This window comes from Streptomyces sp. MS19 (assembly GCF_047200595.1).
Taxonomy (GTDB): Bacteria; Actinomycetota; Actinomycetes; order Streptomycetales; family Streptomycetaceae; genus Streptomyces.
Window position 1 is genome coordinate 1 of the sequence record NZ_JBJZOH010000015.1, and the last position, 55,698, is coordinate 55,698.

At 73.8% G+C, this 55,698-nt stretch carries 51 protein-coding genes and 2 pseudogenes (1 of these 53 only partly in view); 25 read left to right on the forward strand and 28 right to left on the reverse strand.

Going from position 1 to position 55,698, the window contains the following annotated elements; genetic code table 11:
- Nucleotides 1-91: 91 nt before the first annotated feature.
- The 3 genes from ACL02R_RS16470 to ACL02R_RS16480 form a co-directional block, all read right to left on the reverse strand.
- The gene (locus ACL02R_RS16470) at nt 92-2,029 is read right to left on the reverse strand and encodes a galactose oxidase-like domain-containing protein (RefSeq protein ID WP_412797667.1); all 1,938 of its coding nucleotides are present in this window, start codon (nt 2,027-2,029) and stop codon (nt 92-94) included.
- 7 nt (nt 2,030-2,036) lie between these two features.
- On the reverse strand, nt 2,037-3,815 hold the full coding sequence (locus ACL02R_RS16475) for a glycosyltransferase family 2 protein (protein ID WP_412797668.1): 1,779 nt from the start codon (nt 3,813-3,815) through the stop codon (nt 2,037-2,039).
- 852 nt (nt 3,816-4,667) lie between these two features.
- On the reverse strand, nt 4,668-5,015 hold the full coding sequence (locus ACL02R_RS16480) for a DUF3817 domain-containing protein (protein WP_412797669.1): 348 nt from the start codon (nt 5,013-5,015) through the stop codon (nt 4,668-4,670).
- A 291-nt stretch (nt 5,016-5,306) separates the two neighbouring features.
- On the opposite strand from ACL02R_RS16480, the gene ACL02R_RS16485 reads away from it, so the two are divergent.
- Nucleotides 5,307-5,792 carry a MarR family winged helix-turn-helix transcriptional regulator gene (locus tag ACL02R_RS16485; protein ID WP_412797670.1) on the forward strand — a complete coding sequence of 162 codons (486 nt, stop codon included), beginning with the start codon at nt 5,307-5,309 and terminating at the stop codon, nt 5,790-5,792.
- 3 nt (nt 5,793-5,795) lie between these two features.
- On the opposite strand, the gene ACL02R_RS16490 is transcribed toward ACL02R_RS16485, so the two are convergent.
- The 3 genes and pseudogenes from ACL02R_RS16490 to ACL02R_RS16500 form a co-directional block, all read right to left on the reverse strand.
- The gene (locus ACL02R_RS16490; RefSeq protein WP_412797671.1) at nt 5,796-6,638 is read right to left on the reverse strand and encodes a phosphotransferase; all 843 of its coding nucleotides are present in this window, start codon (nt 6,636-6,638) and stop codon (nt 5,796-5,798) included.
- Between the two features lie 331 nt (nt 6,639-6,969).
- A pseudogene (locus ACL02R_RS16495) lies at nt 6,970-7,149 on the reverse strand (Cmx/CmrA family chloramphenicol efflux MFS transporter); the annotation flags it as partial.
- Between the two features lie 216 nt (nt 7,150-7,365).
- Nucleotides 7,366-7,995 (reverse strand): TetR/AcrR family transcriptional regulator, encoded by a 630-nt coding sequence (locus ACL02R_RS16500; RefSeq protein WP_412797672.1) that lies wholly within the window; start codon nt 7,993-7,995, stop codon nt 7,366-7,368.
- Nucleotides 7,996-8,136: 141 nt separating this feature from the next.
- Here ACL02R_RS16500 and ACL02R_RS16505 point away from each other — a divergent pair, with 141 nt between their 5' ends.
- Nucleotides 8,137-9,579 carry an MFS transporter gene (locus tag ACL02R_RS16505; RefSeq protein WP_412797673.1) on the forward strand — a complete coding sequence of 481 codons (1,443 nt, stop codon included), beginning with the start codon at nt 8,137-8,139 and terminating at the stop codon, nt 9,577-9,579.
- 311 nt (nt 9,580-9,890) lie between these two features.
- Here the strand turns inward: ACL02R_RS16505 and ACL02R_RS16510 are convergent, their stop codons facing one another.
- The 3 genes from ACL02R_RS16510 to hrcA are packed head-to-tail and all read right to left on the reverse strand — an operon-like array spanning nt 9,891 to nt 12,784.
- The gene (locus tag ACL02R_RS16510) at nt 9,891-10,637 is read right to left on the reverse strand and encodes a 16S rRNA (uracil(1498)-N(3))-methyltransferase (RefSeq protein WP_412797674.1); all 747 of its coding nucleotides are present in this window, start codon (nt 10,635-10,637) and stop codon (nt 9,891-9,893) included.
- Nucleotides 10,634-11,767 (reverse strand): molecular chaperone DnaJ, encoded by a 1,134-nt coding sequence (gene dnaJ / locus ACL02R_RS16515; protein ID WP_412797675.1) that lies wholly within the window; start codon nt 11,765-11,767, stop codon nt 10,634-10,636. The genes ACL02R_RS16510 and dnaJ overlap by 4 nt, the downstream gene beginning before the upstream one ends.
- Nucleotides 11,768-12,784, reverse strand: a complete 1,017-nt coding sequence (hrcA, locus tag ACL02R_RS16520; RefSeq protein ID WP_412797676.1) for a heat-inducible transcriptional repressor HrcA — start codon at nt 12,782-12,784, stop codon at nt 11,768-11,770.
- A 180-nt stretch (nt 12,785-12,964) separates the two neighbouring features.
- On the opposite strand from hrcA, the gene ACL02R_RS16525 reads away from it, so the two are divergent.
- From ACL02R_RS16525 to hemW, 3 genes are read left to right on the forward strand one after another with little or no spacing between them, the layout of a single operon-like run.
- Nucleotides 12,965-13,663: an MBL fold metallo-hydrolase gene (locus tag ACL02R_RS16525; protein WP_412797677.1), complete on the forward strand. Its 699-nt coding sequence runs from the start codon at nt 12,965-12,967 to the stop codon at nt 13,661-13,663.
- Between the two features lie 25 nt (nt 13,664-13,688).
- On the forward strand, nt 13,689-14,528 hold the full coding sequence (locus ACL02R_RS16530) for a DUF3097 domain-containing protein (RefSeq protein WP_412797678.1): 840 nt from the start codon (nt 13,689-13,691) through the stop codon (nt 14,526-14,528).
- A gap of 37 nt (nt 14,529-14,565) precedes the next feature.
- Complete coding sequence (gene hemW, locus ACL02R_RS16535) at nt 14,566-15,798, forward strand: radical SAM family heme chaperone HemW (protein WP_412797679.1); 1,233 nt, start codon at nt 14,566-14,568, stop codon at nt 15,796-15,798.
- Nucleotides 15,799-15,848: 50 nt separating this feature from the next.
- Here the strand turns inward: hemW and ACL02R_RS16540 are convergent, their stop codons facing one another.
- Nucleotides 15,849-17,726: an AMP-dependent synthetase/ligase gene (locus ACL02R_RS16540; RefSeq protein ID WP_412797680.1), complete on the reverse strand. Its 1,878-nt coding sequence runs from the start codon at nt 17,724-17,726 to the stop codon at nt 15,849-15,851.
- 103 nt (nt 17,727-17,829) lie between these two features.
- On the reverse strand, nt 17,830-19,689 hold the full coding sequence (lepA, locus tag ACL02R_RS16545) for a translation elongation factor 4 (protein ID WP_412797681.1): 1,860 nt from the start codon (nt 19,687-19,689) through the stop codon (nt 17,830-17,832).
- A gap of 302 nt (nt 19,690-19,991) precedes the next feature.
- Between lepA and rpsT the strand changes: the two genes are divergently transcribed.
- Complete coding sequence (rpsT, locus tag ACL02R_RS16550; protein WP_362965391.1) at nt 19,992-20,258, forward strand: 30S ribosomal protein S20; 267 nt, start codon at nt 19,992-19,994, stop codon at nt 20,256-20,258.
- Between the two features lie 231 nt (nt 20,259-20,489).
- On the opposite strand, the gene holA is transcribed toward rpsT, so the two are convergent.
- Nucleotides 20,490-21,476, reverse strand: a complete 987-nt coding sequence (gene holA / locus ACL02R_RS16555) for a DNA polymerase III subunit delta (RefSeq protein ID WP_412797682.1) — start codon at nt 21,474-21,476, stop codon at nt 20,490-20,492.
- A 97-nt stretch (nt 21,477-21,573) separates the two neighbouring features.
- Here holA and ACL02R_RS16560 point away from each other — a divergent pair, with 97 nt between their 5' ends.
- Both ACL02R_RS16560 and ACL02R_RS16565 read left to right on the forward strand, forming a co-directional pair.
- Nucleotides 21,574-21,828: a hypothetical protein gene (locus ACL02R_RS16560; RefSeq protein ID WP_412797683.1), complete on the forward strand. Its 255-nt coding sequence runs from the start codon at nt 21,574-21,576 to the stop codon at nt 21,826-21,828.
- 93 nt (nt 21,829-21,921) lie between these two features.
- Complete coding sequence (locus ACL02R_RS16565; RefSeq protein ID WP_412797684.1) at nt 21,922-22,404, forward strand: pyridoxamine 5'-phosphate oxidase family protein; 483 nt, start codon at nt 21,922-21,924, stop codon at nt 22,402-22,404.
- Between the two features lie 67 nt (nt 22,405-22,471).
- Here the strand turns inward: ACL02R_RS16565 and ACL02R_RS16570 are convergent, their stop codons facing one another.
- The 5 genes from ACL02R_RS16570 to ACL02R_RS16590 all read right to left on the reverse strand — a co-directional run bounded on the left by ACL02R_RS16570 (nt 22,472) and on the right by ACL02R_RS16590 (nt 31,870).
- Entirely contained in the window at nt 22,472-25,138 is a 2,667-nt protein-coding gene (locus ACL02R_RS16570; protein WP_412797685.1) for a ComEC/Rec2 family competence protein, read from the reverse strand.
- Entirely contained in the window at nt 25,125-25,814 is a 690-nt protein-coding gene (locus ACL02R_RS16575; protein WP_412797686.1) for a helix-hairpin-helix domain-containing protein, read from the reverse strand. Before ACL02R_RS16575 ends, ACL02R_RS16570 begins: the two co-directional genes overlap by 14 nt.
- A 1,662-nt stretch (nt 25,815-27,476) precedes the next feature.
- Nucleotides 27,477-29,459 carry a GTP-binding protein gene (locus ACL02R_RS16580; RefSeq protein ID WP_412797687.1) on the reverse strand — a complete coding sequence of 661 codons (1,983 nt, stop codon included), beginning with the start codon at nt 29,457-29,459 and terminating at the stop codon, nt 27,477-27,479.
- Nucleotides 29,460-29,651: 192 nt separating this feature from the next.
- Complete coding sequence (gene meaB, locus ACL02R_RS16585) at nt 29,652-30,653, reverse strand: methylmalonyl Co-A mutase-associated GTPase MeaB (RefSeq protein ID WP_412797688.1); 1,002 nt, start codon at nt 30,651-30,653, stop codon at nt 29,652-29,654.
- On the reverse strand, nt 30,650-31,870 hold the full coding sequence (locus ACL02R_RS16590) for an acetyl-CoA C-acetyltransferase (protein WP_412797689.1): 1,221 nt from the start codon (nt 31,868-31,870) through the stop codon (nt 30,650-30,652). Before ACL02R_RS16590 ends, meaB begins: the two co-directional genes overlap by 4 nt.
- Before the next feature lie 137 nt (nt 31,871-32,007).
- Between ACL02R_RS16590 and mce the strand changes: the two genes are divergently transcribed.
- From mce to ACL02R_RS16615, 5 genes are all read left to right on the forward strand, one after another.
- Nucleotides 32,008-32,460: a methylmalonyl-CoA epimerase gene (gene mce / locus ACL02R_RS16595; RefSeq protein ID WP_412797690.1), complete on the forward strand. Its 453-nt coding sequence runs from the start codon at nt 32,008-32,010 to the stop codon at nt 32,458-32,460.
- A gap of 161 nt (nt 32,461-32,621) precedes the next feature.
- Nucleotides 32,622-36,269: a hypothetical protein gene (locus tag ACL02R_RS16600; RefSeq protein ID WP_412797691.1), complete on the forward strand. Its 3,648-nt coding sequence runs from the start codon at nt 32,622-32,624 to the stop codon at nt 36,267-36,269.
- A 285-nt stretch (nt 36,270-36,554) separates the two neighbouring features.
- Nucleotides 36,555-37,499: a cellulose-binding protein gene (locus ACL02R_RS16605; protein ID WP_412797692.1), complete on the forward strand. Its 945-nt coding sequence runs from the start codon at nt 36,555-36,557 to the stop codon at nt 37,497-37,499.
- Nucleotides 37,500-37,571: 72 nt separating this feature from the next.
- Nucleotides 37,572-38,477: an ATP-binding cassette domain-containing protein gene (locus ACL02R_RS16610; RefSeq protein WP_412797693.1), complete on the forward strand. Its 906-nt coding sequence runs from the start codon at nt 37,572-37,574 to the stop codon at nt 38,475-38,477.
- A 2-nt stretch (nt 38,478-38,479) separates the two neighbouring features.
- Entirely contained in the window at nt 38,480-39,247 is a 768-nt protein-coding gene (locus tag ACL02R_RS16615; RefSeq protein ID WP_412797694.1) for an ABC transporter permease, read from the forward strand.
- 33 nt (nt 39,248-39,280) lie between these two features.
- On the opposite strand, the gene ACL02R_RS16620 is transcribed toward ACL02R_RS16615, so the two are convergent.
- The gene (locus ACL02R_RS16620) at nt 39,281-39,598 is read right to left on the reverse strand and encodes an ATP/GTP-binding protein (protein ID WP_412797695.1); all 318 of its coding nucleotides are present in this window, start codon (nt 39,596-39,598) and stop codon (nt 39,281-39,283) included.
- A gap of 163 nt (nt 39,599-39,761) precedes the next feature.
- Between ACL02R_RS16620 and ACL02R_RS16625 the strand changes: the two genes are divergently transcribed.
- Nucleotides 39,762-40,835, forward strand: coding sequence for an LLM class flavin-dependent oxidoreductase (locus ACL02R_RS16625; RefSeq protein ID WP_412797782.1), 1,074 nt, complete (start codon nt 39,762-39,764; stop codon nt 40,833-40,835).
- Here ACL02R_RS16625 and ACL02R_RS16630 read toward each other — a convergent pair.
- The gene (locus ACL02R_RS16630; protein WP_362965419.1) at nt 40,804-41,193 is read right to left on the reverse strand and encodes an SCO5389 family protein; all 390 of its coding nucleotides are present in this window, start codon (nt 41,191-41,193) and stop codon (nt 40,804-40,806) included. The genes ACL02R_RS16625 and ACL02R_RS16630 overlap by 32 nt on opposite strands.
- A gap of 305 nt (nt 41,194-41,498) precedes the next feature.
- Here ACL02R_RS16630 and nucS point away from each other — a divergent pair, with 305 nt between their 5' ends.
- Nucleotides 41,499-42,182 carry an endonuclease NucS gene (gene nucS / locus ACL02R_RS16635; RefSeq protein ID WP_412797696.1) on the forward strand — a complete coding sequence of 228 codons (684 nt, stop codon included), beginning with the start codon at nt 41,499-41,501 and terminating at the stop codon, nt 42,180-42,182.
- A gap of 538 nt (nt 42,183-42,720) precedes the next feature.
- Here the strand turns inward: nucS and ACL02R_RS16640 are convergent.
- The 3 genes from ACL02R_RS16640 to ACL02R_RS16650 all read right to left on the reverse strand — a co-directional run bounded on the left by ACL02R_RS16640 (nt 42,721) and on the right by ACL02R_RS16650 (nt 44,263).
- On the reverse strand, nt 42,721-43,827 hold the full coding sequence (locus ACL02R_RS16640) for a protein-L-isoaspartate O-methyltransferase family protein (RefSeq protein WP_412797697.1): 1,107 nt from the start codon (nt 43,825-43,827) through the stop codon (nt 42,721-42,723).
- Between the two features lie 83 nt (nt 43,828-43,910).
- The gene (locus ACL02R_RS16645; protein ID WP_412797698.1) at nt 43,911-44,078 is read right to left on the reverse strand and encodes a hypothetical protein; all 168 of its coding nucleotides are present in this window, start codon (nt 44,076-44,078) and stop codon (nt 43,911-43,913) included.
- On the reverse strand, nt 44,075-44,263 hold the full coding sequence (locus ACL02R_RS16650) for a hypothetical protein (protein ID WP_412797699.1): 189 nt from the start codon (nt 44,261-44,263) through the stop codon (nt 44,075-44,077). The genes ACL02R_RS16645 and ACL02R_RS16650 overlap by 4 nt, the downstream gene beginning before the upstream one ends.
- Before the next feature lie 182 nt (nt 44,264-44,445).
- Between ACL02R_RS16650 and ACL02R_RS16655 the strand changes: the two genes are divergently transcribed.
- The 5 genes from ACL02R_RS16655 to ACL02R_RS16675 all read left to right on the forward strand — a co-directional run bounded on the left by ACL02R_RS16655 (nt 44,446) and on the right by ACL02R_RS16675 (nt 46,619).
- Nucleotides 44,446-45,288: a helix-turn-helix domain-containing protein gene (locus tag ACL02R_RS16655; protein WP_398846677.1), complete on the forward strand. Its 843-nt coding sequence runs from the start codon at nt 44,446-44,448 to the stop codon at nt 45,286-45,288.
- A gap of 1 nt (nt 45,289) precedes the next feature.
- Nucleotides 45,290-45,499, forward strand: a complete 210-nt coding sequence (locus ACL02R_RS16660) for a DUF397 domain-containing protein (RefSeq protein ID WP_412797700.1) — start codon at nt 45,290-45,292, stop codon at nt 45,497-45,499.
- A gap of 131 nt (nt 45,500-45,630) precedes the next feature.
- A complete protein-coding gene (locus ACL02R_RS16665) occupies nt 45,631-45,867 on the forward strand; it encodes a DUF397 domain-containing protein (protein WP_412797701.1) in 237 nt (78 codons plus the stop codon).
- 252 nt (nt 45,868-46,119) lie between these two features.
- On the forward strand, nt 46,120-46,374 hold the full coding sequence (locus tag ACL02R_RS16670) for a hypothetical protein (RefSeq protein WP_412797702.1): 255 nt from the start codon (nt 46,120-46,122) through the stop codon (nt 46,372-46,374).
- Nucleotides 46,371-46,619, forward strand: coding sequence for a type II toxin-antitoxin system RelE family toxin (locus tag ACL02R_RS16675; protein ID WP_412797703.1), 249 nt, complete (start codon nt 46,371-46,373; stop codon nt 46,617-46,619). Before ACL02R_RS16670 ends, ACL02R_RS16675 begins: the two co-directional genes overlap by 4 nt.
- 6 nt (nt 46,620-46,625) lie before the next feature.
- Here ACL02R_RS16675 and ACL02R_RS16680 read toward each other — a convergent pair whose 3' ends face one another.
- The gene (locus ACL02R_RS16680; RefSeq protein WP_412797704.1) at nt 46,626-47,504 is read right to left on the reverse strand and encodes an RNA polymerase sigma-70 factor; all 879 of its coding nucleotides are present in this window, start codon (nt 47,502-47,504) and stop codon (nt 46,626-46,628) included.
- A 173-nt stretch (nt 47,505-47,677) separates the two neighbouring features.
- On the opposite strand from ACL02R_RS16680, the gene ACL02R_RS16685 reads away from it, so the two are divergent.
- The 3 genes and pseudogenes from ACL02R_RS16685 to ACL02R_RS16695 all read left to right on the forward strand — a co-directional run bounded on the left by ACL02R_RS16685 (nt 47,678) and on the right by ACL02R_RS16695 (nt 49,337).
- Nucleotides 47,678-48,163, forward strand: a complete 486-nt coding sequence (locus ACL02R_RS16685) for a carboxymuconolactone decarboxylase family protein (RefSeq protein WP_412797705.1) — start codon at nt 47,678-47,680, stop codon at nt 48,161-48,163.
- Nucleotides 48,164-48,225: 62 nt separating this feature from the next.
- Nucleotides 48,226-48,716: pseudogene (locus ACL02R_RS16690) on the forward strand (deaminase).
- Between the two features lie 39 nt (nt 48,717-48,755).
- Nucleotides 48,756-49,337 (forward strand): antibiotic biosynthesis monooxygenase, encoded by a 582-nt coding sequence (locus ACL02R_RS16695; protein WP_412797706.1) that lies wholly within the window; start codon nt 48,756-48,758, stop codon nt 49,335-49,337.
- On the opposite strand, the gene ACL02R_RS16700 is transcribed toward ACL02R_RS16695, so the two are convergent.
- The 5 genes from ACL02R_RS16700 to ACL02R_RS16720 all read right to left on the reverse strand — a co-directional run bounded on the left by ACL02R_RS16700 (nt 49,312) and on the right by ACL02R_RS16720 (nt 54,446).
- The gene (locus ACL02R_RS16700) at nt 49,312-49,692 is read right to left on the reverse strand and encodes a VOC family protein (protein WP_412797707.1); all 381 of its coding nucleotides are present in this window, start codon (nt 49,690-49,692) and stop codon (nt 49,312-49,314) included. The genes ACL02R_RS16695 and ACL02R_RS16700 overlap by 26 nt on opposite strands.
- A 71-nt stretch (nt 49,693-49,763) precedes the next feature.
- On the reverse strand, nt 49,764-52,100 hold the full coding sequence (locus tag ACL02R_RS16705) for an ATP-binding protein (RefSeq protein ID WP_412797708.1): 2,337 nt from the start codon (nt 52,098-52,100) through the stop codon (nt 49,764-49,766).
- Between the two features lie 116 nt (nt 52,101-52,216).
- Nucleotides 52,217-52,510: an STAS domain-containing protein gene (locus ACL02R_RS16710; protein ID WP_412797709.1), complete on the reverse strand. Its 294-nt coding sequence runs from the start codon at nt 52,508-52,510 to the stop codon at nt 52,217-52,219.
- A gap of 271 nt (nt 52,511-52,781) precedes the next feature.
- Nucleotides 52,782-53,636, reverse strand: a complete 855-nt coding sequence (locus ACL02R_RS16715) for a 3-hydroxyacyl-CoA dehydrogenase family protein (RefSeq protein ID WP_412797710.1) — start codon at nt 53,634-53,636, stop codon at nt 52,782-52,784.
- A gap of 168 nt (nt 53,637-53,804) precedes the next feature.
- Entirely contained in the window at nt 53,805-54,446 is a 642-nt protein-coding gene (locus tag ACL02R_RS16720; protein ID WP_412797711.1) for a TetR/AcrR family transcriptional regulator, read from the reverse strand.
- A 79-nt stretch (nt 54,447-54,525) separates the two neighbouring features.
- Between ACL02R_RS16720 and ACL02R_RS16725 the strand changes: the two genes are divergently transcribed.
- Together ACL02R_RS16725 and ACL02R_RS16730 are read left to right on the forward strand one after the other, a co-directional pair.
- The gene (locus ACL02R_RS16725; RefSeq protein WP_412797712.1) at nt 54,526-55,311 is read left to right on the forward strand and encodes an ABC transporter ATP-binding protein; all 786 of its coding nucleotides are present in this window, start codon (nt 54,526-54,528) and stop codon (nt 55,309-55,311) included.
- A 74-nt stretch (nt 55,312-55,385) separates the two neighbouring features.
- Nucleotides 55,386-55,698, forward strand: partial view of an ABC transporter permease gene (locus tag ACL02R_RS16730; protein WP_412797713.1) — the start only. The gene runs 443 nt beyond the window's last position; only the first 313 of its 756 coding nucleotides appear in the window; its start codon is at nt 55,386-55,388; the stop codon falls past the right edge of the window.

The window sequence follows — 55,698 nt, forward strand, 5'->3', positions numbered from 1 at the left end:
TCCCCCCCCCCCCCCCCCCCCCCCCCCCCCCCCCCCCCCCCCCCCCCCCCCCCCCCCCCCCCCCCCCGCGGGCGGGAGGGGTGCCGGGGCGTCAGCCGACCCGTACCCAGGACGCCTCGCTCGGCGTGCCCTCGGCGTCGGTGGCGAACAGCATGTACCAGCCGGGCGGCACGAGTGACGGGTCGTCGGGGACGGTGAACGCCACCTCGCCCTCGCCCGCCTCCACGCCGAGCCGGATGGAGCGCTGCTCGACGTCGGTGGTGTGCGTGACGGCGCTCGGCCGCATCAGGCGCGCCTCGGTGATGCGGTCGGCGTCGCCGGTGGCGAAGGTGGCGGTGCCGCCGGGCGCCACGTGGTCGGGTCCTTCGCCGAGGACGGGCCGGTTCTCGGCGCGGTCGCCCTGGAGGTACGGCGGGGTGTAGACCTCGACGCGGTCCTCGAACGTGCCCATCCGGGTGTTGTCCCGGTCGCCGAAGAGCGGGTCGGAGCCGAACGTGGCGACCCGGCCGTCGGGCAGCAGCAGCGCCTCGGAGTGGTAGTTGCGGCCCACGGCCGGGGCTGCGGCGGGCCGGAACTCGTCCGCCTCCGGGTCGTAGAACTGCGCCTTCAGCACGTCGCTCTTCCCGCGTCCGCGGTAGTCCTGGGAGCCGCCCGAGGTGAACACCGTGTCGTCGGGGAGGATGACGCTGCTGAGGTAGCGGGTGCCCTGCGGGAGGTCGGGTCCGTCGCGGAAGGCGGGTTCCTCCTCGGTGAGGTCGACGACGGCGGTGCGCGCCGTGGACTTCTCCGACTCGCCGACGCCGCCGCCGCCGAGGACCATGAACCGCTGGTCCTGCGCCGGGGGCAGCAGGAGGGACGCGGCCGTCTCCAGCTGGTCCGGGTCGCGCAGGCCGCCGACCTCGGTGAACGTGTTGGTCTCCAGGTCCCACAGGCCGGGCTCGCGGCCCTTGTCCGCCGGGCCGTAGCCCGCGTTGGCGCCGGTGTAGAACAGCGTGCCGCCCTGGGTGAGGAAGAGGGCCGGGTAGGTGGGGAAGTAACGGTTCGGCGCCTCCGACCAGGTCTTCGTCTCCGGGTCGTAGATCTCGTTGACGCCCGGCACGACCTCGCCCACGTCGTCGAGGCCCGAGACGGTGAGGACGCGGCCGTCGGGGAGCGCGGTGAGCGTCGGGTACCAGCGTGCCTCGTCCATCGGCTGGACCGGCACGTACCGTTCGGCCTCGGGGTCGAACTCGTAGGCCGCCTTGATGCCCTGGAAGTCCTGGTCCTCCAGGGTCAGCCGCTCCGCGAGCCCGTAGACGTTGCGCGCGTCGGCGCCCCTGAGCCCGGCGACGGCGTACTGGGCGGGCTCCTCCGTCACGTACTCCTCGCCCTCCTCGGCGGCCGAGACGAAGACGCGGACCTCGGCCGCCGTGACGGTGGCGTCGTCGTCGGGGTCCTCGGCGTCCTTCTTGGCGGCGGCGGGGAGGGTGACGTCCGTCTCGGTGAGGTATTCGAGCCCGTCGGGGGAGCGCAGGCGGGTGCCCTTGGGGAAGGTGTGCTCGCGGTCGGGGTCCTCGTTCTTGAGGATCATGGCGCCGCCCGCGTGGGTCACGTCGTCGCCGAGCACCTCGTAGCGTGCGGTGCCGCCGGCGACGAGCAGGTGGCCGTCCGGGAGGGCGGCGTGGCCCGAGCAGAAGAGGTCGTCGGGCGTCTCGACCTTCTTGTAGGTGTTGTCCGCCGGGTCCCACAGGATGGACTCGAACGTCCCGGCGTCGAAGTCCTCCTGCTGGTTGCCTGAGCCGGCGATCAGCAGGACCTTGCCGGTACGGAGCAGCGCGGCGTGGATCGAGTTGGTGCGGAACTCGTCCGGTACGTCCATGACGTCCCAGGAGCCGTACCGGGCCATGTACTCGGGCCGGGATATGCGGTACTCGTGCAGCCGGTCCTGGGCGAAGCCGAGTGCGGCGGGCAGGTTCATCCCGGCGAGCAGGAGGGTCACTCCCGTGCCGATGGCGGTCTTCTTCAACCGCTTGCTGGGGCGGTACCTCATACGTCAGTCAGCTCCCACTGGTCGTGGCGGCCATGGCGGGCGGCGGGGCGTTCTCCGGTGTGGTGCCGGGCTCCGCGGGGTCGGGGGTGCGGTCGGCGGGGGCGGGCTCGGGACGGTGGGTCCAGGCCCAGATGGCGGGCGGCGCGAGGCACACGACGAGGGCGAGCAGCGTCCAGCAGCGCATGGCGCTGTGGTCGTGGCCGAGCACCACGGAGACCAGCAGCGCGACGGTCAGCACCGCCGCCCAGGCGAGGTGCAGGCGGAAGGTGGCGGGCCGGTCGGCGCTGGCACGACCTCCCTTGGGGGTGACGACGAACCTGCTGTTGCGGCGCAGTACGGCGTCCAGGAGGGAGCGTGCGTAGACCGGCGCGGACAGTGCGGACATCGCCATGCCGGCGACGCCGGAGGAGCCCTCGGGTTCGTGGGGCGACACGTTGTGCCGCCTGTTCCACACGTACAGGCCGATCTGGAGGGCGGCAACGTCGCTGTACAGCATCATCCAGGCGGAGGACGCGACCTGGGTGCCGGAGGCGCCGAGGAGGAGGTACAGCAGGCAGCCGAGGGCGCCCAGCGTCCATGTCACAGCGGCCATGGGGTAGAACGCGAGCATCAGCGAGTAGCTGAACAGCGGGCCGGGCCGGTGGCGGTGGCGCCCGCGGCCGTACTGGCGCAGCAGTGTCTCGTATGTGCCGCGTGACCAGCGCATCTGCTGGGAGAAGAAGTCGGTCCAGGAGGACGGGCCCTCGCCGACGGCCAGCACGTCGGGGGTGTAGACGGAGCGCCAGCGGCGGCCGGTGGCGGGGTTGCGGTGCCGGTGCAGTTCGAAGCCGGTGGCCATGTCCTCGGTGACGGAGTCGTACAGGCCGCCGACCTCCTTGAGCGCGCTGACGCGGACGGCGTTGTTGGTGCCGACGAACATGGGGCAGCCGTAGCGGTTCCCGGCGCGCTGGATGAGGGCGTGGAAGAGGAACTGCTGGCTCTCGGCGGCCTTGGTGACCGGGTCGTCGTAGTTGCCGTACACCTGCGGGCCGACGACGAACGCGACGTCGGGGTCGCGGAAGTAGCCGAGCATCCGCTCCAGGTAGTCGGGCAGCGGCACGTGGTCGGTGTCCACGGAGGCGAAGAAGTCGTACTCGTCGCCGTGCGCGGCGAGCCAGGCGTTGTAGTTGCCGTGCTTGGTGCGCTCGCGGTGGGGGCCTGCGGGGCGGTTCCACTCGGGGACGCCCTGGCGGGTGAAGTGCAGGACGCCGAGTTCGTCGCACAGGGCGCGGGCGTCGGGGTCGTCGCCCTCGTCCAGCAGCCAGACGTCGAGCGGTCCGGTGTGGTGCAGGGCGGTCGCGCCCTCCAGCGTGGCGCGGACCATGGCGAGCGGTTCCTTGCCCGGCACGTAGGTGGTCAGGAACGCGACGCGGGTGCCCGCCTCGGGGACCACCGGCACGGGGTCGCGCGCCACGAGGGTGGCGTGCGCGATGGAGACGACGTTGACCAGCCGGAACACCTCGACGAGCGCGATGCAGCCGAGCATCACCGCGTCGGCCGCCGGGAGGTACCAGGGGGCGTGGTCGCGCTCGGTCCAGTGGCTCGGCCAGACGAGCCAGCCGAGCAGCACGGCGGACAGGGCGGGGGCGAGCGTCATGAGGAGGGTGGCTCGTATTCGGTGGGGCTCCCCCGAGATGAGGCTCCGGTAGCGCACGCGGTAGCCCGGTTCCGGCTCGGCGAGCGGGCCGGCGAGCCGGCTGTACTTCTCGTAGTCGTAGCGATGACCGTCGAGTCGCGTACGCCGCACGGCGCCTCCTCGCGGATGACAGGAGTCCCAAATCCGACATTCCCCACCCCATGACAGGGCGGGGGCGATGTCGAGCCGGGGAGGTCCGCAAGGGTCACGCGGTGACGCCGGGGAGTGACGGGCGCCGGGGAACGGGCGTGCGGCGGGCGGGCGTCAGGGGTTGTCGGCGCCGGCGGCGGCTTCCTCGGGGGCGAGGCGGGCGCGGCGGGGGCGGGGGCGGCGGCGCGGAGGAACGCGGCCACGGCCGTCCACCAGACGACGAGCAGCCAGGCGGGCAGGAGGTGGTGGGCGTAGCCGTCGTGGAAGACGCAGGTGGTCTGCGGCGTCAGGAACGAGTCTTCGGCCCCCCGCAGGTTGCCCTCCTGGAGGCCGCCGACGCCACGGCAGACGTCCGCGCCGTGGCCCCCCAGCAGGGCACGCGCGAGGTGGAAGAACAGCAGGACGACGGCTGCGGCGGACACGGGCGGGCGCCACGACGAGGACGGCGCCGATCGCTGATGGCCGGCCCCCGGAACAGGGCCGCGTGGCCGGCGGAGCCGTCGATGACCGTGCCGTCCGCGAGGACGCGGCGCACACCGGGCGGGAAGTTGCGCTCGCTCGTCTCCAGCAGGGTCCCGGAGGGCGGGGGGGCGGTCGCGGTAGCCGGAGAGGTCGTCAGGACCGACCGCCCCGTACCGGCGCTGCTCCTCCGGCGAAGCGCCGCCTGCGCCTGCCGCCCAGCTCAGGGCACGGCGGCGGATGCAGAGCGGGACCAGGACGGTCCATAAGGCGGTGGCGAGCGACAGTGCTGGGGACGTACGCCCGTTCGGCATGGCGGGCAGCTTGGCCGGGGCGGGGCGGGACGGGAGGGAGTCAGGCGTTGTTGACGACGCCCTCGCGGCGGGCGCGGGCGGCGATCACCTCGTCGTCCTGGACGCGGCGCAGGCGGCGCTCGGCGAAGAAGCCGCCCAGCGGCAGGACCGACATCACGAAGTACCAGGCGGCGGTCTTCCAGCCCCACTTGGCGCGGTTCCACGCGTCCGCCCACAGGATCAGGTACGCCACCCACAGCACGCCGTGGACGGCGCCCATCACCGGGACGAAGTCGAGGTCCGTGGTGCGCCGGAGCACGGAGCAGACCAGCAGGATGAGGAACGACGCGGCCTCGGGCGCGGAGACCAGCCGGAGCCGGTGCAGGGCGGAGGCGGTCTTCAGGTCCATGATGTGTCCCGCTTTCGGAGGGAGGCCGGGTGGGCTGCCGTGCTCGGTCGTGCCGGGTCGCGCTGCGAGCGATCTTGTGAACGCGCGCACAAGCTCCCCGCCATTGTGACAGCACCGCCGGGGAACCCCGCCCCGGGCCCCGGGCAGCCGCGGACGGCCCGCTTCCGGCCATGCCGGGGACGGCCGCGCGCCCCCGCCCCGGCCTGCGGCGGAACGGGCCGGGCGGTCATCTGTACGAATCTGTTTCCGGCCACTTCGGGCTCGGCCCCCGCGCCGGTTAGAGTTCGGGACATGGACACGGACAACGGGACCCGCTGGCTCTCGGAGGCGGAGCAGCGCGCCTGGCGCGTTCATCTCGACGTCAGCAAGCTGCTGACGCACCGGCTCGAACGGGACCTCCAGCCCTTCGGCCTCACCATGTACGACTACGAGATCCTCGTGAACCTCTCCGAGTCCGAGGAGCACCGGATGCGGATGAGCGATCTCGCGGCGGCCACGCTCCAGTCGAAGAGCAGGCTGTCCCACCAGATCACGCGCATGGAGAAGGCCGGGCTGGTGCGGCGGGAGAGCTGCGACTCGGACAAGCGCGGCCTGTTCGCCGTCCTCACCGAGCAGGGCTGGACGACCATGCGGGAGGTGGCGCCGCACCACGTCGCGTCCGTGCGCCGCAACTTCGTGGACCTCCTGCCGCCCGACGCGCTGGCGGCGCTGACGGAGGCGCTCGTCCCCGTCTCCGAGCACCTGCACGGCGACCGGGGCGACCGCCGCAGGCCCTGACCTTCAGGCCGCGAGCCGTGCGACGGTCGTGGTGAGTCCCGCCCAGGCCTCGGCGGTGTCGGGGTCTTCCGTGTGGGGTGCGCGGAACCAGGTGAGGAACGCCGCCGTGTCGTCCAGTGCCCAGCGCAGCCGGTGGAACGCCATGGCGTCCGGGTCGGGCGTACGGCCGGTGGCGCGGGCGTAGTGGGCGAGGTCGGCGGGGTCGTCGGTGACCAGCCACAGGTCGCGCTCCGGCGGGGCGAGGGCGGTGGTGTCCCAGTCGACCAGGAGGCGGCGTTCCCCGTCGCGCAGGACGTTCCCCGGGTGCGGCTCCCCGTGCGTGACGACAGGGGCACCGACCGGGCGGGCCGCGTGCCGGTCGAAGGCGGCCGTGACGGCGTGCAGCGCGGGTGCGTGGCGGGCGATCAGCGCGCGGGCGGGCTCGGCGTAGGGGCCGCCGTCCCAGGGGGTGCCGGTCTCCGACAGTGCCGCGTCCAGGGTGGCGCGGCCGGGGATGTCCGGCCGGTAGGGCGGGATGTCCGGCGGGGCCGGGGCGCTGTGCAGGGTGGCGAGCATGTCGAGGCCGAGGCGGCGTTCCGTGGCGGTGCGCGGCTCGCCGAAGCGGCCGGGCGTACCGGGCGTGAACGGGAAGACGCTGACCCCGTACCGCTCCCCCAGCGCGACGACCGTAGCGCCGTCCGCCGTGCGCAGCGGGGGCACGACGAAGGGCAGCGCGCGGAGTGCGTACGCGGTGTTCATCGCCCGGCGCAGCCCCAGGCGGGCGGAGGGGATGTCGGGGCCGCAGTGCGGCTTGTCGGACAGGTCGGCCACGGTGAGGAACCAGCGGCGGCCATCGTCACCGGTCATGGTCCAGTGATGGTCCCCGAACCCGGCGGGCACCCACGACGGCGCGGGACCGCGGAGGCCCCACGCCGCCAGGGTGTCGCCGAGCGATCGGTCAGAGATGTCCGGCGGCCGTTGCTTCACGCGGCCCAACGTAACGGGCGCCGCGCCACGCGTACCAGGCGATTCCGCCCGCCACCAGAGCGGCGGCGACCAGCGCGGCGCTGACCCACAGCGGCGAGCGGTAGCCGTGCCCCGCGTCGATCGCCAGGCCGCCGAGCCACGGCCCGAGGGCCGCGCCGACGTTCAGCGCCGCCGTCGCGAGACCGCCCGCCAGGGTGCGCGCCCCGTCCGCCGCGTACAGGGCGCGGGCGATCAGCGTCGATCCGACGGCGAACGCGGAGGTGAGCGAACCGGCGGCGGACAGCGGGACGTCCAGATCGGCGGAGATGTCCGGCAGCAGGCCGGACAGCATGAACTCCGACGTCCCCTGGGCGAGGACGGCGAGGGCGAGCACGTACAGGACAAGAGGCACAGCGGTACTCCGCGGCAACGTATGACCACGCCATGGACAGGGCCGCGATACGGCGTACCGGTGGCATTGGGCGAGCGGCGCCGCGTCAGGGACGGCGGCGTGGTGGAAGGCGCGTCAGCGCGGCGTCGCGTGCGGCCACCGGCGGACCGGCGGCCGGACTCTGGACGCTTCGGGGCTCGACATGCCGGGCAGCGTAACCGGCCGGGCGGCCCGGCGTCATCCCGGGGTGCCCGGCGGTGTCCCGGGAACGGGCCGGCCGGGCGGGGTGAAGGCGGCGAGGAGTGTTCCGGCGATGGCGTGGGGGGCACCGGCCTCGGCGAGGCGGGCGGCGGTGATCTCGTCGGCGGCCGTGTGCAGGACGCCGTAGAAGGTCGCGACGAGCCAGGCCGCCGGGACGTCCGCGCGGAACGCGCCCTCGGCCTGGCCGCGCTCGATCAGGGCGTGGATGCGGCGCATCGGCGTCTCGTGCAGGTCGCGGATGCGCTCGGGTGACAACTCGCCCTGGGCGGCGCGCAGCAGGGCGCGTGAGCGGTCCACGATGCGCCAGGACGAGTCGATCAGCCGGGCGAGGGCGGCGCGCGGGTCGCCGCCGAGGTCCACCGTGGCGAGCGACGCGTCGGCGTCGGACATCGCCCGCGAGAAGACGGCCTCCACCAGCTCGGGGCGTGAACCGAAGTGGCTGTAGAGCGTGACGCGGCCGACGCCCGCGCCCTGCGCGATGTCGCCCATGCTCGCGGCCGGGTCCCGGCCGAGGATGTCCCAGGCGGCGTCGATGATCAGCTCGGCGTTGCGCCTCGCGTCGGCCCTGCGGCCCCTGACCCGCTGCTCCTCGCCCGCCTGCGTCATCCGCCCGCCGCCTTTCGCCCGTCCTCGGCCGTCCGTTCACCCGTAGGTGTCATTCTGCGGCACCCCTCTTCCCGAACAGACGTGTACGGGTTAACGTGACCCAGGAAACCGAACAGAGCTGTACACGTTAGGGGGCATGTGATGGCCGCGCATTCCGCGCACCACGCGGCGGAGGCAGACGAGGGGCATCCGGGACAGGGGGCGCCCGGCCGGTGGCGGGCGCTCGCGCTGCTGAGCGTCGCCCAGTTCATGCTGATCCTGGACGTCACGGTAGTCACGGTCGCGCTGCCGGACATCGGCGCGGGACTCGGCCTCGACCGCTCCGCCCTCACCTGGGTGGTCAGCGGGTACACCCTCGTCTTCGGCGGGATGATGCTGCTCGGCGGCAGGACGGCCGACCTGTGGGGGCCGCGCCGGCCGGTGCTCGGCGGCCTCGCCGTCTTCACCGCCGCGTCGCTGGTGGCCGGCCTGGCGGGCGGGCCCGCCGGGGCGGTCCTGCTCCTCGGCGCACGCGCCGCACAGGGCCTCGGCGCCGCGTTCCTCTCCCCCGCCGCGCTGGCGGCGGTGACGACCGCGTTCCAGGGCGCGGAGCGGCGGCGGGCCCTCGGGGTGTGGGCCGCGCTCGGCGGCACCGGGTCGGCGGTGGGCGTCCTCGCCGGGGGGCTGCTGGCCGCCGGGCCCGGCTGGCGGTGGATCTTCTTCGTGAACGTGCCGGTGGGCCTGGCGCTGCTGGCCGCGCTGCCGTCCGTCCTCCCCCGGTCACCGCGCCGGGGCGCGCACCGGCTCGACATACCGGGCGCGCTGCTGGTCACCGCCGCCACGGCGGCCGCGATCCAGGGCCTGATCCGCGCGGGCGACGACGGCTGGAGCTCCGGCTGGACGCTGGGCACGCTCGCCCTCGCCCTCCTGCTCTACGGTGCCTTCGCGGTGGTGCAACGGCGGTCCCGCGCACCGCTGATGGACCTCGCGGTCCTCGCCCGGCGGCCGGTGGTGACCGGCGTGGTGCTGATGCTGGTCGGCACGGCGCTGCTGATCACCCAGTTCTTCCTCGGGTCGTTCTACCTCCAGCGCGCCGCCGGACACGGGCCCCTGGCGACCGGGCTGCTGTTCCTGCCGGTCGCGGCCGGGACCGTCGTCGGCGCCCACACCGCGAGCCGCGCGGCGGGCCGGTTCGGCGCGCGGCCGGTGGCGCCCGTCGCCCTGCTGGTGACCGGCGCGGCGCTCGCCGTCCCGGCGGCCTCGCTCGGCACGGCGACGCTGGCGGCCGGCATGAGCCTCGCGGCCGCCGGGATCGGCGCCGTCCTCGTCTGCGCCACGACCACGGCGCTCACCCGGGTCCCGCACCACGAGGCCGGACTCGTCTCCGGTGTCGTGAACACCTGCCACGAGTTCGGGGCGTCGCTCGGTGTCGCGGTGGTCTCCAGCGTCGCCGCCGTGAGCATCGCGAGCGGCGGCGCTGGCGCCTCGGGATTCCGCGACGCCCTGTGGCTGGCCACCGCCGTGGCGGCCGTGACGGCGGCGCTCGCCCCGTTCCTCATACCGGGCGGACGCCCACCGGCCGGGACGCGCGTCTCCATGCACTGATCCACGCCGGTCCCCGGCCCGGATTCGCACAACGGTCCAGGGGCCCTCCGGCTCCACGGGCATGTCAGACCCACCGACCGTCACGGCCGGACGGTCGTTCGTTCGTTCGGTCGGGGTCAGGCAGCCGGACAGGGTGGCGAAGACAGGGCCCGCACGCGCCGCGCGAGTGCGCTTGGGCGGGGCGCGCGGGGCGGCCGGAGCGCCATGCCCTCCCACCGTGGGCCTCAAGGCGCGCGGGCCCTGAGGACGTGTGCCCAGGAGGCGCGTTCACCGGCGCGCGGCGCTCGCGGAGGGAGCCGGGCGGACGGGCGTCAGGACCAGCGGCCGGTGCGGCCGAGGAGCAGGGCCAGGGCGGCCGTGCCCGCCGTGGAGGTGCGCAGGACCGTGGGGCCGAGCCGGTACGGCTTCGCGCCCGCCTCGGCGAAAGCGGCCAGTTCGTCCGGCGTGACCCCGCCCTCGGGGCCCACGACCAGGACGATCGGCCCCTCCACGGGCAGCGGCGCGGTCGCCAGCGGCTCGGTGCCGCTCTCGTGCAGGACGGCGGCGAACGCGGCCCCGGCCAGCAGCTCCGCCGCGCCCCGCGTCGTCACCGCCTCGGTCACCTCGGGGAAGCGCAGGCGCCGCGCCTGCTTGCCCGCCTCGCGGGCGGTGGCACGCCACTTGGCGAGGGACTTCGCGCCCCGCTCGCCCCGCCACTGGGTGACGCAGCGCGCCGCCGCCCACGGCACGACGCGGTCCACGCCCGTCTCGGTCATGGTCTCCACGGCCAGTTCGCCCCGGTCGCCCTTGGGCAGCGCCTGGACCACCGTCACCTGCGGCCGGGGCGGCGCCTCGGTCCTGAGGCCGCCGACCGTCACCTCAAGGCGGTCGCGGCCCTCGACCGACGCCACCGTGCCGGACGCGCCCGTGCCCCGGCCGTCCGTCAGCACGACGTCCTCGCCCGGCCGCAGCCGCCGCACCGAGACGGCGTGCCGCCCCTCGGGGCCGTCGAGCACCAGCGTCCGGCCCACGGCCGCCGCGTCGAGCGACTCGACCAGGAAGACAGGAGCCGTGCTCATCGGCCGTTGAACGCGTCCTTCAGGCGGGAGAACAGCCCCTGCTGCCCCGGCTGGAACTGCCCCATGGGCCGCTCCTCGCCCCGCAGCTTCGCCAGGCGCCGCAGCAGCTCCTCCTGCTCCGCGTCGAGCTTGCCCGGCGTCTGCACCTCGACGTGCACCACGAGGTCGCCCCGCCCGCTGCTGCGCAGGTGCGTGATGCCTCGGGCGTGCAGCGGGATCGACTGGCCGGACTGCGTACCCGGCCTGATGTCGACCTCCTCCATGCCGTCCAGCGTCTCCAGCGGCACCTTCGTGCCCAGCGCCGCCGCCGTCATCGGCACGGTCACCGTGCAGTGCAGGTCGTCGCCCCGCCGCTGGAACACCGCGTGCGGCGTCTCACGGATCTCGACGTACAGGTCACCGGCGGGGCCGCCGCCGGGACCCACCTCGCCCTCGCCCGCGAGCTGGATGCGCGTGCCGTTGTCCACACCCGCGGGGATCTTCACCGTCAGCGTCCTGCGGGTCCGCACCCGGCCGTCGCCCGCGCACTCGGGGCACGGGGTCGGCACCACGGTCCCGAAGCCCTGGCACTGCGGGCAGGGCCGCGACGTCATGACCTGGCCGAGGAACGACCGCGTCACCTGCGACACCTCGCCCCGGCCGCGGCACATGTCGCACGTCTGCGCCGACGTGCCGGGGGCCGCGCCCTCGCCGTTGCACGTGTTGCAGACGGTGGCCGTGTCGACCTGGATCTCCTTGGTCGTGCCGAACGCCGCCTCGTTGAGGTCGATCTCCAGCCGGATCATGGCGTCCTGGCCGCGCCGCGTCCGCGACTTCGGGCCGCGCTGCGACGCGGTGCCGAAGAAGGCGTCCATGATGTCCGAGAAGTTCCCGAAGCCCGCGCCGCCGAAGCCCGCGCCCGCCGAGGCGGCGCTCCCCAGCGGGTCGCCGCCGAGGTCGTACATCTGTTTCTTCTGCGGGTCGGAGAGCACCTCGTACGCGGTGTTGATCTCCTTGAACCGCTCCTGCGTCTTCGGGTCAGGATTGACATCCGGATGCAGTTCGCGGGCGAGCCTGCGGAAGGCCTTCTTGATGTCGTCCTGCGAGGCGTCCCGCTGCACGCCGAGGATCGCGTAGTAGTCCGTCGCCACTTAGTTCTCCGCGAGGATCTGTCCGACGTACCGTGCCACTGCGCGCACCGCTCCCATCGTTCCCGGGTAGTCCATGCGGGTCGGTCCGACCACGCCGAGCTTGGCCACCGCCTCGTCCCCAGAACCGTAGCCGACCGAGACGACCGAGGTGGAGGTCAGGCCCTCGTGGACGTTCTCGTGACCGATGCGCACGGTCATCCCCGAGTCCTTCGCCTCCCCGAGCAGCCGCAGGAGGACGACGTGCTCCTCCAGCGCCTCCAGCACGGGCCTGATCGTCAGCGTGAAGTCCTGTCCGAAGCGCGTGAGATTGGCGGTCCCGCCGATCACGAGCCGTTCCTCGGTCTCCTCGACCAGCGTCTCCAGCAGGGACGACAGGACGGTCGAGACCGTGCCGCGCTCCTCCTTGTCGAAGGAGTCCGGCAGATCCGCCACCAGCCGCGGCACCTCGGGGAACCGCTGCCCCGCGATCCGGCTGTTCAGCCGGGCGCGCAGGTCCGCGAGCGAGGTCTCGCCGAACGGCGCCGGGCAGTCGATCAGCCGCTGCTCGACCCGGCCGGTGTCGGTGATCAGCACCAGCATCAGCCGCGCGGGCGCCAGCGACAGCAGTTCGACGTGCCGCACCGTGGAGCGGCTGAGCGAGGGGTACTGCACGACGGCGACCTGCCGCGTCAGCTGCGCGAGCAGCCGCACCGTGCGGCCGACGACGTCGTCGAGGTCCACGGCGCCGTCGAGGAAGTTCTGGATCGCCCGGCGCTCGGCCACGGACAGCGGCTTGACGTCGGCGAGCTTGTCGACGAACAGCCGGTAGCCCTTGTCGGTGGGCACGCGCCCCGCGCTGGTGTGGGGCTGGGCGATGTACCCCTCCTCCTCCAGGGCCGCCATGTCGTTGCGCACGGTGGCCGGGGAGACCTGGAGGTTGTGCCGCTCCGTGAGGGCCTTGGAACCGACCGGCTCCTCGGTGCCCACGTAGTCCTGGACGATGGCCCTGAGCACCTCAAGCCTGCGTTCACTGAGCATGCCGCGCACCTCCCGTCCGGCCGTCGCCGCCCTTGGCACTCGACGTCACCGAGTGCCAATCCCTGGACCAGTGTACGGCCGGGTAGCACGCCCAGGGAATCGCGACCGGCGTGCCGGTTGTCGGCGGGGGCCGGGCGCGGGTGGCTCGTTGTCGTTGGCTCAGGCTAACGTCCCAGGTCCATGAGCACTTGGGAAGAGGTGACGGGCGGCGTGATCCGCTGCCGCCTGCCGGGCTGGGACGAGACGATCGGCGCCGTCGCGGGTGACGACGGCCTGCTGCTCGTGGACACGGGGCCCACGCCCGGCGCCGCCGCGGACGCCGGGCGGGAGGCGGCGGCGCTGCTCGGCCGCCCCGTGACGCGGCTGGTGGTCACACACCCGCACTTCGACCACCTGCTGGGCGCGGGCGCGTTCCCGGGCGCGGAGGCGTACGGGCCGCGGCACGACGCCGCGGAGAACGCGCGGGACGGCGTGCGGCAGGGGCTGGCGCCCGAGGACGCGGCGCACGGCGAGGAGCTGCTGTCCGGGGTGCGCTGGCGGATCATGGACGGCACCGATGTGACGCTCGGCCTCGGCGGCGGGCGGCGCGCCCAGCTCGTGGACCTGGGCGCGGCGCACTCGTCGCACGACATCGCCGTGGTCGTCCACGGGCCGGTCCCCGTGGTGTTCTGCGGCGACCTGGTCGAGGAGTCGGGCGAGCCCCAGGCCGGCCCCGACGCGCGGCCGGAGCGCTGGCCCGGCGCCCTCGACAGGCTGCTGGAGCTGGGCGGGCCCGAGGCGGTGTACGTGCCGGGGCACGGCGCGCTGGTGGACGCGGACTTCGTACGGGCCCAGCGGGACGCGCTGCGTGCGCGCTTCGGCGGAGCCGGGCCGGCGTGAGGGGCCCGCGTGGTCGAATGGGGCCATGCGCAGCCGACAGTACGGTCCCGACCTGACGCCGCCGTGGAAGCGGCGCACGCCCGTCCCCGAGGTCCCGGCGGACCACGGTCTCGTCGTCGAGGAGGCCGCGACCGGCTTCTGTGGCGCGGTCGTCCGCTGCGAGCGCACGGCGCAGGGCGACACCGTCACGCTGGAGGACCGCTTCGGGGCGCTGCGGGTCTTCCCGCTGGAGCCGCGCGGCTTCCTGATCGACGGCCGCGCCGTGACGCTGACCCGGCCCGTACGGCGCCCCGCCGCCCCGGCCGGGCCGGCGCGGACGGCCTCCGGCTCGCTGGCGGTGCCGGGGGCGCGCGCCCGTGTGGCCCGCGCCGGGCGGATCTACGTGGAGGGGCGGCACGACGCGGAGCTGGTCGAGAAGGTCTGGGGTGACGACCTGCGGATCGAGGGCGTGGTCGTGGAGTACCTGGAGGGCGTGGACGGGCTGCCCGGGGTGGTCGAGGAGTTCGGCCCTGGCCCGGACGCGCGGCTCGGCGTGCTGGTGGACCACCTGGTGCCCGGCTCGAAGGAGTCGCGGATCGCCGCGTCCGTGAGCGGGGAGCACGTGCTGGTGGTGGGGCACCCGTTCATCGACGTGTGGGCGGCGGTGAAGCCCGCGTCGGTCGGCATCACGGCCTGGCCTGACGTGCCGCGCGGGCAGGACTGGAAGACGGGCGTGTGCCGCGCGCTCGGCTGGCCGGAGAACACGGGCGCCGCCTGGCAGCGGATCCTCGGCGGTGTCCACAGCTTCCGCGACCTCGAACCGGCGCTGCTCGGGCCCGTCGAGCACCTCATCGACCACGTGACCGCCCCCGGCCCCCACGGCTGAACGCGGCGGGCGCGGGCGCTGAGGGACAATCGGTCCCATGCCCTCCACCCTCCCCGACGGCGAGCCGGTCCCCGAGGACGGCGCGCTCCCCGCGTCGGCGACGGCCGGTGCCGCGGACCGTCCCCTGGCGTTCTACCTGCACGTCCCGTACTGCGCGACGCGCTGCGGCTACTGCGACTTCAACACCTACACGGCCTCCGAGCTGCGCGGCTCCGGCGGCGCCCTGGCGTCGCGCGAGAACTACGCGGACGTCCTCGCCGAGGAGGTCAGGCTGGCGCGCAAGGTCCTGGGGGACGACCCGCGCGAGGTGTCCACGGTCTTCGTCGGCGGCGGGACGCCGACGCTGCTGCCGCCGGGGGACCTCGGCCGGATGCTGGCGGCGGTGCGCGACGAGTTCGGGCTCGCGGCGGACGCCGAGGTGACGACGGAGGCGAACCCCGACTCGGTGGACCCCGCGTCGCTCGCCGCACTGCGGGAGGCCGGGTTCACGCGCGTCTCGTTCGGCATGCAGAGCGCCCGGCCGCACGTCCTGGCCGTGCTGGAGCGCACGCACACGCCCGGCAGTCCCGAGCGGCGGGTCGCCGAGGCGCGCGCGGCGGGCTTCGCACACGTCAGCCTCGACCTGATCTACGGCACCCCGGGCGAGACGGACGACGACTGGCGCGCCTCCCTGGACGCGGCGCTCGCCGCCGGGCCCGACCACGTCTCGGCGTACTCGCTGATCGTCGAGGACGGCACGAGGCTCGCGCAGCGCGTGCGGCGCGGCGAGGTGCCGATGACCGACGACGACGTGCACGCCGACCGCTACCTCATCGCCGAGGAGACGCTGACGGCGGCGGGCATGGAGTGGTACGAGATCTCGAACTGGGCCGCCTCGCCCGCCGACCGCTGCCGCCACAACGAGCTGTACTGGACCGGCGCCGACTGGTGGGGCGCCGGCCCAGGGGCGCACAGCCATGTCGGGGGCGTGCGCTGGTGGAACGTGAAGCACCCCGGCGCATACGTGCAGGCCCTCGCCTCCGGGCGCTCCCCCGGCGCCGGGCGCGAGCTGCTGTCGGACGAGGACCGGCGGGTGGAGCGCGTACTGCTGGAGCTGCGGCTGCGCGACGGCGTCCCGCTGGCCGTCCTCGCCCCGGCCGGGCGGCGCGCCGCGGCGGACGCCCTGCGGTCGGGGCTGCTGCGGCCCGGCGCGTACGAGGACGGCCGGGCCGCGCTGACGCTGCGCGGCCGCCTGCTGGCCGACGCGGTGACGCGGGATCTTGTTGACTGAAGCCGCCTGAAACCGCCTGAAGCCGCCCTGGGACCGGGCCGGGGAGCGGGTCAGTCCTTCGGGTACATGTCCTCGACCAGGTCGTGGAACTCGCGCTCCACCACCGGGCGCTTCAGCTTCAGGCTGGGCGTGAGGTCCCCGTGCTCGACGTCCAGCTCGCGGGGCAGCAGCCGGAAGCGCTTGATCGTCTGCCAGCGCTGGAGCCCCGCGTTCAGCTCCTGGATGTAGCCGTCCACCAGGGCCTGGGTGCGCTCGTCGGCGACGATCCCCGCGTAGTCGCCCGGCACGCCGTTGTCCTTCGCCCAGGCGAGCAGCGACACCTCGTCCAGCGCGATCAGGGCGGAGCAGAACTTCCTGCCCTGGCCGACGACCATCATGGCCGACACATAGGGGCAGACCGCCTTGAAGCGGCCCTCGATCTCGCTGGGCGCGACGTACTTGCCGCCCGAGGTCTTAAAGAGGTCCTTCTTGCGGTCGGTGATCCGCAGATAGCCGTCGTCGGACAGTTCGCCGATGTCGCCGGTGTGGAACCAGCCGTCGCCGTCCAGCACCTCGGCCGTCTGCTCGGGCAGCTCGTGGTAGCCCAGCATCACGCCGGGGCCGCGTACGAGCAGCTCGCCGTCGTCGGCGATGCGCGCCTCCAGGCCGGGGAACGGCTTGCCGACGGTGCCGACGCGGTTGGCGGCCAGCGGGTTCAGGAAGCTGGCGGCGGCGGTCTCGGTGAGGCCGTAGCCCTCCAGGACGGGGATGCCCGCGCCGTTGAAGAAGTGGCCGATCTCGGGGGTCAGCGCGGCCGAGCCGGACACGCAGGCCCGCATCCGGCCGCCGAACGCCTCGCGCAGCTTCGCGTAGACCAGCCGGTCGGCGAGGGCGTGCTTGGCGCGCAGCCGGGCGGGCACGGCGGCGCGGCCCGTGCGGCGGAAGTTGTCCTGCGAGACGCGGGAGAACTCCTTGGCGGTCGCCGCGGCCCAGTCGAAGATGCGGCCTTTGGCGGCGCCGCCGGCGCGGGCGCGCATGGCCACGCCGTTGTAGACCTTCTCGTAGATCCGCGGCACGCCGCACATCACCGTCGGGCGGACGGCGGGCAGGTTGGTGATGATCTCGTCCACCCGGCCGTCGACGACCATCACGTGCCCGATCTTGACGTGCGCGGACAGCAGCACCTTGCCGAAGACGTGGGCCAGCGGCAGCCACAGGTAGTGGATGTCGTCGGCGCGCAGCAGGTCGATGGCCTCGATGGTGTGGCCCATGTACGACCAGGTGTCCTGGCTGAGCCGCACGCCCTTGGGGCGGCCGGTGGTGCCCGAGGTGTAGATCAGCGTCGCCAGGTGGTCGGGGCGCAGGGCCGAGACGGTGTCCTTGACGGCGTCCGGCTTGCGCTCCAGGTAGGCGGCGCCGCGTTCCGCCAGGTCGGCGAGGGAGAGGACCCAGCCCTCCGGGTCGCCCTCGGCGGGGACGGCGTCGTCGGCCTCGATGACGACGACGTGTGCGAGGTCCGGCAGCTCGGCCCGGCGCTCCCTGGCCTTGGCGAGCTGCGCGGCGTCCTCGGCGATCAGCACCCGGCTGCCGGAGTCGGCGAGGATGTACGCCGTCTCCTCCGCGTTGGTCTGCGCGTAGACCGTGGTCGTGGCGGCGCCCGCGCACATGACGCCGAGGTCGGCGAGCATCCAGTCCACGCGCGTGGCGGAGGCGATGGCGACGCGCTCCTGGGGGCGTACGCCCAGGTCCATCAGGCCGGCGGCGATGGCGAAGACGCGGGTGGCCGTCTCGGCCCAGGTGTAGCCGGCCCAGCCGTCGGGACCGCCGCCCGCGGTGGGCACCGGGTAGCGGAGCGCCTCGCGGTCGGGGGTGGCGGCCACGCGCTCCAGGAAGAGATGCGCCACGGACGGCGGGCGGTTCTGGGTCAGCTGAAGCTGCCTGTCGGTCACGACTTCCTCTTCCTCCGGGTGCGGCGCTGCAACGGGGGTGACTAATGGGTAACTTTCGGGTGGCGCTCAGACTAGAGGCCACGGCCCCCGTGCGTAAGGGGGGTCATTTCTTGTTCTTCCCCTCACCGCCGTCCGAATCCGACGACAGGGCGGCGATGAAGGCCTCCTGCGGCACCTCGACGCGCCCCACCATCTTCATGCGCTTCTTGCCCTCCTTCTGCTTCTCCAGAAGCTTGCGCTTGCGGGAGATGTCGCCGCCGTAGCACTTGGACAGGACGTCCTTGCGCATCGCGCGCACCGTCTCGCGGGCGATCACGCGGGAGCCGATCGCCGCCTGGATCGGGACCTCGAACTGCTGCCTGGGGATCAGCTCGCGCAGCTTCCCGGCCATCCTGACGCCGTACGCGTACGCCTTGTCCTTGTGGACGATGGCGGAGAAGGCGTCCACCTTGTCGCCGTGGAGGAGGATGTCCACCTTGACGAGGGCGGCGGCCTGTTCGCCGGTCGGCTCGTAGTCGAGGGAGGCGTAGCCGCGGGTCTTGGACTTCAGGGCGTCGAAGAAGTCGAAGACGATCTCGGCGAGCGGCAGGGTGTAGCGCAGTTCGACGCGGTCCTCGGACAGGTAGTCCATGCCCTGCATGACGCCGCGGCGGTTCTGGCACAGCTCCATGATCGCGCCGATGTACTCGCTCGGGGCGATCAGGGTGGCGCGCACGACGGGTTCGCTGACCTCGGCGATCTTCCCGTTCGGGTATTCGCTGGGGTTGGTGACCGTGTGCTCGCTGCCGTCCTCCATGACCACCTGGTAGACCACGTTGGGCGCGGTGGCGATCAGGTCGAGGTTGAACTCGCGCTCCAGGCGCTCCCTGATGACCTCCAGGTGCAGGAGGCCGAGGAAGCCGACGCGGAAGCCGAAGCCGAGGGCGGCCGACGTCTCGGGCTCGTAGACGAGCGCGGCGTCGTTGAGCTGGAGCTTCTCCAGGGCGTCGCGGAGGTTCGGGTAGTCCGAGCCGTCGATCGGGTACAGGCCCGAGAACACCATGGGGCGCGGGTCCTTGTAGCCGCCGAGCGGCTCGGTCGCGCCGCCGCGCTGCTGGGTGATCGTGTCGCCGACCCTGGACTGGCGCACGTCCTTCACGCCGGTGATCAGGTAGCCGACCTCGCCGACCGCGAGGCCGTCGGCGGCGGTCATCTCGGGCGAGTTGACGCCGATCTCCAGCAGCTCGTGGGTGGCGCCCGAGGACATCATCTGGATGCGCTCGCGCCTGGCGAGCGCGCCGTCCACGACCTTCACGTACGTGACGACGCCCCGGTACGCGTCGTAGACCGAGTCGAAGATCATCGCGCGGGCGGGGGCGTCCGGGTTCCCGACGGGGGCGGGGACCTGGCGGACGACCTCGTCCAGGAGCGCCTCGACGCCCTCGCCGGTCTTGGCGGAGACGCGCAGGACGTCGCCGGGGTCGCAGCCGATCAGGTGCGCCAGTTCGGCGGCGAACTTGTCGGGCTGGGCGGCGGGCAGGTCGATCTTGTTGAGGACCGGGATGATCGTGAGGTCGTTCTCCATCGCCAGGTAGAGGTTGGCGAGGGTCTGGGCCTCGATGCCCTGCGCGGCGTCCACCAGCAGGATGCAGCCCTCGCAGGCGGCGAGGGAGCGGGACACCTCGTAGGTGAAGTCCACGTGCCCCGGGGTGTCGATCATGTTCAGCACGTGCGCCGCGCCGTCCGACTGCCAGGGCATGCGGACCGCCTGCGACTTGATCGTGATGCCGCGCTCACGCTCGATGTCCATGCGGTCGAGGTACTGCGCGCGCATCTGGCGCTGGTCGACGATCCCGGTGAGCTGGAGCATCCGGTCGGCGAGCGTGGACTTGCCGTGGTCGATGTGCGCGATGATGCAGAAGTTACGGATCAGAGCCGGGTCGGTACGGCTGGGCTCCGGCGCGTTCGAAGTGATCGCGGGCACGCGGGGTCCTGTCGGTCATGGCTGGGGAAGAATGGATGTCCCCATGCTCCCACGCGTCCGCCGCTGGTACGGATTCGGAGCCGGTGAGGGCCGCTGGTAGGCTGGCGGTCCGTGCCCGCGCGCCGGTCCCCGGCCGCGTGCACACGGTGACCCCGCGCACACGCCACGGTGGGACGTCCGGCAGGACGGCGCCCGCTCGCGGCACACGCGGCATCACCGGGAGCAGGACCCCCAACCGTGACACCCAGCGGTGCGCGCCGGTCCCCGGCCGCGCCGATCCGAACCTGCAAAGGCTCAATTTCGTGGCGAACATCAAGTCCCAGATCAAGCGGATCAAGACCAACGAGAAGGCGCGGCTGCGCAACCAGGCCGTGAAGTCCGAGGTCAAGACGGCCGTCCGGCGCGCCCGCGAGGCCGTCGCCGCCGGTGACTACGAGCAGGCCGAGGCCGCGCGCAAGGTCGCCGCCCGCAAGCTCGACAAGGCCGTCAGCAAGGGCGTGCTGCACCGCAACAACGCCGCCAACAAGAAGTCGGCGCTGGCCCTCCAGGTCAACGCGCTCCAGGGCTGACACCGGTACCCGCTCCGCGCCACCGGCCAGGACCCAGCGGCCCCTCTCTCCGCTCCCGTCCGGTGCGCGCCGTGCGCCGCGCTGATCCCAACGTTCGCCACGCTGGTGCGGTGCTGCGAGCGGTTCCGGGTGACCCCCCTGACATGCCGGAGGCCCCGGTCCTGCCCTTTCCCGGGCGGGACCGGGGTCTTCGTGCTGCCTGACATCGTGCGGGTCCGGGTCCGGGCGCGGTCAGCGTGCGCGGGCGGCGCGGGCGATGGTGACGACGGCTTTCTCCAGGGCGTACTCCGGGTCGTACCCGCCGCCCTTGACGGCGGCGTCGGCCTCGGCGACGGCGGTCAGCGCGGTGGCGACGCCGTCCGCCGACCAGCCGCGCAGCTGCTGCCGCACGCGGTCGATCTTCCACGGCGGCATGCCGAGTTCGCGCGCGAGGTCGGCCGGGCGCATGCCGGGCGGCGCGGAGGCCAGCCTGCCGATGGAGCGGACGCCCTGGGCGAGCGCGCTGGTGACGAGCACGGGTGCGACGCCGGTGGACAGCGCCCAGCGCAGCGCTTCGAGCGCTTCGGCGGCGCGGCCCTCGACGGCGCGGTCGGCGACGGTGAAGCTGGACGCCTCGGCGCGGCCCGTGTAGTAGCGGCCGACGACGGCCTCGTCCACGGCGCCCTCGACGTCGGAGGCCAGCTGCGCGCAGGCGGAGGCCAGTTCGCGCAGGTCGCTGCCGATGGCGTCCACGAGCGCCTGGCAGGCGCCCGGGGTCGCGCTGCTGCCCGCCGCCCTGAACTCGCCGCGCACGAACGCCAGGCGGTCGGCCGGCTTGGTCATCTTCGGGCAGGCCACCTCACGGGCGCCCGCCTTGCGCGCCGCGTCGAGCAGCCCCTTTCCCTTGGCGCCGCCCGCGTGCAGCAGGACGAGGGTGATCTCCTCGGCGGGCGCCGCGAGGTACGCCTTGACGTCCTTGACCGTGTCGGCCGACAGGTCCTGGGACTGCCGGACCACGACGACCTTCCGCTCGGCGAACAGCGAGGGGCTGGTCAGTTCGTCCAGCGTCCCCGGCTGGAGCGCGCCCGGTTCCAGGTCCCTGACGTCCGTGTCGGGATCGGCGGCCCGCGCGGCGGCCACGACCTCCTGTACGGCCCGGTCGAGCAGCAGGTCCTCCTGGCCGACGGCGATGGTGACGGGGGCGAGCGGGTCGTCGGCGCGGGAGGCTCTGGCTGGCATGCGCCCCAGCATGGCACGCGCCTCGGACAGTGCCGCCCCGGGCGCGACCGCCGGACCGGCCCGCGGCGGTCCCCGGGGTCCGGCGGAGAATGGTCCGGTGAGCGACGGACGACATGTACTGGTGCTGCCGGACCGCGACGCGGCGGAGGAAGTGGCCGCCGAGGTGGCCGAGCTGCTGGGTCTCCCGGAGGAACCGCGCCCGCTGCGCGACGCCCTGGCCGGCGAGGACGACGCGGAGGACGCGCAGTGGCTCGTCGTCGTCGAGGACCCCGGCGAACGGTATGACAGAAAGGCGCTCGCGGCGCTCACAGCGCTCGCCGAGGCGCGCGAGGGCTGGCTGGAGCGCGACTGATCCCACGGCCGCCCCCGCGTCCGCGCCCGGGACCAGCGCCCTACGCCGCTCGCCCGATGTGCCGCCCGCCACGGCCCGTTACGGTCGGCGACCATGGGAGACACGACCAGTAGCACCACGGGAAGCAAGAAGGCACCGGCCCGGGAGAGCGCGCGGCGCAAGGAGGACACCCTTGGCCGCCTCGGACAGGACGTGGACGCGTGGGTGTCCACGGCGGGGGCGGACGGACTGCCGTATCTGACGCCGCTGTCGTTCGTCTGGCACGGCGGGTGCCTGCTGATGGCGACGCGGGTGACCAACCCGACCGCGCGCAACGTCCGGGCGAACGGCAGGGCGTACGTCTCGCTGGGGAATACCCGCGATGTCGTGCTGATCGAGGCGGAGGCGGAGGCCGTACCGGTGGAGGCGCTCGGGGAGGCGGAGGGCGAGGCGTTCGTCGCGAAGCTGCGCTGGGATGTGCGGTCGGATGCGGCGTACACGTTCCTCCGGTTCCGGCCGGTGACCGTGACGGCGTGGCGTGAGGTGAACGAGCTGGCGCGGCGCCATCTGATGCGTGACGGTGCCTGGCTGGTCTGACCGGTCCTCCGCGCGCGGACCCGGCGGAGCAGGCGCGCCAGGCACGGCGGAAGAGTGGTGAGCGGGGTCATGGCGCGGCCTCCCGTGCGACGGCGACCGGGCCTTCGGGTCCGGAGGTGACGGCGAGATCGCCGTGGCGGTCGGTCCTGAGCGTGACCGTGCCGAGGTCAGCGAGGCGGTCGAGAGTGCGGGGCGCCGGGTGGCCGTAGCCGTTGTCCTCGCCGCAGGAGACGAGGGCGATGCGGGGGCGGAGCCGTTCGAGGAGCGGGTCGTGCTGGTGCGCCGAGCCGTGGTGCGCGACCTTGAGGACGTCGGCGCGCGGCAGGCCGGGGTGGGCGGCCAGCAGCCGTTCCTGGGCGAGGGGTTCGAGGTCGCCGGGGAGCAGGAGGGTGAGGCCGCCGGTGCGGACGAGGAGGGTGACGCTCGCGTCGTTGGCGCCGAGGCCTTCGGCGGTGGCGTCGGCGGGTGGCCACAGGACCTCCCAGCTCAACCCGTCGCCGATCCGCTTCCGTTCGCCCGGCACGGCGGTCTCCACCGGGACGCCCGCTCCGGCCGCGAGCCGCAGGACGCGGGCGGCCTGGTCGGCGCCGTCGCGCGCGGACGAGGTGTGGAGGGCGTCGACGCGGCGGCCGCGCAGCACGCCCGGCAGGCCGGACGCGTGGTCGGCGTGGAAGTGGCTGATCACCAGCAGCGGTACGTGCCGTACGCCGAGGTCGCGCAGGCAGCGGTCGATCGCCGCCGGGTCGGGGCCGGTGTCGACGACCACGGCGCTGCCCGGCCCGGCCGCCAGGACCAGGGCGTCCCCCTGCCCGACGTCGCAGGCCACCATCCGCCAGCCCGGCGGCGGCCAGCCGGTGAGGTACCGGCCGAGGGGCGCGGGCCGCAGGACTGCGACGAGGAGCAGCAGGACGCATCCCACGACGGGCCAGGGGCTGCGTGGGAGGCGGCGGACGAGGACGACGACGGCGGCCGAGACGCCGGCGAGGAGTGCTGCGCCGGCCCAGCCGCCGGGCCAGTCGAGTTCGGCTCCGGGGAGGGCGGCGCCGGTGCGGGCGACGGTGGCGAGCCACCGGGCGGGCCAGCCCGCCAGCCACGCGCAGACCTCGGCGGCCGGCGGCGCGACCGGGGCGGTCGCGAGGGCGGCCCACCCGAGGACGGCCACCGGTGCCACCGCGAGGTGGGCGAGGAGGTTGCAGGGGATGGCGACCAGGCTGGTGCCCGCTGCGAAGACAGTGATGACCGGTGCGCACACCAGGTGGGCCGCGCAGGCCGCCGCGAGCGCCTCGGCGGGCGGGCGCGGCATCCCGCGCCGGGTCCAGGCGGACGCCCAGCCGGGGGCGAGCACGAGGAGCGCGCCCGTGGCGAGGACGGAGAGCAGGAAACCGAACGACCGGCTGAGCGTGGGGTCCCGGAGCAGGAGCAGCAGCACGGCGGCCGCGAGTGCGGGCAGCAGCGAGCGGTGCCGTCCGGTGGCGAGGGCGAGGAGGGTGATCCCCGCGCAGACCGCGGCGCGCAGCACGCTGGGGTCCGGGCGGCAGACGAGGACGAGGCCGGTGACGAGTCCGCCGCCGAGGGCGGCTGTGACGCGCAGCGGGATGCCGAGCCGGGCGGCGAGGCCGCGTCGTTCGGCGCGGGCGGCGGCGGTGAGGCTGCCGAGCAGGACGCCGAGGACGATCGCGACCTGGCTGCCCGACGCGACGACCAGGTGGGTCATCCCGGTGGCGCGGACGGCGTCCGCGAGGTCGTCGGGGACGCGGGAGTCGTCGCCGGTGACCAGGGCGGGCAGCAGCGCCCCGGCGTCGCCGGGAAGGCCGGCGGAGGCGTCGCGCAGTCCGTCGCGCAGCCGATCGGCGACGCGTCGGGCCGGGCCGGGAGCGGCGACGTCCTGGGGCGGGCCGTCCGCGTCCGCGCGCAGGACGGCCGCCAGGTCGCCGCGGCGGCCGGGGAGCGGCGGGGTGGGCTCCGCGTCGAGCCGCAGCCCGGTGCCGGGCCGGAGGGCGAGCCAGTCGTCGGCGCGTTCGGCGGTCACGACGAGCATGACGGGCGCGTGGAGGTCGAACTCCTGGTCGGCGTAGGTGAGGTGGTGCACGTCGGCGGTGACGAGGACGGGGCGTGGCGCGCCAGGACGGTCGGGGCGGGCCGGTGCCTGCCGGGGGTCGTCGGTCAGTGTCACCCGCACGGTGGCCCGGCTCCCTGCTGCCTTCTCCCAGAGGCCGTGGTGGAGTCCGGCCGTGTGCAGGCCGGTGGCCGCGAGGGCCGCCGCCGCGCAGAGGAGGGAGGTGGCAGCGGTGGCAGCCAGGGTCCTGGTCCTGGCGGTCGGTCGCTGGGCGGGGCGGACGGGCGCCGGGAGTCGTGGGAGGCAGCAGATACCGAGGGCCACGGCGGTGGGGACGGCCGGAGCGCCGAACGCGGGGACGGCGACGGTCCACAGTGCCCCCGCGAGCGGCAGCCGCCACAGGGGTCTACGGCGCGGGGTGTCCCGGGCGAGCCCCAGGGCCGCACCGGCGGCCAGGCAGCAGCCGAGTGCGCACAGCCCGGCGGTGCGGCCGGGAAGCCCGAGGGCGAAGGCGGCGGCCGCCCACGCGGCGGTGGCGGGGGCCACGAGCCGCAGGTCCGAGGGGAGTTGCTGGTACGGGTGCGCTGCGCCGAGCCGGTGCCGCGCCGTGGCGTGGACGGGATGCCGGATGTCGCGGGTCCGGGTGGCCCGGGAGGCGGCGCGGTCAGAGAGTGACACGGTCCCTCAGCTCCGCCAGGCGCCGTTCCCCGATCCCGGAGACGTCGCCGAGCTGCCCGACGGAGGTGAAGCCTCCGTGCTGCTGCCGGTGGGCCACGATGCGCTCGGCGAGGACCGGCCCGATGCCGGGGAGGTCCTGCAACTGGTCGGGGGTCGCCGAGTTGAGGCTGACGGGAGCCGCGGGGGCGGCCGGGGCGCCGGATCGTGCCCCGGCTCCGGGCGCCGGGGCGGGTGCCGTGGCGCCGACGAGGATCTGCTCGCCGTCGAGAAGGAGGCGGGCCCGGTTGAGCCCGTCGGTGTCCGTACCGGGTTCGCTGCCCCCTGCGGCGTCGATGGCGTCCGCCACCCGGGACCCGGCGGGCAGGGTGTAGATCCCGGGATCGGCCACCGCGCCCGCGACATCGACCACCACCGCCCCGGCTACCGCGCCGGGCGCGGCTTGGTCCTGCCCGTCGCTGACTGGGGAGGTCCCGGCGGTCGGTGCGGGGGAAGCCGCCGCGGAGGCGGAGGGGGGCGCGGTGCCCTGGTCGTCCGTGACCGTCACGGCCTCGGGGCGTCCCGCGACGAAGTGGTACCAGGCGAACGCCACCGCTGCCGCCAGCACGACGCACAGCGCCGCGAGCGTACGCGCCTCCATCCCGCAACGCGCCACCAGCCAGGTGGCCAGCCGCCCCACCGCCGCGCCGCCCCCGCCCCGCGCGGGCGGTGCGGCCCTCTCGCGCAGCGGCCGCTCGGGGACGTGACCGCCGGTCGCGGCGCCGCTCGGGCCCGGGGCGGGCGTGGAGTCCGGCGGACCGGCTTCCCGCGCCCGCCCGTTCGTCCGGCGAGCAGTCCTCGGGGCACGGTCGGGCGGTCGCCCCGGCGTCTCCGATGTGTCCGCGCCCGTCTGCGGGGTGGAGGCGGCGGCGGGTTCCTGTGCCCGTCCGCCTGTCCAGCGGAGAGGGGCATGCCCAGCGGCCATGGATGGCGCAACTCCCGGAGGCCGCCCGCCTGTCCAGCGGAGGGACGGCGGGGGCGGCGGGCGCTCGTCCCGTTCCGGCTCGGCGGCCGAGTCGCGCTGCCCGTGCATGTCGCCGTGCCCACGCGAAGGTTGACCGGTGCGGGTCACGCCCCCCGTGGCGGGCGGCCTTCCCGCGTCCGGACCGGCTTGGGGCGGAACGCGGCCGACTGCCGTCCCGTGGGCGGCGGCAGTCTCATCGGCGGCGGACAGGGCCGTGGCCCGTTCCAGTGCGGGGCGGTGGCCCCGCCCCGGTCCCGGCCCCGCGCTACGGCGCCCCGCGACGGTCCGCCGAGGCCGCGTTCCTCTGTGCTGTAGGCGTGCGTTCATGCCGCAGACGCTTCCATCGATCACTCACCGTGACCAGTGGCCCCCTCGAATCTGGGGACAACTCACGCGCTGTGGATAACTCGGCCACTCCTGCGGGTGATGGCGAGACATCTGGCAGGCCCACCGCGCGGCGGTCGGACAAGCAGGACGGGCCACACGGCCCAGCAACTGCGCCATGGCCGCGCCCCGTCTCCTCGTCTGCCGATGAAGCCGGGCGAGGTGCCGGCAGTGGCGAAGCACGGCGGTCATGTGGCATCCGCGCGGGTGTCACCCAACGGCTGTGCGCCGACTCGGACCTGGGCGGGCGGCGAGCCGGGGCACCACCCGGCGGGTCACCGCCACGACGACCGTGCAGCCCCAGCGGGCGGGCCCCCCAACCGGCATGCGGCGGAGACCAGTTACCAGCCGGCGCCGGAGCCACGGCCCGGCCGGACCTTCCGACGGCACTGCGGACGGCGCGCTCCGACCAGGCCCGAAGCAGGACAGCGACCGGGCCGACGAGGACGGCACCATCGCGGAAACCCGCATACGCTCCGCCGCGCAGCCGGGCCCTCGCCAGGGCCACCGTGCCCGCACCTGCGGCGTTCGCGTCGGCAGGGACGGTGCCGCGAGGGGCCGTTCAAGCCCGGTGGCCGGACTGTCGCCCACAGCCGGGCATTCGTGGGGACAACCGGCTGCGGCTCGGGGACGTTCGGGGCTCGTCCCTCCGCATCCTGTCGCGTCGGACCGCGTCGGACCGCGTCGGACCGAGTTGTCGGGCGCGGCGCGTCGCAAGGCGCGGCAGCGCGGCGAGGTCTCCCGGAAGGTGCCCTCGTCCCGGAAGCTTCTCCGGCAAGGCGACGGCCGGCCGCGACGACCCGAGTAGACACCGACAGAACGACCACAGGGGCCGTTCGGGAGCCCTTGGCGACGCGGCCGAGCGCACGGGCCCCCGTGGTCGCCGGACGGTCCGGGACCGGCGGCGGCAGCCGCGCCATGGCGGTGCCGTCGCCGGTCCCCGAGGTGCCCCCGTCATACCGTCCCGGTCGGCAGGCTGCGGTCCGCCAGGTAGCGCAGGTACTCGACGGGGTCGAGCGGGTTGCCGTCCGTCCGCGCCCGCCGGGGCGGCACCCCCCGCACCGGGCGGTCGGTTCCCGGCCGCGTCCACAGCGCGCCCTCGCCCCTGGTGAGCCCCGGCAGCGCCGCGACCAGCCGTTGCAGCGGACCCAGCGGCAGTTCCGCCTCCACGGTCCACGTCCCGCCGCGCGGCTCCGACCCGCCCACCGCCGCGCCGAGCCCCGCGAGCAGCCCGACGACGTCCCCCACCGTGTCCTCGGGCACCTCCAACTCGACGGCCTGACACGGCTCGAAGACCCGCGTTCCCGCCTCCTCCAGCGCACGCAGCACCACCATCGGCGTCACCTTGCGGAAGTCGGCCGCCGTCGTGTTCGGCGAGTGCTGCCCCACGCGGTGGACCGTGAGCACGCAGTCGGTCACCGCCCACCCGTGCATCCCCTGCCGGAGCGCCTGCACCGCCGTCTCCTCCACCGCACGGTGGAACGCGCGCGGCATGTACCCGGTCTCCACGTCGTGCACGTACCGCACGCCCGACCCGTACGGCCCCGGCTCCACGCGCAGCCCCACCGTCGCCCAGAACTCGTTCCCCTCCGTCCGCCGCATCTCCGACAGTGCCTCCCCCGCACCCACCGGCCGCTCCACGTACACCGGGCGCGGTTCCTCGAAGACCGCGTCGATCCCGAAGTCCAGCAGCAGCCGCGCCTCGACGACCTCACGCTGCACCGCCCCGTACAGCAGCAGCGACATCGCCCCGTCCCCCGCGCGCCGTACCTGGATCAGCGGGTCCTCGTCCGCCAGCGCGGACAGCGCCGCCCACAGGCGGCCCTGCCCGTCCGCCTCCTTGCTGCGGACCGCCGTCTCCAGCCCTGGCGGCGCGAAGTGCGAGCCGTCACCGGCGTCCCCCGGCTCGCCGAGCCGGTCCCCCACCCGTACGTCCGCCAGCCCGCGCACCCGCGCGATGCCGCCCGCGAGCAGCCGCCGCCCGGCGTCGCGCCCCGGCGCGGCGACGACGTCGAGTCCCGTGACCCGCCCGCTGAAGCCGCCGGTCGTGCCGTCCGGGTCACGCCGCCGGAACGTCAGCCGCTGCCGGTCGCGCACCTCGCCCGCGAACAGCCGCAGGTACGCCACCTTCCGGCCCGCCGCCCGCCCCCCGCCGTCCGACCGCTCGACGGCGAAAACGGTGCCGCGCGCCTCCCCCGACGCGTCACCCCCGCCCGGGGGCACGAACGCGCCGATCCCCGCGACCAGTTCCGCGGCGCCCTCACCCGTCAGCGCCGACCCGCAGTACAGCGGGTACGCGAGCCCGGCCGCCGTCTGCCGGGCAAGCAGCGTCCGCAGGCGCGCCTCGGACGGCGTGCGCCCCTCCACGAGCGCCGCGAGCAGCCCCTCGTCGTTCTCGGCGAGCGTCTCCGCCACGCCCTCACCGAGCGGCAGCGCGACGGCGCGCGCCCGGGGCGTGCCCTGGTCCGCCGCGCCCGTCAGGGGCACGACGCACGGCGCGAGCGTCCGCCGTACGTCGGCGAGCAGCCCGTCGTACCGGGCGCCCATGCGGTCGATCTTGTTGACGAAGACCAGCGTCGGGAGCCGCAGCCGCCGCAGCGTCCGCATCAGGACGCGCGTCTGGGCCTGCACGCCCTCGACGGCGGAGAGCACGAGCACCGCGCCGTCCAGGACGGACAGGGCGCGTTCGACCTCGGCGATGAAGTCGGGGTGGCCGGGGGTGTCCACCAGATTGATCTGCCGCCCGCCGGGGGCGGTGAACGCGGCGACGGCGGCGCGGATCGTGATGCCGCGCTCGCGTTCCAGGGCGCCGGAGTCGGTACGGGTGCTCCCGGCGTCGACGCTGCCGAGGTCGGGGACGGCGCCGTGGTCGAACAGCAGCCGCTCGGTGAGGCTGGTCTTACCTGCGTCGACGTGGGCGAGCACGCCGATGTTCACGGTCCCGGCGGTCGGCGCCGGGGCACAGGGGGAGGTCACAGATGTCCTCGGGGGTCAGGAGATGGGCATTCGTCAGCTCGACCGCTCCGAAGCGACGGCGCATCTCTCTCTCCTGACTGCGAGGACCGCGACGGGCCCACCGGACGTGGAACGGCGTGGACCCTACCCACACCTCCCGCGCACCGCGAGCGATTAATCCACGCCCCGCGCGCCCCCCTCCGCCCGGCCCGTCAGCCCGGCCAGCAGCTCGTCCGCCGCCGCGTACGGGTCGGTCGCGCCCGCCGCGACCCGTTCCGCCAGCGCCGCGAGGCGGTGGTCGCCGCGCAGGTCCGCCATCCGGCGGCGCAGGGCGGTGAGGGCCAGCGTCTCGATCTCCCGGGCGGCGCGGCGCGCGCGGCGGGCGGCGAGCGCGCCGTGCGCGGTCAGCCAGTCGCGGTGCCTGCCGAGGGCGGCCGTCACGTCGTCCACGCCCTCGCCGCGCGCCGCGACCGTCTTCACCACGGACGGCCGCCAGTCCTCCGGGGCGCGGGGCGCGCCCAGGCCCAGCATGTGCTGGAGTTCGCGCACTGTGGCGTCGGCGCCGTCGCGGTCGGCCTTGTTGACGACGAAGACGTCCCCGACCTCCAGGATTCCCGCCTTGGCCGCCTGCACGCCGTCGCCCATGCCGGGGGCGAGCAGCACGACCGTCGTGTCCGCCTGGGACGCGATGTCCACCTCGGACTGCCCCACGCCGACCGTCTCCACGAGAACGACGTCGCACCCGGCCGCGTCCAGTACCCGCACGGCCTGCGGCGCGGCCCAGGCCAGCCCGCCCAGGTGGCCGCGCGTCGCCATCGAGCGGATGTAGACGCCCGGGTCCGTAACGTGCTCCCCCATCCGTACCCGGTCGCCCAGCAGCGCGCCGCCGGAGAACGGCGACGACGGGTCCACCGCCAGCACTCCGACGCGCAGCCCCGCCCGCCGGTACGCGGTGATCAGCGCCGACGTCGTCGTGGACTTGCCGACGCCGGGCGAGCCCGTCAGGCCGACCACATACGCGTGCCCGGTGTGCGGGGCGAGGCGCGCCATGACCTGGCGCAACTCGGGAGCCTCGTTCTCCACGAGCGTGATCAGCCGCGCGACGGCGCGCGGCTGCCCGTCGCGCGCCCTCGTCACCAGCTCCGCGACGCCCGCACCCCGCGCGAGCCCGCTCACGCGCCGGGCGCGCGCAGGATCAGCGCGTCGCCCTGGCCGCCGCCGCCGCACAGCGCCGCGACGCCGGTGCCGCCGCCGCGCCGCCGCAGCTCGTGCGCCAGGTGGAGGGCCAGCCGCGCCCCGGACATCCCGATCGGGTGACCGAGCGCGATCGCGCCCCCGTTGACATTGACCTTTTCGAGGCCGACGCCCAGGTCGCGCATCGACTGGACGGCGACGGCGGCGAACGCCTCGTTGATCTCGATCAGGTCCAGGTCGTCCACGGTCAGGCCCTCGCGGGCGAGCGCGGCGCGGATCGCGTTGGACGGCTGGGACTGGAGCGAGTTGTCGGGGCCCGCGACGTTGCCGTGCGCGCCGATCTCGGCGAGCCAGGGCAGCCCGAGCCGCTCGGCGCGCGCCCGCGACATGACGACGACCGCCGCCGCCCCGTCCGAGATCTGCGACGACGAGCCCGCCGTGATCGTCCCGTCCGCGCTGAACGCGGGCCGCAGCCGCGCCAGCGACTCCTCCGTCGTGTCCGGCCTGATGCCCTCGTCCTGCGTGAACAGCACCGGCTCGCCCTTGCGCTGCGGCACGGCCACCGGCACGATCTCCGTGTCGAAGACCCCGTTCTTCCGTGCCTCCGCCGCCCGCCGGTGCGAGGCCGCGGCCACCGCGTCCTGCTCCTCGCGCGTGATGCCGAGGTGGCCGTTGTACCGCTCGGTGGACTCGCCCATCGCCACCTCGTCGAACGCGTCGGTCAGCCCGTCGAGCGCCATCGAGTCCAGCAGCTCCATGGCCCCGTACTTCTGCCCCTCACGGGACTTCGGCAGCAGGTGGGGGGCGTTCGTCATCGACTCCTGGCCGCCCGCCACGACCACCTCGAACTCGCCCGCCCTGATCAGCTGGTCCGCCAGGGCGATGGCGTCGAGGCCCGAGAGGCACACCTTGTTGACGGTGAGCGCCGGCACGCGCATCGGGACACCGGCGCGCACGGCGGCCTGGCGCGCCGGGATCTGCCCGGCACCCGCCTGGAGCACCTGCCCCATGATCACGTACTCCACGTCCTCGCCGGTGATCCCGGCCCGCTCCAGCGCGGCCGCGATCGCGAAGCCGCCCAGCTCCGCGCCCGAGAACCGCTTCAGCGAGCCGAGCAGCCGGCCCATGGGCGTACGGGCCCCCGCGACGATGACGGAGGTCGCGCGCCCGTCGGATGTGCCTGCCTGGTGGGTGGTCATGGGGTGCTCCTCGGCGGATCTGAGGGAGTGAACGGCGGTTCACGTCAATGTACAGAGCGTGACACGACCGGTCATCCGGGCGTACATGTGACTCCCGGCACGTTGCGGCGGGACGCCAAGAGCGCTGCACTGGGGAGATGTTGACGCGCATCGATCACATCGGGATCGCCTGCCACGACCTGGACGCCACCGCCGCGTTCTACCGTGCCACGTACGGCTTCGAGGTCCTCCACACCGAGGTCAACGAGGAGCAGGGCGTACGCGAGGCCATGCTCCGCATCAACGGCACCGACGACGGCGGCGCCTCGTACATCCAGCTCCTGGAGCCGGTCAGCGCCGACTCCCCCGTCGGCAAGTGGCTGGCCAGGCACGGCGAGGGCGTCCACCACATCGCCTTCGGCACCGACGACGTCGACCGCGACGCCGAGGCCGTCCGCGGCAAGGGCGTCCGCGTGCTGTACGACGAGCCGCGCCGCGGGTCGATGGGGTCGCGCATCACGTTCCTCCACCCGAAGGACTGTCACGGAGTGCTCACGGAGATCGTCACAGCCGCCCCGCCGGGAACAGCGGGAGAGGGCTCAGGCCACTGACGCGGGCTGCCCCGGCCGGTAGAGTGGCCCAGCCGGGGCATCGAGTCTCCTTCTCCTCGTCCCGCGGTCGGCCGATGACCGACATCGACCGGCATCGACGGCATCGATGACGTACAGACGTGCACGCTTCACCACGACCAGGGGACGGATGGGACCGCGCGGTGCGGGGCTACGACGCCTACCAGGCTGACGACCATCTCTCGCAGCTCGAAGCCGAGATGGACCGGCTGAAGAAGGAGCGCGACAAGGCGGTCGACCACGCCGACGACCTGGGCTACCAGGTCGAGGTTCTGCGTGCCAAGCTGCACGAGAACCGCCGCGCGCTGTCCCTGCGCCCCCTGTACGGGGACCCCGCCTCCCACGCGGAGCAGCTCCTGCGCTCCGCCCACCACCAGGCCGACCAGATGCGGGCCGAGGCGGAACGCGAGCTGCGCGACGCCCGCACCCGTTCGCAGCGCGTCCTCCAGGAGCAGGCCGACCAGCGCGCCCGTATGGACGCCGAGCTGCACGCCGAGGCCGTCAGCCGCCGCCAGCGCCTCGACGAGGAGCTGGCGCAGCGCCGTTCCACCGTCGAGTCGCACGTCAACGAGAACGTCGCCTGGGCCGAGCAGCTGCGCGCCCGCAGCGAGGCGCAGGCCCGCCGCCTGCTGGAGGAGACCAGGGCGGAGTCCGAGGCCACCGTCACGCAGGCGCGCGCCGAGGCGCTGCGCCTGGTGGACGAGGCACGGCAGCGCCTGGCCGCCGAGGCGGAGGACGCGCGCGCCGAGGCAGAGGAGCTGCTGCGCCGCGCCCGTACCGACGCGGAACGCCTGCTGACCGCCGCGTCCGCGCAGGCGCAGGAGGCGACCGAGCACGCGGAACGGCTCCGCAGCTCCACCGCGCAGGAGACCGACACCGGCCGCCGCGAGGCCGCCGCGATGATCCGCAAGGCGGAGGAGCAGGCGGCCGACGCCCAGACGGCGCTGCGGGTCGCCCGCGAGGAGGCCGAGCGGCTGCTCGCCGAGGCGACGGCGGAGGCGGCGAAGCGGCGGTCGTCCGCCGAGTCGGAGTACGAGCAGCGCACGGCGACGGCGAAGGCCGAGATCGCCCGCATGGTCAGCGAGGCCACGCGCGACGCCGAGCAGCGCCGCACCGAGGCGGAGCACGCGCTGGACGAGGCACGGGCGCGCGCCGAGCAGATGCTCGCGGAGGCCGCCGAGGAGGCCAGGACCAAGTCGGCCGAGGAGTACGCGGCGCAGCTCGCGGACGCGGCCCGTACCGCCGAGTCGGTGCTGACCAGGGCGTCCAAGGAGGCGCAGGCCACCACCCGCGCGGCGGGCGAGGAGGCGGAGCGGCTGCGCGCCGAGGCGGAGGCCGAGGCGGACCGGCTGCGGGCCGAGGCGCACGATGTCGCCGAGCAGCTCAAGGGCGCCGCGAAGGACGACACGGCGGAGTACCGCGCGAAGACCGTCGAGCTCCAGGAGGAGGCGCGGCGCCTGCGCGGCGAGGCCGAGCAGCTGCGGGCGGAGGCGGCCGAGGAGGCGGAACGGGTCCGCGCGGACGCCGGCCGGGACGCCGTCCAGCGGATCGAGCAGGCGGCGCAGAGCGCGGAGGAGCTGCTCGCCCAGGCGCGGACCGACGCGGAGGAGATCCGCGCGGGCGCCGGGGCGGAGAGCGAGCGGCTGCGCGCCGAGGCGATCGAACGCGCCACGACCCTGCGCAACCAGGCGGAGCAGGCGCTCCAGAAGGCGCGCGGCGAGGCCGACAAGCAGCTCGTCGAGGCAGGCGAACAGGCGGAACGGGCCGTCCGTGAGGCCGAGGAGGCCGCGGCGCGGCTGCGCGACGAGGCGCGTGACGCGGCCCGTGCCGAACGCGAGGCGGCCGCCGCCGAGCTGGAACGGCTGCGCGCCGAGGCCGAGCAGCGCGTCGCCGACGCCGAGGAGGCCCTGGGCGCGGCCCGCGCCGAGGGCGACCGGCTGCGCGCCGACGCGAACGCCGAGACCGAGCGGCTGCGCGCCGAGGCGGCGGACCGCATCAAGGCACTCACCGAGACCGCCGAGGCCGAGGCGGCGCGGCAGCGCGAGGAGGCGGCCGAGGACGCGGCGCGGCTGCGGTCCGAGGGCGAGGAGCTGGCGGTGCGGCTGCGCGCCGAGTCCATCGCCGAGGCAGACCGGCTGCGCGAGGACGCGCTGCGCGCCGCCGACCGCGTACGGGCCGAGGGCGCGGCGGCGGCTGAGCGTACGGCGGGCGAGGCGGCGGAGGCGCTGGCCGCCGCGCAGGAGGAGGCCGCCAGGCTGCGCGCCGAGGCCGACGCGCTGCTCGCCGAGGCGCGGGACGCGGCGCACCGCGAACAGACGCAGGCCCGCGAGCGCAGCGAGGAGCTGCTCGCGACGGGCCGCGCGCGGCTCGACGAGGCGGAGCGCCGCGCGGAGACGCTGGTGTCGGCCGCCGAGCACAAGGCGCAGCAGGTGCGCGACTCGGTCACGGGGCTGCGGGACGCGGCCGAGGCCGAGATCGCGCAGCACCGCGCCGAGGCGGAGCGCGAGGCGGCCCGCGTGCTGCGGGAGGCGGCCGAGGAGAAGGAGGCCGCGTCGGCGCTCGCCGAGCGGACCGTCCAGGAGGCCATTGCGGAGTCGGAACGGGCGCGTTCCGAGGCCGCGGAGGCCGCCGAACGCACCCGGGCCGAGGCCGACGCGTACCAGGACCGCGTGCGCCGCGAGGCGTCCCAGCGGCGGACGGACGCGGCGGCGCAGGCGGACGAACTGGTCGCCAAGGCGCAGGAGGAGGCCGCCCGTATCCGTGCCGAGGCCGAGGAGACGCTGGACGAGGCGCGCAAGGACGCCGCCCGCAAGCGCACCGAGGCCGCCGCCCAGGCGGACGAACTCGTCGGCAAGGCCGAGCAGGAGGCCGCCCGCGTCCGTGCCGAGGCCGAGCAGGCGCAGGACGAGGCGCGCAAGGACGCCGCCCGCAAGCGCACCGAGGCCGCCGCCCAGGCGGACGAACTCGTCGGCAAGGCCCAGGAGGAGGCCGCCCGTATGGCGGCGACCGCCGAGGAGCGCGCCGAGGCGACGACGGCGGCGGCGCGCGCCGAGGCCACCAGGCTCGTGGACGAGGGGCGGCGCGAGGGCACCGAGGCCGTGGAGACCTCACGCGCGGACGCCAACCGCCTGCTGGACGAGGCCCGCAGGGACGCAGCGGCCATAAGGGACCGCGCGGAGGAGTTGCGGGGCCGGGTCGAGGCCGAGGTGGAGGCGCTGCACGACCGGGCGCGCCGCGAGTCGGCCGAGCTGGCGCGCGCGGCGGGCGAGCGGGTGGACAAGCTGATGAAGGCCGCCGAGGAGCAGCGCGCGGAGGCGCGGACGACGGCGGAGCGCACGGTGTCGTCGGCCGACGCGGAGGCGAGCAAGATCCGGGTGGCGGCCGTGCGGAAGGCCGAGACGCTGCTCAAGGAGGCCGAGCAGCAGCGTTCGAAGGCGCTGCGCGAGGCGGAGCAGCTGCGGGCCGACGCGGAGCGCGAGGCGAAGCGGCTGGTCGAGGAGGGCAGGCGTGAGCTGGAGAAGCTCACCCGCAGGCGCGAGGACATCAACACCGAGATCTCCCGGGTGCAGGACGTGCTGGAGGCGCTGGAGTCGTTCGAGGCCCCGAAGGCGGGCGGCGGCAGCGGCCGTGCCAGCGGTACGGGCGGGGCGAGCGGTGCGGCTGCCCCGGGCGGCGGTCCGCCGAAGCCGGGCGGGGGCCGTTCGGTGCCCGACCCGCGGATCGCGGGGCGGGAGAAGTCCGGCGCGGGCGCCGGTACGCAGCGGCCCACCGGCAAGCGCCCCACACCGTGACGGTGCCGTGACCGTGCAGACCGCGTTCGCCCCGGTGACCCCACCGGTCACACCGGCCACACATCGTGACCACTCTTCCGAGCGGCTTGAATGCGTGTACGGGGCGAACATTCTCCACAGAGAAGCGAGATCCGCTCGAAGACACGCCGGTTCGCCCCCTAGGATGAGGCTTCCGAGGGCTGGACCCGTCTTGTACCGAAGGCTGAGGAGTTCGACCTCGAAGCGCTGAACGCCCAGGCCCCCCGATCCCCTACTCACTCACCCGTCTGAATCGACAGGAACCCCATGAGCGACACTTCCTCCCCCTTCGGCTTCGAGCTCGTGCGGCGTGGATACGACCGCGGGCAGGTGGACGACCGCATCTCGAAGCTGGTGGCCGACCGCGACAGCGCTCTGGCCCGCATCACCTCGCTGGAGAAGCGGATCGAGGAACTGCACCTCGAAACGCAGAACGCGCAGGCGCAGATCACCGACGCCGAGCCGTCGTACGCGGGGCTCGGCGCGCGTGTCGAGAAGATCCTCCGTCTCGCCGAGGAAGAGGCGAAGGACCTGCGCGAGGAGGCCCGCCGGGCCGCCGAGCAGCACCGTGAGCTGGCCGAGGGCGCGGCCCAGCAGGTGCGGAACGACGCCGAGTCCTACGCGGCCGAGCGCAAGGCGAAGGCCGAGGAAGAGGGCTCGCGGATCGTCGAGAAGGCCCAGGGCGACGCGGCCGCGACGCGTGCCGAGGCCGACAAGGACGCCCAGGCGAAGCGCGAGGAGGCGGACGCCCTCTTCGAGGACACCCGCGCCAAGGCGGCCCAGGCGGCGGCCGACTTCGAGACGAACCTCGCCAAGCGCCGCGAGCAGTCGGAGCGCGACCTGGCGTCCCGTCAGGCCAAGGCCGAGAAGCGGCTCGCGGAGATCGAGCACCGCGCCGAGCAGCTGCGCCTGGAGGCGGAGAAGCTGCGGACGGACGCCGAGCGCCGTGCCCGCCAGACCGTGGAGACCGCGCAGCGCCAGGCCGAGGACATCGTGGCCGACGCGAACGCCAAGGCCGACCGCATCCGCAGCGAGTCCGAGCGTGAGCTGGCCGCGCTGACCAACCGCCGCGACAGCATCAACGCGCAGCTGACCAACGTCCGCGAGATGCTGGCCACGCTGACGGGCGCGCAGGTCGCCGCCGCCACCCTGGGCGACGACGACGACAACGACAGCCTGAGCAAGGGCGTGCCGGCGCAGCAGACCCGCTGACGGTTCACCCCAACGGCGTACGGGCCGTCGCCCCACCGGGCGGCGGCCCTCGCGCTGTCCTAGCGTCGAGGCATGATCGAGCTGTCCGGCCTGACCAAGCGGTACGGGGCGCGTACGGCGGTGGACGGCCTCACGTTCGCCGTGCGGCCCGGCGTGGTCACGGGCTTCCTCGGTCCGAACGGCGCGGGCAAGTCCACGACGATGCGGATGATCCTCGGTCTCGACCGGCCGACGAGCGGCGAGGTCCTGGTCGACGGCGCGCGGTACGACCGGCTGCGCGAGCCGCTCACGGCCATCGGGGCGCTGTTGGAGGCGCGCGCCGTGCACCCGGGCCGTACGGCGTACCACCATCTGCTGTGCCTGGCGCAGAGCAACGGGATTCCCGAGCGCCGTATCGGCGAGGTGCTGGACGTCGTGGGTCTTTCGGCGGTGGCGCGTAAGCGGCCGAAGGGTTTCTCGCTGGGCATGGGGCAGCGGCTGGGGATCGCGAGCGCGCTGCTGGGCGATCCGCGCATCCTGATGTTCGACGAGCCGGTGAACGGTCTCGACCCCGAGGGCATCCAGTGGATTCGCAATCTGATGAAACACCTGGCGTCCGAGGGCCGGACGGTGTTCGTCTCCAGTCACTTGATGAGCGAGATGGCGCTGACCGCTGATCATCTGGTGGTCATTGGGCGCGGTCGGCTGCTGGCGGACACGTCGATGACCCGTTTCATAGAGGAGAATTCAGCCACTTTTGTGCGGGTGCGGACCCCCGAACCGGAACAGATGCGTGACCTGCTGACGCGGATCGGCGCCTCGCCGGGCCAGGAGGCGGACGGCGCGCTGACCGTTCCGGGCTCGGACGCGGCGCGGATCGGCGAACTGGCGCACGAGCACCGGCTGCCGCTGCACGAGCTGAGCGTCCAGCAGGCGTCCCTGGAGGAGGCGTTCATGCGGCTGACGCACGAGACGGTCGAGTACCAGGCGAGGGGCTGAGCATGGCGTATCCGGGCCGGGTGCTGCGGTCGGAGTGGACGAAGATCAGGACGGTCCGCTCCACCCTGTGGACGCTGGCGGCCGCGCTGCTGGTCACGGTCGCGCTCGGCACGCTGATCAGCCTCCTGGTCCGCAACACGTTCGACGACCTGTCGGCGCACGAGCGCCTCACGTTCGACCCGACGCTGACCAGCTTCGCGGGCACGTCGCTCGGGCAGCTCGCGATGATCGCGTTCGGCATCCTGGTGGTGTCGAACGAGTACGGCACCGGCATGATCCGCGCCTCGCTGGCCGCCGTGCCGCAGCGGGGTGCGCTGCTGGCGGCGAAGCTGGCGGTGGCGACGCTGCTGGCGCTGGCGGTGGGGATGGTGACGAGCTTCGCGGCGTTCTTCGCGGGGCAGGCCGTGCTGGGCGAGCACCGTACGGCGCTGGGCGATCCCGGCGTGCTGCGCGCGGTGTTCGGGGGCGGCCTGTACATGGGGCTGATCGCGCTGTTCGCGATGGGCATGACGTGGGTGCTGCGCAGCGCGATGCTGTCGTTCGGTGTGCTGGTGCCGTTCTTCTTCCTGGTGTCGGGCATCCTCGCGAACGTGTCGGCGACGGAGAAGATCGGCCGCTATCTGCCGGACCAGGCGGGGCAGCGGATCATGCAGGTCGTGGACACGGGCGACCGCCCGTACGGCCCGTGGGGCGGCCTCGGGATCATGCTGCTGTGGGTGGCGGCGGCGGTGCTGGCGGGCTACCTGGTGCTGCGCAGGCGCGACGCCTGAACGAGCGGCGCGCGGGGGCGCGCGGGCGGGGCGTCAGTAGCGCGGCGCGTTGCGGGAGCGCTGGACGCGCGCCGTGCGGCGATCCCGCGCGCTCCAGCACGCCGCGTGCCAGTGCCTGCGGTCCTCGACGGCGCCGAGGCGCGGCCAGGCGACGACATGGGGGACGCCCGGCGGGATCTCCTGGTCACAGCCGGGGCAGCGGTAGCGCTTGGTGGCGCCACCGCCGGTGATCCGCCGGACCACCCACTCCTCGCCCTGCCAGTCCTCGGTGTTCTCCAGGCCGTACGCGCGCGGTCCGTCGTCCGCGCTCGGCTGCCGGCGGCCCTGGGCCTTGTTGCGACGGGGGGACATGCCGCCGAGTGTACGCACCGCCCCCCACCAGGCATTGAACGATCATCCGAGAAATGGGACGGCGGCCCGTGCCCTGGGCACGTGTCGGCCGTTGAGCCGTGGAGGAAACGGCCGAGTCCGGCACGTGGCACGGACTCTGGAAGGGGCGACACCCATGGACACCCTGCGCATAGGAACATTTGTACTGGCGGGCCAATACCCGGGACAGAGTGAGCGCGACGCACTGGAACGCGCGGTACGTTCCGCCGTCGCCGCCGACGAGGCGGGCCTGGACACCGTATGGCTCGGCGAGCACCACTTCGTGCCCTACGGCCTGTGCCCGTCCGCCACCACCCTGGCCGCGCTGCTGCTCGGCCGCACCCGCCGCATCGGCATCGGCACCGCCATCAGCGTGCTGTCCACCACGCACCCCGTCGCGCTGGGCGAGCAGACCGCGCTGCTGCACATGCTGTCCAACGGGCGCTTCACCCTGGGCGTCGGACGTGGCGGGCCGTGGGTGGACCTGGAGGTCTTCGGCGGTGGCGCGGAAGCCCTGGAACGCGACTTCCCCGAGTCCCTCGACCTGCTGCTGCGCTGGCTGCGCGAGCCGCGCGTCGCGGCGGACGGTGAGCGCTACCGCTTCCGCGAGGTGGCCGTCGTCCCCGCCCCGCCGACCCCACCGCCCGTCGTCGTCGCCTGCACCTCGCCCGGCACCGTACGGCTCGCCGCGCACCGCGGCCTGCCCATGCTGCTGGGCATGCACATCGGCGACGACGAGAAGGCCGAGATGGTCGCGCTGTGGCGCACGGAGGCAGCGGCCGCAGGGCACCCGCGGGACACCGTGGACAGCGCCGAGCACGTCGCGGCGGGCGTCGCCCAGGTCGCGGACACCACCGGTGAGGCCGTGGACATCCTGCGCCACGCGCTCCCCCGCTGGCTCAGCCACGGGCTCGCCGCGCACCGCACGCTCGACGGCAGGCCGCGTCGTATGCGTGACGCCCTCGCCTACACCGAGCTGCTGTGCCGCCTGCACCCCGTCGGCGACCCCGCGCGCTGCGCCGACCGCCTCTCCGCCACGGCGGAACGCACCGGCATCACCCGCTTCGCGCTACTCGCCGAGGGCTCGGGCGACACCGCGACGACGGAGCGGAACGTCCACCGCCTCGCCGCCGACGTGCTGCCGCTCCTGCGCCACGGGGACGGAGGAACGGCAGCACCGGACGCGGTCAGCAGTCGCGCAGCTCGGGCGACTGGTTGAGCAACTGGCTCCGTACGGACGTGAAGCGCGCGTGCACCGTCTCCTGGCCCTCCGGCGGGAAGACGGCGACGCGGTGGCAGTTCTGGAAGGCGAGACGCACCCCGAAGTGCCGCTCCAGGGCACCGCGGATGGCGTCGCTTGCGAGGGCGCGGAGCAGCTCGCCCCGCGCGTGTTCGTCCGGCGGCGGGGTGGTGTTGTCGGCGAACGGTCCGCCGTCCACCTTCAGCCGGGCCACCAGCGTGCTGATCATCTCCCAGGCGAACGGCAGGGAAGTGCGGACGCAGTCGATGAACTCCGCGTCATCGACCTCGCCCCGCTCGGCCCGCGCGAGCAGTGCCGGTGAGACGTCGAGCGACATGGATGTCTCCTCTCGGACCCCTGGTGAGGGGTCTGGCGTAACGGCCCGAGGACCCCGCCGCGTACGCCACCGCGTCCACGGGTGAAACCGGTGTGTCCGGACGGCGACGCCCCCAGGGCAAACGGTAGGCGTCCTGGCCCGTGCATGTCAGCGATACGGGCACATAACCGGCCACGGCCAGAACCCACCCATCCCGCCCGCCTCCCGACGCCCCTCACGCCCCCTTCCCCCCACGGCCCCACACCCCTCACCCACCACCCACCACCCCGTCCGGGGGGCCGCGCGGCAGCCTCTAGGCTGGGCCCATGCGTCTCGTCATCGCCCGCTGCTCCGTGGACTACGCGGGCCGGCTCACCGCCCATCTCCCCTCGGCCCCGCGGCTGATCCTCGTCAAGGCGGACGGCTCCGTGTCGATCCACGCCGACGACCGGGCCTACAAGCCCCTCAACTGGATGTCGCCGCCGTGCGTGTTGAAGGAGGCCGCCCCGGCGGCGGACGGCGACGGCGACGCGGTGTGGACGGTGGAGAACAAGGGCGGCGAGAAGCTGATCATCACGATGGAGGAGATCCTCCACGACTCGTCGCACGAACTCGGCGTGGACCCGGGCCTGATCAAGGACGGCGTGGAGGCGCACCTCCAGGAACTCCTCGCCGACCGCATGGAGACCCTGGGCGACGGCTGGACCCTGATCCGCCGCGAATACCCCACGGCCATCGGCCCGGTGGACATCCTGGGCCGCGACGCGGACGGCGTGACGGTGGCCGTCGAGATCAAACGCCGAGGGGAGATCGACGGCGTGGAACAGCTGACCCGGTACCTGGAACTCCTCAACCGCGACCCACTGTTGGCCCCGGTGAAGGGCGTCTTCGCAGCACAGGAGATCAAGCCACAGGCCCGCGTCCTGGCAACGGACCGAGGCATCCACTGCGCGGTCCTGGACTACAACGCACTACGCGGCATCGAAGACGACAAGCTCCGCCTGTTCTGAGTCACCCCACCCACCGAGAACAACCGTCCCCACAGACATAGGCCACTCGCGAACACGCCCCGCCCCACGGCACTTCGGAACCTCTAGTGTGGCAATAGAACCCGGATCACACCGAAGCAAAATGCCCGCTTCCACCGCTTTCCTTCCACCCAATCACTCAACGCACCGACTACACCGAGCAATACACACAGCTCAACAGCCGTGGCGCCCGCCAACCAAGGCGGGCGAGGATCGCAACGGCAACATGTCGGTGATGCCGCCGAGGACGTCGGGTGGCGCCCGCCAACCAAGGCGGGCGAGGATCGCAACGACTACGCCGCCGAGCAGGCGGGCGAGCACGGCACCTGTGGCGCCCGCCAACCAAGGCGGGCGAGGATCGCAACTACGACTCACGCGCCGACCTGCTCGTCCTGACCGGTGGCGCCCGCCAACCAAGGCGGGCGGGGATCGCAACAGGATGCCGCACCAGGTGCTGTAGCCCCAGGCGGTGGTGGCGCCCGTCCTCCAAGGCGGACGGGGATTGCGGCGGGGCGGAGGGTCAGGGGAGGGGCCAGTGGGGGCCGGTTGGGGTTTTGAACCAGAGGTTGTGTGTGCCGTCTGGGGTGGTGGTGAGGCCGTAGTGGGCGGGGGTGGGGTGGTCGTGGTTTGCCCAGTGGGTGAGGACCGGGGCGATTTCGCCTACGAGGTCGCGGGGGCCGCCGTGTTCGATGGCGTGGACGCTCGCGCCCTGGGGTTCGATGCGGGCCCACGAACCGGTGGCCGGGTGGCTCAGGCAGTGGACCGTGCGCCGGTACTCGCCGACGCCGTAGAAGGTGACGGCCTCCACGTCCGGCTGGAGCAGGCCACGCAGGAGCCGGGCCGTGTCGTCCGCGAGGTCGGGCAGGACGGCCGTGGTGCGGGCGCCGGGCCGTACGAGGAACACCGTGGCGGTGGGGTCGTTCGGCGCCGGACCGAGCGGGGCCGGGGTGGGGAGGAGCGGGCCGTCCGCGCTGTGGTCGGGGCGGACGGTGAGCGCGGCGAGGGCGTGCCCGAGGCGGGTGACGATGGTGCCGCCCGCCCTGACCTGGCGCGTCCAGGCGGGAGGAACGCGGGGTAGGCACGCGGTGGACAAGAGCGCGTCGTACGGGGCGTCGTGGGCGTGGCCGTGGGTGCCGTCGCCGGTCACGAGGTTCGGGTGAAGGCCGGTGCGAGCGAGCGCTTCGCGGGCCTGGGTGGTGCGGCGCGGGTCGAGTTCGATGCCGGTGACGTGCTCGGCGCCGGTCTTCGCACTGAGCAGGGCGGTGAGGTAGCCGTTGGCGACGCCGACGTGGAGGACGCGGCTGCCGCGCGGGAGATCGCCGAGGGCGGAGAGCATCGCGGCGGTGACGGTGGGCGCGGGGGTCGTGGTGGTCAGGGTCTCGGTGTTGTCGTGCCGGACGGTCAGCGGGGCGTCCTCGTGCAGTGCGCGGAGGTAGCCGGTGTCGGCCGGGGTGAAGTCCTGCCCGCCCCAGGGGCGGGGAACGGTGATGTGCGGCATGAACGGCTCGCGCGACACGTCGAGGAACGGCGTGCTCCACGCGGGATCGAGAACGTGCGCCGCGTGCAGCCGCACGACCAGGCGCCGCCGCAGTTCGGCCGGCGACTCTGCCGGGACCAGGGGGTTCATCCGTGAAGTACCTTCCCGTACGGATGTGCTGAGTTGGGCGGGGCCTCCGCGCCGACCGGCGGCCGACGCGGAGGGGTGTGCGTTCAGCGGCGGACGCACAGACAGGGCGGGTCGAACGCGGCGACCCGTACGGCACGCGGCGGGTGAGCACCGGGCACAACGCTGCGGGCAACCGCCCGATGCCGCCCCGGCGCCCTGAACACCAGGCCGACCAACGGCGTACGGGCGAGCAGCCCGACGAGCCGCTTCACCGCCGGTGCTCCTTCAAGGAGCGCAGGTGTGCCTCGATCGCCGCGTTCAACACGGCGTACTCGGCAGCCAGTTCAGCGGTCGTGGGGCGCCGCGTGGTTTCTGTCGGCTCGCCGGAGACGGCGGCGGACGCCTGAGGGGAATCGTCGTCGCTCTGCGAAGAAGCCACAGGGTCAGGGATGGTCATCGCAATCCACCTGCCTGTTCAGCATCAAAGACGCCCAGTGCACGACCGGACGCCTGGAGTTACTGAACGATGATGGAAGGCAGCTCGGCATTAGGCAAGTGTTCGTCCTGCTCGTACTTCCAAAGGGTGATCCTGTCTCACCATGGCTGTTCGACTTGAGGCGGGCGCGACATTATGTGGCCATGGCCCAACAGGACATGCCGACCATCCGAAGTCGTCGCCTCGGTGGGGAACTTCGCCGACTCCGCCTGGCCGCGGACCTCACGATCACGGACGCCGCAGAAGCGCTGGAGTGCGGCCACCCGAAGATTTCGCAGATCGAAACCGGCAGGCGCGGCATCAGGCAACTCGACCTGACGACACTCCTGAACCTCTACGGCGTCGAAGACGACGGCTTGCGCGCGGACCTGAAACGGCTGGCCAAGGAGATCCACAAGGTTGACTGGTGGTCAGCCGCAGGCCCGATGCTCCGCGACACGCTCAAGGACTACCTGACGCTCGAATCGGACTCCGATCTCGTCCGAACCTATGAGTCGATCGTGCTGCCTGGGCTGGTACAGACGGAGGACTACGCGCGGGCCATCATCGGTACAGCCCTCCCTCGCCAAGCGGATGCGCTGGTCGAGGCCCGCATGAAGCGCAAGGCGCTACTGGACGATCGCAAGTTCACGTTCCGTGCGGTCATCGATGCGCCGGCTTTGCATCGGATTCCCGGTGACAAGTCCGTCGTACGCTCTCAACTGGCATACCTTGCCGAGCTGTCCAGCAGGCCCAATGTGACCTTGCAGATAATGCCGTTGGACGCCGAGTGGCCCATCGATCAGTTGCCACCGTTCACCGTCTTCGGCCTGCGAGGGGAGATGCCGACGAGCGTCGTCTGGTTGGAGCACCTCACCGGCGCTACGATGCTGGAGCAGCAGTATGAGGTCACGAAATACCTCACGGCCTGGGACGAACTGACGGCAGCCGCACTCCCTCCTGCTGCGTCGCTGAGATACATCGAAGACCTTGCCAAGGACGACTGACATGACACCCCAGCACCACTCCCCCGCACTCGACGGTGCTGTCTGGCACACGAGCACCTACAGCGACAACGGGAGTGGTTGCGTCGAACGGGCACGGCTCGCTGAGGGGTGGCAAGGAGTACGGGACACCAAGGACCGTGACAGAGGTGTTCTCTTCTTCAACGCTTCGGCTTGGAAGGCCTTTGTCACCGGAGTCAACCACGGCCTCTGACCGACGACACCGCCCGCTCCGCCTCGCCCCCGCACCAGCTCACAGGCTGATGCGGGGGCTGTGGTTTGTGACGGGCAGCCCGGTGAGCATGCTTCCTCAGCCCTGATTGATGCACGAGGGAGAGGCACGACATGCAGAACACGCGATGGACGAGCCCCGGTGTCACGGACTCTTCGGCTCTGCCGGTGACATGGTGGAAGTCGTCGGCGTCGGGTGCGCAGTCCGACTGTGTGGAGTTCGGCGTCCTCAACCGCTCGATGGTCGCCGTCCGCGACAGCAAGCGGCCCACGGGAGCGGCGCTGCTGCTCAACCGCCAGCAGGTCACCCAGCTGATTTCGGCGATCCGCAGTGGAGTACTGACGGGCTGAGAGCAAGCTGGACCTCTGTGGTGCGGGGGTCGCCGTTGGGAGGTGGGCCGCGTGTTGCCCTCTTGGCATGCGTTCAGCCTGGTCCGATAAGAAGCCGCAACGATCGGTAGGCACCTCTGAAGTCCCTTGACCAGTAAGCAGCTACCGCTCACCCCTTAGAGGGAGTGAAGACGTTCGTGCGGAGATGAGGCGCGTTGCAGGTCCTACGGTTGCGATGTGGAAAGACACGAGCCGGACAGTGGACCAGTGTTCATGACCTACCTCGACGGGGAGGCCGTCGCCCTGCCGCGCACCATCAAAGATGTGCGTGCGGCCCTGCCGCCCGAGCGGAGGGGCGAATTCGACCGTGCTGTCAGCGAGGCGCCTGCGGAGGAGTTGTTCGGACTGGTGGGGCACTGGGCGATCGAGACCCGACCCGACCTCCGAGCCAAGGACGAGAGCCTCTTCGCGCAGTTGGAAGCAGGGGACTTCTCCGGCTTCACAGCGGAAGAGGATCTTGACCGGTGAGCCGACGCTACCGAGTTCAGTACGCCGATCAGGCACTCGACGCACTCGCCAAGATGAGTCCCGTCCGGCGGCGGAAGTTCGACGCGGCCATGGCACATGTAGCCGCCGATCCGTACGCCCACGGGCATGCTCTTGGCGGCGTCCGCGACCGCCGCGAAGCGTCATTGGCAGGAACCGTCACCGTCTATTGGGTCAGCAACGGCATCCTCACCATCTCCGTCGTCCGCATCATCCATACGGACTGAGTGCAATCAGCGGGTCAAGGGGGTCGGGTGTGTCGTGTGCGAGAGCTTTGACGGGTTGCGGACCGCGTAGAGGCTGGTGATCCGGCCGTTGGTCACGTGCAGCGTCAGGATCGTGTCCGGTTCGGCGTCCGTGCCGAGTGCCAGTGCCGGGTGGCCGTTGATCTGTAGGGGGCGCAGGCGTGTCGTGGTGGTGAGCCGGGAGAGAACGGCGGCCACCTCGGCCGCGCCGATGACCGGGGTCAGCGCCGCCCGAACCGCTCCGCCGCCGTCCGTCAGCAGCACCACGTCCGGCGCGATGAGGTCCAGCAGGCCCTTGAGGTCGCCCGTCTCCACCGCCCGGCGGAACGCCGCGAGCACGTCCCGTGTCTCCGCCGCCGTGACCGTTCCGCGCGGGCGTCGCGCCGCCACGTGCGCCCGTGCCCGGTGCGCGATCTGCCGCACGGCGGCCGGGGTCTTGCCGACCGCCGCCGCGATCTCCTCGTACCCGACGTCGAACACCTCCCGCAGCACGAACACGGCCCGCTCGGTCGGCGCCAGCGTCTCCAGCACCAGCAGCATCGCCGTCGACACGCTCTCCGCCAGCTCCACGTCCTCCGCCACGTCCGGCGCCGTCAGCAGCGGCTCCGGCAGCCACGGCCCCACGTACGACTCCCGGCGGCGGCTGAGCGTCCGCAGCCGCGTCAGCGCCTGCCGGGTCACCATGCGGACCAGGTACGCACGCGGATGCTGCACCTCGCCCAGGTTCACGTCCGCCCAGCGCAGCCACGTCTCCTGGAGGACGTCCTCCGCGTCGGCCGCCGAGCCGAGCATCTCGTAGGCGATGGTGAAGAGCAGGTTGCGGTGGGCGATGAACGCCCCCGTGGCGGTGTCGATGGGCTCCGTCATGGCCGGCTCCTGCCTGTTCTGCGGTGATGGTGTCACGCGCACAGGACGCCGCCCGGTGCGGCGCTGTGACAGCGCCGCGAGGTGGCGTGCGTCACAGCGGCCGGGCTGTCACAACGGCCGGGCGGGCGGCGTCCCATGGCCGACAGAGCACGATCGAGGAAGAGGACACCGCCATGAGCCCCCGCATGAACCTGTTCGCCAACGAGACCGGCGCGAAGATCGGCAAGCGGTTCTACGCCGTCAGCCAGGTCATCGTCGAATCGCCACTGCCCAAGCGGACGCAGGAACTGGTGCAGCTGCGCGCCAGCCAGCTCAACGGCTGCGGCTTCTGCGCCGACATCCACGGCAAGGACGCGGCGGCGGCCGGGGAGGACTGGGCGCGGCTCAACCTGGTCGCCACCTGGCGGCACGCCGCCGTCTTCACCGACGCCGAACGCGCCGCCCTCGCGCTCACCGAGGAGGGCACCCGGATCACCGACGCGTACCCCGGCGTCTCCGACGAGACGTGGGCCGAGGTGCGCGAGCACTACGACGAGGACCAGACCGTCGCCCTCGTCTCCCTGGTCGCGATGATCAACGCCGCCAACCGCTTCGGCGTGATCCTCGGCAACGAGGGCGGCGCGTACGAGGCCGGCAACCTCGCCACTGTCATGGGCTGACGGCGGCGGCGAGGAGTTTTCCGCGGCCCGGCAGTCTCCCTGTCCGCGACCTGGGGGGACGCGTGAGTCAGCTGGTGAGGGTCCGGAACTTCAACGTCTCCGGCGACGGCATCGCCGCCGGTGCGGACCAGACGCCGGAGCGGCAGTCGTGGCCTGGACGACCACCTCACACGCGGCTACGGCCGCCACATCGGTGCCGGGATCATGGGCCGCAACAAGTCCCGGCCCCAGCGCGGCCCGTGGCAGGACCACGACGGGCAGGGCCGGTGGGGCGGCGAACCGCCGTTCCGCACGCCGGTGTTCGTGCTGACGCACCACCCGCGCCCGGCATTCACGCTGTCCGGGCGCGGGGGGGACGTGCGGCTCGGCGGCGGGGTCACGACCATCCGGGAGGTTCCTCGAAGCCGGTCCCGTGGGCATCCCGCACGTCGCGGTCTCGCCGGTGAGGCTCACCGCCGGCCCACGGCTGGGGGTATCGCCCGCCGCACTCCTCGACCGTGACCATCCGGACGTGGTGCCGAGCCCGAGCGGTGTGCCGCGTCACCTGTTCTGACGCGGGTTGACCTCAACCACCCTTGAGATAGGAGAGTCGGTGACCATGACACGTTTCCTCGCACTCGTCCACCCCGCCGCCGGTACCGCGCTGATCAGCGAATGGCTCACCGGCACGCCCGACCGTTCGCGCACGGCCGCCGATGCCGTGGCCGACGAGTGGGCTGCGGCCGAGGCGCCCCCGGGGCGTCTCGCGCAGCACGTCTTCCTCTCCGCAGAGGGCGACAGGCTGCTGTTCCACGCGCAGTGGACCGGCGACGACGCGCACCTGGCGTGGGCGCGCGCCCGGCGCGGCGAAGTGGTCAGCCGCGTGGACACGCTGGTGCCGGGCATCGAACGCCCCGGGCTCGCCCGGACGCGCCTGCGCCGGAGCGTCGTCCACGACGCGGCGTCCCCGGCCGCCACCCTCGTGCTGACGAGGACGGCGGCGGCCGAGGCGGAGCGCCTGGCGGCGCCGGTCCCGGGGCTGCTCGCGGCACACGTCCACGTCACGCCGGACGGTGAACGCGCCCTCGTGATCACGGAGTGGGCCACCGCCGGACAGGCTCCGCCCGGCGAGCGGTACGCGCTGTACCGCTCGCTGGTCGATCAGCCCGTCAGAGCGGGGCGAGACGCTTCCTGAGCAGGCAGAACTCGTTGCCCTCCGGGTCCATCAGCACGTGCCACCGCTCCTCGCCCGTCTGGCCGATGTCGGCCGGGCGGGCTCCGAGGGCGAGGAGGCGTTCCAGCTCGGCGTCCTGGTCGCGGTCGGTGGCGTTGACGTCGATGTGCAGCCGGGACTTGCCCGGCTCCGGCTCGTCCCTGTAGCTGAGGATGATCGTCGGCTGCGGGCCGCCGAAGCCCTCGCGCGGCCCGATCTCCAGCGTGCCGTCGTCCTCGCGGTCGAGCACGACGAAGTCCAGGACCTCGCACCAGAACCGCGCCAGCAGCTCGGGATCGCGGCATCCGAGCACCAGTTCACTGATCCGACAGGCCATGGGCGGCAGCTCTCTCTCAACATGGGGGAACGACCCCGCGACCGTACCGGACGCGGGTGGGAACCCTCCGGCTAGAGCGTCGGCGTGCCCTCGCCTGTGGGGGACGCGTCGGCACTGGTGTTGCCAGAAGGGTCGGTGGGCGGTTCACCCGGCTCGGAAGGCCCGTCCGTGGGCGGGGTCGACGGGTCGTCCGGCTCGGTGGGCCCGTCCGTGGGGTCGGTGGGATTGTCCGTGGGCCCGCCCGTCTCGGTCGGCCCGTCCGACGTACCGCTGTCCTCATCCCCGTCTCCGTCTCCGCCTCCGCCGGGCGAGCCGCCACCACCGCTATGGCCGGCCGAGCCACCGCCGGACGAGCCACCGCCGTCCGAGGAACCGCCGGTGGAGGGGGCGGGCGGGTCGTACGTCGGGTTCGCGGTGGTCGGGGGGTCGGAGGGAGTCGCCGAGGGCGACTCGCTCGGTGTCTCGGACGGCGACTCGCTCTCGTCCGGCTCCGGGTCACGCGTGGCCGGGCGGCGGGTCGGGGTGTCGTCGTCATCGTCCCCGCCGAGCGGGGTGTCGTTCCCGGTGGCCGAGGGGTCCGGCGGCGTGGCGTTCTCCGGATCGTCGTCGCCCGGACCGGACGTCAGGCCGAACGCGACGACCGTCCCCAGGACGGCGACCAGCAGCGCGCCCGCCCCGGCCACCGCCACGTTCCGCTTCGCCGGGCGCGGCAGGCCGCGGCGCGGGCGGCCGACGACCACCGGCTGCTCCGGCTCCGGGACGCGGTGGATGACCTGCGTCTCCGCCTCCTCCTCCGCCTGGTCGAACGCGGCCACGGCGCGCGCCACCGGATCGGCGGGCGGCAGGGCGGGCGTCTCGTTCCGCCTGGCCGGCAGGCCCATCGGCGGGGTGTGCGCGGGCGCCTGCGGCAGCGCCGGGCGGCTCAGGTCCTCCACGAGCGTGAGCGCCCGCCGGCCCGCGACGGCGCCGCCCGCGTCGGCCAGGACGCCGCGCAGCGCGGTGGACGCCTCCAGCTCCACCCGGGCGCGGTCCAGCTTGCCCCGGCAGATCGCCAGGACGCCCAACTCGTGGTGGAAGTAGGCCTGCTGGGCGACCTCGCCCGCGACCCGCGCGGACTCCTGGCCGCTGCGCAGGACCCGTTCCCACGCGCTCCACAGCAGCGCGGCGGCCAGCGGGGGCGCCGCCGCGCGGGCCAGTGCGGTGACGGCCGCGGCGTGCCCGGCGCGCTGGGTGGCGGCGACGGTCGCGAGGAGGGCGTCCGCCTCGGCCGCGACGGCGTCCGCCGTCGTCTCGCGCCTGCCGAGCCACCACGTGTAGTGGACGGCGGCGCCGTGCGCCCGCGCGCCCGTCGTGTCGGCGTACCCGGCGGCGGTCAGGTCGGCGAGGACGGCCTCCGGGAGGCGGTGGCCGCCGCCGGAGGGGGCGAGCAGCCCGGCGTCGAGCAGTTCGGTGCGCGCGGTGGCGGCGGAGGTGTCGCCCGAGAGGGCGGCGAGGTGGTCGCGGCCGGGCAGCTCACCGCCCAACGCGACGGCGAGGCGCAGCAGTTCGCGTGCGGGCTGGGAAAGGGTGGAGGCGAGCGCGGCGGTGAGGCGGGCGGGCTCGGGCAGCGGCGCGTCCTCGGCCCGCAGGCGCAGCAGGGCGCCGGCCTCGGTGAGGCGCAGCGGGAGGCCGTCCACGGCGGCGCACAGGTCGGCGGCCCAGGCGCGTTCGGTGTCGTCCAGGGGACGGGCGACGGCGAGTTCGAGGAGTTCGAGGGCGGCGGTGTGCGTGAGCCCGGGGAGTTCGATCTCCTGGAGGCGGGACGCGGGCGCGGCGGCCGGGGCGTCGGGCCCGGCGGAGAGGAGGAACGCGCACTCGGGGGTGGCGGCGAGCACCTCGTCGAGCGCGGTGTCGCCGAACTCGGTGTCGTCCAGGACGACGACCGCGCCGACTTCGCGGAGGGCGGCGGCGAGTTCGGTGCGCCCGGGGCGGTAGCCGCTGGTGGTGTGCACGGCGGCGTAGAGGTCCTGGAGGATGTCGTCGGCGGTGCGGCGGTGGCCGTTCAGCCAGATCACGCCGTACGGGGCCAGTTCGGCGGCGTCGCGGGCGACGGCGGCGAGGAGCGCGGTGCGTCCGGAGCCCGAGGGGCCGGTCAGCCGGACCGAACGGCCGCGTGCCAGCAGGCGGTAGAGGCGGTGGCGTATCTCGTCGCGCTCCAGCAGGGGGGCGCCCTGGGGTGGCGCCGCGGGGGCCGGGAGCGTGCCCGGGGCGCGGCGCGGGGTTATCGGGCGGCGGCCCGGCGGGCAGGAGACGATCTCGCCGCCGTCCACCGGGTTGACGGTGAGCAGGAAGTCGCCCGCGACGAGTTCGACGACGCGCCCCGGCTCACGGGGTGGCTCACCGTTCGGGGCTGGGGAGTTGAGGTCCATGCTGCTCTTCGTCTCTCGAACGCGATGCGGAGGAGTTGCGGCCGGTGCCCACGCTACCGGTGTGTGCCTGTGGGACGGCGGCCGGTGCCGCCGATTCCGTGAGGATCGCGCGCCGATCAGGACGCGATGGTGAGGACGCGGTGCAGCCGGGTCGCGACGAGCACGCGCCGCACGTGTGGCGGCACGTCGCGCAACACCAGGCGGCGTCCGCAGCGTCCGGCGCGGCGGTGCGCGCCCATGATGACGCCGAGGCCGGTGGCGTCGCAGGAGTCGAGCTGCCGCAGGTCGAGGACGAGGTCACCGGCGCCGCCGTCCACGGCGCGGTGCAGCGCGAGCCGGGCGTCGGCCGCGTTCCGTACGTCCAGGCGCCCGCCGACGACCAGTTCCGCGTGGTCGCCTGAGATGTGCATCCGGTTCCCCCGATTCGTGCGGCTCACTTCGTGCTGGTGTGGTGCTGCGCTGTCGTGCGCTGGGTGCGGCGGCGTGCGGGCCGTGGGTGCGGCGGGTGCGCGGCTGGACGCACTCCCCCACGGCCGTGGCGGCGCCGGGGTCGTCCGCGGACGACCAAGGGTGGTACACGGGACGGTCACTCGGGACCCGCGGGCCGTGGACCGTCCTGAAACCGATATCGAATTCACTCCCCGGGGTGACCGGCGCGGCCGGGGCGGCCGGGGAGTGAGGTCACTGCCCGTGCGTGTGGAAGCCGCGGCCCGTCTTGCGGCCGAGGTCGCCCGCGTCGACCATGCGGCGCATCAGCTCCGGCACGGCGAACTTCGGGTCGCGCGACTCGGCGTGGATGTTGTCGGCCGCGTGCAGCAGGACGTCGACGCCGGTGAGGTCGGCGGTGGCGAGGGGGCCCATGGCGTGGCCGAAGCCGAGGCGGCAGGCGAGGTCGATGTCCTCGGCGGTGGCGACGCCCGACTCGTACAGCGCGACGGCCTCCACGACCAGCGCGGTGATCAGCCGGGTCGTGACGAAGCCCGCCACATCGCGTTCGACCACGACGCAGGTCTTGCCGCACGACTCGGCGAAGGCGCGTGCGGCGGCGAGGGTCTCGTCGCTGGTGCGCAGGCCGCGGACGAGTTCGCACAGCTCCATCATCGGGACGGGCGAGAAGAAGTGGGTGCCGACGACGCGTTCGGGCCTGCGGGTGACGGCGGCGAGCTTGGTGATGGGGATCGCGGACGTGTTGGAGGCGAGCACGGTCCCGTCGCCGACGAGCCCGTCGAGCGTGCGGAAGATCGCCTGCTTGACCTCGACCTGCTCGAAGACCGCCTCGACCACGATGTCCGCCCCTGCGGCGGCGTCGAGGTCGGTGGCCGTGGTGACGCGGGCGCGGGCCGCGTCGGCCTCGTCCTGGCCGAGCCTGCCCTTGGCGACGAACTTCGCCCACGACGCCTCGGCGGCGGCGAGGCCGCGCGCGAGGGCGGCCTCGGTGGTGTCCAGGAGCGTCACCTCCCATCCCGCCTGGGCGGCGACCTGGGCGATGCCGGACCCCATGAGTCCTGCGCCGACGACGGCGAGCTTCCTGGTCACGTAGATCTCCCTTGATCCGGACGGAACGACGGGCTCGGGAGGCACGACCTTAGCGGCCACCGCGTGCCGCGGGAGACGAAAGAGACACGCGTCACCCGTGGGTCGTCACTTCAGAAACACCGTCAACTGTGCTTATCACACGAGATGTTGGCGTGGGAGGCGTGGTGATCAGGACGCGGCGGGCCTGCGGGCGTAGTCCCACGCGGGCGCGCCGAGGAGGCGTTCGGCGTCGTCGAGCATGGCCAGCATCCGGGCGGCGGTCTCGTCCACCGGGACGCCGGCGAGCGCGTCGGCGCCCGCGATGCGGTAGACGCTGTTCGTCAGCCACAGCATGAGCCCGGCGACCAGGTCGGGCATCGGGTCGCCGGGGGCGGCGGCCGTCTCCTCGCGCAGCGTCTCGGCGAGCCGGTCGCACGTGCGGTACTGCATGCGCTGGAGGTAGGCCATCAGGGTGGGCGAGCCGAAGAGGACGCGCATGAAGCGGTCGTAGCCCTCGGTCAGGCCGACCCAGGGCCGGCGCTCCTCGACGTCGCGGCGCACGGCGCGCAGGACCGCCTCGGCGGCCGACTCGCCGGGGGCGCGCTCCCGGACGCGGCGGGAAGGGCGTTCGACCTGCTCGTCCTCGCGGTCGAGGAAGAGGTTCTCCTTGGCGGGGAAGTAGTTGTAGACGGTGTTGACGGAGACCTCGGCCGCCTCGGCGATCTCCGCGACCGTGACGATATCGAAACCCCGTTCGAGGAACAGTCCGGTGGCGACATCCGACAGGTGCCGCCGCGTCTGCTCCTTCTTGCGCTCCCTCAGCCCGGCCACGGAGGCCATTCTACCCTCTCCGAGGGCAAAAAAATAGACACGTTGCAAAATTAGAGTGACTCTGCTTTTCTCTGGGACCATGGAGACGATCCTCAGCACCGACGGGCTCACCCGGACGTTCACCACCAAGCGCGGCACCGTCGAGGCGGTCCGCGGCATCGACATGACCGTGGAGCGCGGCGAGATCCTCGGCTTCCTCGGCCCCAACGGCGCGGGCAAGAGCACGACCCTGCGGATGCTCACCACCCTGCTGCCGCCCACCCGGGGCACCGCCTCCATCGCGGGGCACGACCTGGCGCGCGAGCCCGTCGCCGTGCGGCGGCGCATCGGGTACGTCGCGCAGCAGAGCGGCGTCGCGCCCGACGAGACGGTCGGCGCCGAACTCGTCTTCCAGGGCCGCATGTACGGCCTCGACAGGGCGGAGGCCGCCCGGCGCGCCGCGACACTGGCCGGCGAACTCGACCTCTCCGACCTGCTGGACCGCAAAGGTTCCGAACTGTCGGGCGGCCAGCGGCGCCGCCTGGACATCGCGCTCGCCCTGACACACCGGCCCGCCGTCCTGTTCCTCGACGAGCCGACCACCGGGCTCGACCCGGGCAGCCGCGCGAGCCTGTGGGACCTCATCCGCCGCGTGCGCGACGAGCAGGACACCACCGTCTTCCTCACCACGCACTACCTGGACGAGGCCGACGCCCTGTCGGACCGGCTGGTCGTCGTGGACGGCGGCCTCGTCGTCGCCGAGGGGACGCCCGCCGACCTCAAGACACGCTACGGCGGCTCCGCCGGGGCGAGCCTCCAGGACACGTTCCTCGCCATCACAGGACGCGGCCCCCGTACGCCCGACGCCGCGCCCCTCGCGCTGTGAGCCCCGCCCCGACCGCCGTGCCAGCACCGACAGCACCGACCGCCCCGACCGCCCCCGCAGAAGGACGTGCCCCCGTGCCCAGCCCGTTCACCGAGATCGGCATCGTCTTCGGACGCTACCTCCGCCAGACCCTGCGCTCCCGCATCAGCGTGATCTTCGGCGTCACCCAGCCGCTGCTCTTCCTCGTCTTCTTCGGCCCCCTGCTGCGCGACGTCCCCCTCGGCGGCGCCGGGGACTCCTGGCAGACCCTCGTCCCGGGACTGCTCGTGCAGCTCGGCCTGTTCAGCGCCGCGTTCGCGGGCATCGGCGTCATCATCGAGAAGCAGCTCGGCATCATCGAGCGGATGCGGGTGACGCCCGTCCGCAGGTCGGCGCTGCTGCTCGGAC

Bases quoted from the DNA above. Each gene is read 5' to 3' on its own strand.
- ACL02R_RS16700 (WP_412797707.1), bottom strand. From the start codon at position 49,692: ATGGCCTGTCGGATCAGTGAACTGGTGCTCGGATGCCGCGATCCCGAG.
- ACL02R_RS16630 (WP_362965419.1), bottom strand. From the start codon at position 41,193: ATGTCGCTCGACGTCTCACCGGCACTGCTCGCGCGGGCCGAGCGGGGC.
- ACL02R_RS16605 (WP_412797692.1), top strand. From the start codon at position 36,555: ATGAGCGACACTTCCTCCCCCTTCGGCTTCGAGCTCGTGCGGCGTGGA.
- ACL02R_RS16485 (WP_412797670.1), top strand. From the start codon at position 5,307: ATGGACACGGACAACGGGACCCGCTGGCTCTCGGAGGCGGAGCAGCGC.
- ACL02R_RS16705 (WP_412797708.1), bottom strand. From the start codon at position 52,100: ATGGACCTCAACTCCCCAGCCCCGAACGGTGAGCCACCCCGTGAGCCG.
- nucS (WP_412797696.1), top strand. From the start codon at position 41,499: ATGCGTCTCGTCATCGCCCGCTGCTCCGTGGACTACGCGGGCCGGCTC.
- hemW (WP_412797679.1), top strand. From the start codon at position 14,566: ATGCCCTCCACCCTCCCCGACGGCGAGCCGGTCCCCGAGGACGGCGCG.
- ACL02R_RS16620 (WP_412797695.1), bottom strand. From the start codon at position 39,598: ATGTCCCCCCGTCGCAACAAGGCCCAGGGCCGCCGGCAGCCGAGCGCG.
- ACL02R_RS16670 (WP_412797702.1), top strand. From the start codon at position 46,120: ATGACCTACCTCGACGGGGAGGCCGTCGCCCTGCCGCGCACCATCAAA.
- ACL02R_RS16640 (WP_412797697.1), bottom strand. From the start codon at position 43,827: ATGAACCCCCTGGTCCCGGCAGAGTCGCCGGCCGAACTGCGGCGGCGC.
- ACL02R_RS16590 (WP_412797689.1), bottom strand. From the start codon at position 31,870: ATGACCACCCACCAGGCAGGCACATCCGACGGGCGCGCGACCTCCGTC.
- ACL02R_RS16725 (WP_412797712.1), top strand. From the start codon at position 54,526: ATGGAGACGATCCTCAGCACCGACGGGCTCACCCGGACGTTCACCACC.
- ACL02R_RS16490 (WP_412797671.1), bottom strand. From the start codon at position 6,638: ATGACCGGTGACGATGGCCGCCGCTGGTTCCTCACCGTGGCCGACCTG.
- mce (WP_412797690.1), top strand. From the start codon at position 32,008: ATGTTGACGCGCATCGATCACATCGGGATCGCCTGCCACGACCTGGAC.
- ACL02R_RS16660 (WP_412797700.1), top strand. From the start codon at position 45,290: ATGACACCCCAGCACCACTCCCCCGCACTCGACGGTGCTGTCTGGCAC.
- ACL02R_RS16610 (WP_412797693.1), top strand. From the start codon at position 37,572: ATGATCGAGCTGTCCGGCCTGACCAAGCGGTACGGGGCGCGTACGGCG.
- ACL02R_RS16500 (WP_412797672.1), bottom strand. From the start codon at position 7,995: ATGACGCAGGCGGGCGAGGAGCAGCGGGTCAGGGGCCGCAGGGCCGAC.
- ACL02R_RS16665 (WP_412797701.1), top strand. From the start codon at position 45,631: ATGCAGAACACGCGATGGACGAGCCCCGGTGTCACGGACTCTTCGGCT.
- ACL02R_RS16710 (WP_412797709.1), bottom strand. From the start codon at position 52,510: ATGCACATCTCAGGCGACCACGCGGAACTGGTCGTCGGCGGGCGCCTG.
- hrcA (WP_412797676.1), bottom strand. From the start codon at position 12,784: ATGCTCAGTGAACGCAGGCTTGAGGTGCTCAGGGCCATCGTCCAGGAC.
- ACL02R_RS16505 (WP_412797673.1), top strand. From the start codon at position 8,137: ATGGCCGCGCATTCCGCGCACCACGCGGCGGAGGCAGACGAGGGGCAT.
- ACL02R_RS16615 (WP_412797694.1), top strand. From the start codon at position 38,480: ATGGCGTATCCGGGCCGGGTGCTGCGGTCGGAGTGGACGAAGATCAGG.
- ACL02R_RS16470 (WP_412797667.1), bottom strand. From the start codon at position 2,029: ATGAGGTACCGCCCCAGCAAGCGGTTGAAGAAGACCGCCATCGGCACG.
- ACL02R_RS16525 (WP_412797677.1), top strand. From the start codon at position 12,965: ATGAGCACTTGGGAAGAGGTGACGGGCGGCGTGATCCGCTGCCGCCTG.
- ACL02R_RS16685 (WP_412797705.1), top strand. From the start codon at position 47,678: ATGAGCCCCCGCATGAACCTGTTCGCCAACGAGACCGGCGCGAAGATC.
- holA (WP_412797682.1), bottom strand. From the start codon at position 21,476: ATGCCAGCCAGAGCCTCCCGCGCCGACGACCCGCTCGCCCCCGTCACC.
- ACL02R_RS16680 (WP_412797704.1), bottom strand. From the start codon at position 47,504: ATGACGGAGCCCATCGACACCGCCACGGGGGCGTTCATCGCCCACCGC.
- ACL02R_RS16480 (WP_412797669.1), bottom strand. From the start codon at position 5,015: ATGGACCTGAAGACCGCCTCCGCCCTGCACCGGCTCCGGCTGGTCTCC.
- ACL02R_RS16510 (WP_412797674.1), bottom strand. From the start codon at position 10,637: ATGAGCACGGCTCCTGTCTTCCTGGTCGAGTCGCTCGACGCGGCGGCC.
- ACL02R_RS16650 (WP_412797699.1), bottom strand. From the start codon at position 44,263: ATGACCATCCCTGACCCTGTGGCTTCTTCGCAGAGCGACGACGATTCC.
- ACL02R_RS16565 (WP_412797684.1), top strand. From the start codon at position 21,922: ATGGGAGACACGACCAGTAGCACCACGGGAAGCAAGAAGGCACCGGCC.
- ACL02R_RS16530 (WP_412797678.1), top strand. From the start codon at position 13,689: ATGCGCAGCCGACAGTACGGTCCCGACCTGACGCCGCCGTGGAAGCGG.
- ACL02R_RS16655 (WP_398846677.1), top strand. From the start codon at position 44,446: ATGGCCCAACAGGACATGCCGACCATCCGAAGTCGTCGCCTCGGTGGG.